The sequence below is a fragment of the Mycolicibacterium novocastrense genome (genome assembly GCF_001570485.1).
GTDB classification, from domain to species: Bacteria; Actinomycetota; Actinomycetes; order Mycobacteriales; family Mycobacteriaceae; genus Mycobacterium; species Mycobacterium novocastrense.
This window is the reverse complement of record NZ_BCTA01000028.1, coordinates 344,420-395,067: the sequence shown is the minus strand read 5'-3', so window position 1 is coordinate 395,067 and position 50,648 is coordinate 344,420. Positions and strand designations below refer to the sequence as shown.

The 50,648-nt window shown below is 66.8% G+C and carries 49 protein-coding genes; 29 read left to right on the top strand and 20 right to left on the bottom strand.

Annotation, left to right across the window (positions count from 1 at the left end; all coding sequences use genetic code 11):
• Positions 1–90: 90 nt before the first annotated feature.
• Together RMCN_RS12515 and RMCN_RS12510 are read right to left on the bottom strand one after the other, a co-directional pair.
• Positions 91–792 (bottom strand): SDR family NAD(P)-dependent oxidoreductase, encoded by a 702-nt coding sequence (locus tag RMCN_RS12515; protein ID WP_067389443.1) that lies wholly within the window; start codon positions 790–792, stop codon positions 91–93.
• Positions 793–930: 138 nt separating this feature from the next.
• Positions 931–1,545 carry a class I SAM-dependent methyltransferase gene (locus tag RMCN_RS12510; protein WP_067389554.1) on the bottom strand — a complete coding sequence of 205 codons (615 nt, stop codon included), beginning with the start codon at positions 1,543–1,545 and terminating at the stop codon, positions 931–933.
• Positions 1,546–1,591: 46 nt separating this feature from the next.
• Here RMCN_RS12510 and RMCN_RS12505 point away from each other — a divergent pair, with 46 nt between their 5' ends.
• From RMCN_RS12505 to RMCN_RS12495, 3 genes are all read left to right on the top strand, one after another.
• On the top strand, positions 1,592–2,020 hold the full coding sequence (locus tag RMCN_RS12505) for a MerR family transcriptional regulator (protein WP_067389441.1): 429 nt from the start codon (positions 1,592–1,594) through the stop codon (positions 2,018–2,020).
• Positions 2,021–2,082: 62 nt separating this feature from the next.
• Positions 2,083–2,949, top strand: coding sequence for an alpha/beta fold hydrolase (locus tag RMCN_RS12500; protein ID WP_067389439.1), 867 nt, complete (start codon positions 2,083–2,085; stop codon positions 2,947–2,949).
• Positions 2,950–3,039: 90 nt separating this feature from the next.
• The gene (locus RMCN_RS12495; protein ID WP_067389437.1) at positions 3,040–4,512 is read left to right on the top strand and encodes an MFS transporter; all 1,473 of its coding nucleotides are present in this window, start codon (positions 3,040–3,042) and stop codon (positions 4,510–4,512) included.
• A gap of 24 nt (positions 4,513–4,536) precedes the next feature.
• Here the strand turns inward: RMCN_RS12495 and RMCN_RS12490 are convergent, their stop codons facing one another.
• Positions 4,537–4,965, bottom strand: a complete 429-nt coding sequence (locus RMCN_RS12490) for a type II toxin-antitoxin system Rv0910 family toxin (RefSeq protein WP_064350137.1) — start codon at positions 4,963–4,965, stop codon at positions 4,537–4,539.
• 365 nt (positions 4,966–5,330) lie between these two features.
• On the opposite strand from RMCN_RS12490, the gene RMCN_RS12485 reads away from it, so the two are divergent.
• The 4 genes from RMCN_RS12485 (at position 5,331) to RMCN_RS12470 (ending at position 9,440) form a co-directional block, all read left to right on the top strand.
• Complete coding sequence (locus tag RMCN_RS12485; protein WP_067389551.1) at positions 5,331–6,449, top strand: ABC transporter ATP-binding protein; 1,119 nt, start codon at positions 5,331–5,333, stop codon at positions 6,447–6,449.
• 91 nt (positions 6,450–6,540) lie between these two features.
• Positions 6,541–7,719, top strand: coding sequence for a polyamine ABC transporter substrate-binding protein (locus RMCN_RS12480; protein ID WP_067389435.1), 1,179 nt, complete (start codon positions 6,541–6,543; stop codon positions 7,717–7,719).
• A gap of 3 nt (positions 7,720–7,722) precedes the next feature.
• Positions 7,723–8,598 carry an ABC transporter permease gene (locus RMCN_RS12475; protein WP_064413236.1) on the top strand — a complete coding sequence of 292 codons (876 nt, stop codon included), beginning with the start codon at positions 7,723–7,725 and terminating at the stop codon, positions 8,596–8,598.
• Positions 8,595–9,440 carry an ABC transporter permease gene (locus RMCN_RS12470; RefSeq protein WP_064413237.1) on the top strand — a complete coding sequence of 282 codons (846 nt, stop codon included), beginning with the start codon at positions 8,595–8,597 and terminating at the stop codon, positions 9,438–9,440. The genes RMCN_RS12475 and RMCN_RS12470 overlap by 4 nt, the downstream gene beginning before the upstream one ends.
• 92 nt (positions 9,441–9,532) lie before the next feature.
• Here RMCN_RS12470 and RMCN_RS12465 read toward each other — a convergent pair whose 3' ends face one another.
• Both RMCN_RS12465 and RMCN_RS12460 read right to left on the bottom strand, forming a co-directional pair.
• On the bottom strand, positions 9,533–10,396 hold the full coding sequence (locus RMCN_RS12465; protein WP_067389433.1) for an EamA family transporter: 864 nt from the start codon (positions 10,394–10,396) through the stop codon (positions 9,533–9,535).
• Between the two features lie 64 nt (positions 10,397–10,460).
• The gene (locus tag RMCN_RS12460; protein ID WP_067389431.1) at positions 10,461–10,895 is read right to left on the bottom strand and encodes a hypothetical protein; all 435 of its coding nucleotides are present in this window, start codon (positions 10,893–10,895) and stop codon (positions 10,461–10,463) included.
• 176 nt (positions 10,896–11,071) lie between these two features.
• On the opposite strand from RMCN_RS12460, the gene RMCN_RS12455 reads away from it, so the two are divergent.
• Entirely contained in the window at positions 11,072–11,584 is a 513-nt protein-coding gene (locus RMCN_RS12455) for an Rv2253/PknI dimerization domain-containing protein (protein WP_110765819.1), read from the top strand.
• 5 nt (positions 11,585–11,589) lie between these two features.
• Here RMCN_RS12455 and RMCN_RS12450 read toward each other — a convergent pair whose 3' ends face one another.
• Genes RMCN_RS12450 through RMCN_RS12415 form a run of 8 tightly spaced genes read right to left on the bottom strand, consistent with a single transcriptional unit; the run spans position 11,590 to position 20,868 of the window.
• On the bottom strand, positions 11,590–13,131 hold the full coding sequence (locus RMCN_RS12450; protein WP_067389428.1) for an MCE family protein: 1,542 nt from the start codon (positions 13,129–13,131) through the stop codon (positions 11,590–11,592).
• Positions 13,131–14,408, bottom strand: coding sequence for an MCE family protein (locus RMCN_RS12445; RefSeq protein ID WP_067389425.1), 1,278 nt, complete (start codon positions 14,406–14,408; stop codon positions 13,131–13,133). Before RMCN_RS12445 ends, RMCN_RS12450 begins: the two co-directional genes overlap by 1 nt.
• A complete protein-coding gene (locus RMCN_RS12440) occupies positions 14,405–15,871 on the bottom strand; it encodes an MCE family protein (protein ID WP_067389423.1) in 1,467 nt (488 codons plus the stop codon). Before RMCN_RS12440 ends, RMCN_RS12445 begins: the two co-directional genes overlap by 4 nt.
• Entirely contained in the window at positions 15,868–16,950 is a 1,083-nt protein-coding gene (locus tag RMCN_RS12435) for an MCE family protein (protein ID WP_064413270.1), read from the bottom strand. Before RMCN_RS12435 ends, RMCN_RS12440 begins: the two co-directional genes overlap by 4 nt.
• Positions 16,950–17,972, bottom strand: coding sequence for an MCE family protein (locus RMCN_RS12430; RefSeq protein ID WP_064413244.1), 1,023 nt, complete (start codon positions 17,970–17,972; stop codon positions 16,950–16,952). The genes RMCN_RS12435 and RMCN_RS12430 overlap by 1 nt, the downstream gene beginning before the upstream one ends.
• Positions 17,969–19,183 carry an MCE family protein gene (locus RMCN_RS12425; RefSeq protein ID WP_067389420.1) on the bottom strand — a complete coding sequence of 405 codons (1,215 nt, stop codon included), beginning with the start codon at positions 19,181–19,183 and terminating at the stop codon, positions 17,969–17,971. Before RMCN_RS12425 ends, RMCN_RS12430 begins: the two co-directional genes overlap by 4 nt.
• Positions 19,184–19,191: 8 nt before the next feature.
• Entirely contained in the window at positions 19,192–20,049 is an 858-nt protein-coding gene (locus RMCN_RS12420; protein WP_067389418.1) for an MlaE family ABC transporter permease, read from the bottom strand.
• A gap of 9 nt (positions 20,050–20,058) precedes the next feature.
• The gene (locus RMCN_RS12415; RefSeq protein ID WP_064350125.1) at positions 20,059–20,868 is read right to left on the bottom strand and encodes an MlaE family ABC transporter permease; all 810 of its coding nucleotides are present in this window, start codon (positions 20,866–20,868) and stop codon (positions 20,059–20,061) included.
• Positions 20,869–21,088: 220 nt separating this feature from the next.
• Between RMCN_RS12415 and RMCN_RS12410 the strand changes: the two genes are divergently transcribed.
• The gene (locus tag RMCN_RS12410; RefSeq protein ID WP_234787638.1) at positions 21,089–21,964 is read left to right on the top strand and encodes an alpha/beta fold hydrolase; all 876 of its coding nucleotides are present in this window, start codon (positions 21,089–21,091) and stop codon (positions 21,962–21,964) included.
• Here the strand turns inward: RMCN_RS12410 and RMCN_RS12405 are convergent.
• On the bottom strand, positions 21,961–23,577 hold the full coding sequence (locus RMCN_RS12405) for a flavin-containing monooxygenase (protein WP_067389415.1): 1,617 nt from the start codon (positions 23,575–23,577) through the stop codon (positions 21,961–21,963). The two genes, RMCN_RS12410 and RMCN_RS12405, sit on opposite strands and share 4 nt — an antisense overlap.
• Before the next feature lie 130 nt (positions 23,578–23,707).
• On the opposite strand from RMCN_RS12405, the gene RMCN_RS12400 reads away from it, so the two are divergent.
• From RMCN_RS12400 to RMCN_RS12370, 7 genes are all read left to right on the top strand, one after another.
• A complete protein-coding gene (locus tag RMCN_RS12400; protein WP_067389544.1) occupies positions 23,708–24,010 on the top strand; it encodes a 2Fe-2S iron-sulfur cluster-binding protein in 303 nt (100 codons plus the stop codon).
• A 91-nt stretch (positions 24,011–24,101) separates the two neighbouring features.
• A complete protein-coding gene (locus tag RMCN_RS12395; RefSeq protein ID WP_067389411.1) occupies positions 24,102–25,283 on the top strand; it encodes an acyl-CoA dehydrogenase family protein in 1,182 nt (393 codons plus the stop codon).
• Positions 25,283–26,191, top strand: coding sequence for a biphenyl-2,3-diol 1,2-dioxygenase (gene bphC, locus RMCN_RS12390; RefSeq protein WP_067389408.1), 909 nt, complete (start codon positions 25,283–25,285; stop codon positions 26,189–26,191). The genes RMCN_RS12395 and bphC overlap by 1 nt, the downstream gene beginning before the upstream one ends.
• Positions 26,188–27,648 carry an FAD-dependent oxidoreductase gene (locus RMCN_RS12385; RefSeq protein ID WP_067389539.1) on the top strand — a complete coding sequence of 487 codons (1,461 nt, stop codon included), beginning with the start codon at positions 26,188–26,190 and terminating at the stop codon, positions 27,646–27,648. The genes bphC and RMCN_RS12385 overlap by 4 nt, the downstream gene beginning before the upstream one ends.
• 30 nt (positions 27,649–27,678) lie before the next feature.
• Complete coding sequence (locus tag RMCN_RS12380; RefSeq protein ID WP_064414180.1) at positions 27,679–28,836, top strand: zinc-binding dehydrogenase; 1,158 nt, start codon at positions 27,679–27,681, stop codon at positions 28,834–28,836.
• A 200-nt stretch (positions 28,837–29,036) separates the two neighbouring features.
• The gene (locus RMCN_RS12375) at positions 29,037–29,879 is read left to right on the top strand and encodes an IclR family transcriptional regulator (protein ID WP_067389405.1); all 843 of its coding nucleotides are present in this window, start codon (positions 29,037–29,039) and stop codon (positions 29,877–29,879) included.
• A complete protein-coding gene (locus RMCN_RS12370; protein WP_067389403.1) occupies positions 29,876–30,784 on the top strand; it encodes a LipP1 family hormone-sensitive lipase in 909 nt (302 codons plus the stop codon). Before RMCN_RS12375 ends, RMCN_RS12370 begins: the two co-directional genes overlap by 4 nt.
• Positions 30,785–30,793: 9 nt before the next feature.
• Here the strand turns inward: RMCN_RS12370 and RMCN_RS12365 are convergent, their stop codons facing one another.
• On the bottom strand, positions 30,794–31,999 hold the full coding sequence (locus tag RMCN_RS12365; protein WP_067389400.1) for an NADH:flavin oxidoreductase: 1,206 nt from the start codon (positions 31,997–31,999) through the stop codon (positions 30,794–30,796).
• Positions 32,000–32,100: 101 nt separating this feature from the next.
• Here RMCN_RS12365 and RMCN_RS12360 point away from each other — a divergent pair, with 101 nt between their 5' ends.
• Both RMCN_RS12360 and RMCN_RS12355 read left to right on the top strand, forming a co-directional pair.
• Entirely contained in the window at positions 32,101–32,448 is a 348-nt protein-coding gene (locus RMCN_RS12360; protein WP_064350117.1) for a hypothetical protein, read from the top strand.
• Positions 32,441–33,058: a Dabb family protein gene (locus tag RMCN_RS12355; RefSeq protein ID WP_067389397.1), complete on the top strand. Its 618-nt coding sequence runs from the start codon at positions 32,441–32,443 to the stop codon at positions 33,056–33,058. Before RMCN_RS12360 ends, RMCN_RS12355 begins: the two co-directional genes overlap by 8 nt.
• A gap of 48 nt (positions 33,059–33,106) precedes the next feature.
• Here RMCN_RS12355 and RMCN_RS12350 read toward each other — a convergent pair whose 3' ends face one another.
• Together RMCN_RS12350 and RMCN_RS12345 are read right to left on the bottom strand one after the other, a co-directional pair.
• The gene (locus RMCN_RS12350; protein ID WP_067389394.1) at positions 33,107–33,994 is read right to left on the bottom strand and encodes an SDR family NAD(P)-dependent oxidoreductase; all 888 of its coding nucleotides are present in this window, start codon (positions 33,992–33,994) and stop codon (positions 33,107–33,109) included.
• The gene (locus tag RMCN_RS12345; protein ID WP_067389391.1) at positions 33,991–35,919 is read right to left on the bottom strand and encodes a flavin-containing monooxygenase; all 1,929 of its coding nucleotides are present in this window, start codon (positions 35,917–35,919) and stop codon (positions 33,991–33,993) included. The genes RMCN_RS12350 and RMCN_RS12345 overlap by 4 nt, the downstream gene beginning before the upstream one ends.
• A 101-nt stretch (positions 35,920–36,020) precedes the next feature.
• On the opposite strand from RMCN_RS12345, the gene RMCN_RS12340 reads away from it, so the two are divergent.
• The 10 genes from RMCN_RS12340 to RMCN_RS12295 all read left to right on the top strand — a co-directional run bounded on the left by RMCN_RS12340 (position 36,021) and on the right by RMCN_RS12295 (position 46,656).
• Complete coding sequence (locus RMCN_RS12340) at positions 36,021–37,598, top strand: acyl-CoA synthetase (RefSeq protein ID WP_067389388.1); 1,578 nt, start codon at positions 36,021–36,023, stop codon at positions 37,596–37,598.
• Between the two features lie 19 nt (positions 37,599–37,617).
• Positions 37,618–38,724 carry a zinc-binding dehydrogenase gene (locus RMCN_RS12335; RefSeq protein WP_067389384.1) on the top strand — a complete coding sequence of 369 codons (1,107 nt, stop codon included), beginning with the start codon at positions 37,618–37,620 and terminating at the stop codon, positions 38,722–38,724.
• A gap of 16 nt (positions 38,725–38,740) precedes the next feature.
• The gene (locus tag RMCN_RS12330) at positions 38,741–40,159 is read left to right on the top strand and encodes an aldehyde dehydrogenase family protein (RefSeq protein ID WP_067389381.1); all 1,419 of its coding nucleotides are present in this window, start codon (positions 38,741–38,743) and stop codon (positions 40,157–40,159) included.
• A complete protein-coding gene (locus tag RMCN_RS12325; protein ID WP_067389378.1) occupies positions 40,156–40,935 on the top strand; it encodes a crotonase/enoyl-CoA hydratase family protein in 780 nt (259 codons plus the stop codon). Before RMCN_RS12330 ends, RMCN_RS12325 begins: the two co-directional genes overlap by 4 nt.
• On the top strand, positions 40,932–42,077 hold the full coding sequence (locus RMCN_RS12320) for an acyl-CoA dehydrogenase family protein (RefSeq protein ID WP_201028830.1): 1,146 nt from the start codon (positions 40,932–40,934) through the stop codon (positions 42,075–42,077). Before RMCN_RS12325 ends, RMCN_RS12320 begins: the two co-directional genes overlap by 4 nt.
• Positions 42,074–43,084 carry an acyl-CoA dehydrogenase family protein gene (locus tag RMCN_RS12315; protein ID WP_067389373.1) on the top strand — a complete coding sequence of 337 codons (1,011 nt, stop codon included), beginning with the start codon at positions 42,074–42,076 and terminating at the stop codon, positions 43,082–43,084. The genes RMCN_RS12320 and RMCN_RS12315 overlap by 4 nt, the downstream gene beginning before the upstream one ends.
• Before the next feature lie 81 nt (positions 43,085–43,165).
• Complete coding sequence (locus tag RMCN_RS12310; RefSeq protein ID WP_067389372.1) at positions 43,166–43,654, top strand: nuclear transport factor 2 family protein; 489 nt, start codon at positions 43,166–43,168, stop codon at positions 43,652–43,654.
• Positions 43,655–43,657: 3 nt separating this feature from the next.
• Complete coding sequence (locus RMCN_RS12305; protein ID WP_067389371.1) at positions 43,658–44,509, top strand: SDR family oxidoreductase; 852 nt, start codon at positions 43,658–43,660, stop codon at positions 44,507–44,509.
• Positions 44,510–44,520: 11 nt separating this feature from the next.
• Positions 44,521–45,513 carry an alpha/beta hydrolase gene (locus RMCN_RS12300; RefSeq protein WP_067389369.1) on the top strand — a complete coding sequence of 331 codons (993 nt, stop codon included), beginning with the start codon at positions 44,521–44,523 and terminating at the stop codon, positions 45,511–45,513.
• A gap of 66 nt (positions 45,514–45,579) precedes the next feature.
• Positions 45,580–46,656, top strand: coding sequence for a hypothetical protein (locus tag RMCN_RS12295; RefSeq protein ID WP_067389537.1), 1,077 nt, complete (start codon positions 45,580–45,582; stop codon positions 46,654–46,656).
• Between the two features lie 51 nt (positions 46,657–46,707).
• Here the strand turns inward: RMCN_RS12295 and RMCN_RS12290 are convergent, their stop codons facing one another.
• Both RMCN_RS12290 and RMCN_RS12285 read right to left on the bottom strand, forming a co-directional pair.
• The gene (locus RMCN_RS12290; protein WP_064414164.1) at positions 46,708–46,983 is read right to left on the bottom strand and encodes a hypothetical protein; all 276 of its coding nucleotides are present in this window, start codon (positions 46,981–46,983) and stop codon (positions 46,708–46,710) included.
• Complete coding sequence (locus RMCN_RS12285; protein WP_067389367.1) at positions 46,980–48,119, bottom strand: 3-ketosteroid-9-alpha-monooxygenase, oxygenase component; 1,140 nt, start codon at positions 48,117–48,119, stop codon at positions 46,980–46,982. The genes RMCN_RS12290 and RMCN_RS12285 overlap by 4 nt, the downstream gene beginning before the upstream one ends.
• A gap of 101 nt (positions 48,120–48,220) precedes the next feature.
• Between RMCN_RS12285 and RMCN_RS12280 the strand changes: the two genes are divergently transcribed.
• Complete coding sequence (locus RMCN_RS12280; protein ID WP_067389366.1) at positions 48,221–49,924, top strand: 3-ketosteroid-delta-1-dehydrogenase; 1,704 nt, start codon at positions 48,221–48,223, stop codon at positions 49,922–49,924.
• Positions 49,925–49,928: 4 nt separating this feature from the next.
• On the opposite strand, the gene RMCN_RS12275 is transcribed toward RMCN_RS12280, so the two are convergent.
• Entirely contained in the window at positions 49,929–50,597 is a 669-nt protein-coding gene (locus RMCN_RS12275; RefSeq protein WP_064414161.1) for a PadR family transcriptional regulator, read from the bottom strand.
• Between the last annotated feature and the right edge of the window lie 51 nt (positions 50,598–50,648).

The following is a 50,648-nucleotide window of genomic DNA, read 5'->3' as shown; positions in this document are numbered from 1 at the left end:
TGGACCTAGACAAGCCGATTTTCTCAAGCAGGACAGGCACTTCCGTGCATTACACGCCCGTCATCAACCGATCATCACGAAAGATCGAGGCTAGGTGTTGCGGCCACCGTTGACGCCGATGATCTGACCGGTGATGTACCCGGCTTCTTCTGAGACGAGAAACGCGCATGTGGCCGCGATGTCCTCGGGCTTACCCATGCGGCGCACCGGGGTCGCGTCGATCGTCGCCTGGATGTCACCGAGGTGACCCCGCACCTCCGCCGCCCGCAGCATCGGCGTGTCGATGAAACCCGGCGGCACCGCGTTGACCGTGATGCCCACCGGCCCGTATTCGAGCGCCAGCGTCTTCGTCAACCCGTTCACCGCGGATTTTGCCGCCACGTAGTGCGCCATGTACGGCGCGCCGGAATGCGTGCTCGACGACGAGATGTTGACGATCCGGCCCCAACCCGCGTCCACCATGTCCGGCAATACCGCCTGCACGCAGTGAAAGACGCCGTTGAGATTGACGTCGACCACGCGCTGCCATTGCTCGAACGTGATGTCGGCGAACCGCGAGAACCCGTCCAGGCCCGCCGCATTGACCAGAATCGCCACCGGCGCCAGCTGGCTACGGACCGCCGACAGCGCGGCGTCGACCTGACCGCGATCGGTGACATCCGCGGTGAAGGCGAGCTCCTCGTCGCTCGGCGCCAGGTCGAGCGTGGCGACGCGGTGACCGTCGGCGCGCAACCTTTCCACGATCGCGCGTCCGATCCCCGAGCCGCCGCCGGTGACGACCGCTGTCTTCATTCGCTAGTCCTTCCGTAATGTCCTGTCAGAGAACGTGTTAGGTCGATTGGCGAGGTGTCCGCAGGCCCATCGTGCGCTGGCGTGCAGTCTTCAGGTCTAGCAGACGCACACTCGGCGCCGGAGGTCGGCCGCGGCCGCTCAGGGACGAACGGCCCGGACGGCCCACACGTCGCGCCGCCCCGCTTTGTGCCCGCCGACCGTCACGTCCACGAAACCCGCCGAACGGCACAGCTCCGCGAACGCGTCGGCCTGCCGGCGCGTCCACCCGTGGCTGGCCAGGCCCGTCGCGCCCGGTTTCGTCTGTCGTTCAACGGCGAGCAGGCGCCCACCGGGAACCAGCAGCCGAGCCGCCTCGCTGAGCCCGTCGCCAACGTCCTGCCAGTGGTGCACGGTCGCCAGCGACCACACCACCGTCGCCGACTGGTCGGACAAGGGCACGCGCTCGGCGGTCCCCGTCGTCCACGCGACAGAACCGTCGGGTGTGAACATGCGGGCGAGCCGGAGCATCACCGGCGCCGGATCGACCCCCGTCGCGACCGCACCGCGGCGGACGGCCTCGCGGACCGCAGAACCGGGACCGCACCCGATGTCGACCACGGTGTCCGCGGCCGACACCTCAGCGAGGTCCGCTGCAAGACGCGCGCTCGGCCGCCCCATGAGCATCAACACCAGCCCGACCAGCGCACCCATCGGGCCGGAGAAACCGGGATGGTCGGCGTGATGGTTGACGGGCAGGTTCTCGGCTGCAGTCATGATCACAAGCTTGCCGCTTCGAGTCGGCTTGAAGTCAAATGGCGGCATGGACGCGATCCCCATCGGCGAGGCCGCCGCCCGGTTGCAGATGGCGCCGTCGACGCTGCGCTACTACGACGAACGCGGCCTGGTTCGTCCCCCGAATCGGCAGGCTGGGCGGCGCATGTACGGAGCCGACGAACTGCGCCGCCTGGCACTGTTGAAAATCTTCAACAAGCTGGGATTGCCGCTCGACACCGCTGCGGCAGTCCTGGATGCGCCCAGTCCGCAGTGGCGCGAACTCGTGCGCCGGCAGATCAGCCAGCTCGACGACGTGATCGCGCAGGCGCGCGGAGCCCAGCAGTTCCTCACGCACGCCCTGCACTGCCCCTCCGAGCACCCCGCCCGCGAATGCCCGACGATGACCGGTGCGTTGGACCGGCTGGTGGACGGCGTATCGGTCGAGCAACTCGCCGCCGAACACGCCGATCCCTGACCGTCCGAGCGATATGTGCGTCCCGATCCGGGTATAGATGCCTACCGGAAGGGACCACGCTCATGACCGAGATGGACTATCTGGAGTTGCACGGCGATCGCGTCGCCTACCGAGACGTCGGCAGCGGTGCGGAAGTACTGCTGCTGATCCACGGGATGGCCGGAAGTTCGGAGACGTGGCGGGCGGTGATCCCGCAGCTGTCACGGCGGTACCGCGTGATCGCGCCCGACCTGTTGGGGCACGGCCAATCGGACAAACCCCGCGGCGACTACTCGCTGGGCGCGTTCGCGGTGTGGCTGCGCGACCTGCTCGACGAACTCGGCGTCTCCAAGGCCACCATCGTCGGCCAATCGCTCGGCGGCGGAGTGGCCATGCAGTTCGTCTATCAGCATCCCGACTACTGCCAGCGCCTCGTCCTGATCAGCAGCGGCGGCCTGGGCCCCGACGTCGGCTGGACGCTTCGCCTGCTGTCGGCGCCGGGAGCCGAGTTCATCCTGCCCGCCATCGCACCCCCACCGGTTCTCACGGTCGGCAACAAGCTGCGCGGTTGGTTCGGCACGGCCGGCATTCAGTCGCCACGCGGGGCGGAGATGTGGAGTGCCTATTCCTCGCTGGCGGACGCCCAGACGCGCCATGCCTTCCTTCGCACCCTGCGCTCGGTCGTCGACTATCGCGGCCAAGCGGTGAGCGCGTTGAACCGTCTGCACGTGGCCAACGAGCTGCCGATCATGGCCATCTGGGGCGACGAGGACCGGATCATCCCCGTCGCCCATGCCTACGCGGCGCATGAAGCGCGGCCCGAATGCCGGGTGGAAGTGCTCGAGGGTGTCGGGCATTTCGCCCACGTCGAGCGGCCGAACGCCGTGGTGGATCTGCTCGACGATTTCATCAGCACCACGGCCCAACCCGTCGTCAACAGCGAACCGTAGCCGCGACGTCTGCACCGCCCGGTACGGGTGCCCGAGGAACGCGCGGACATAATCGACGAAACGGAAGGTCATCTAAGGATCGGAGCGGTTGTGGTCGGCACCGGCGCGGCGCAGTCGCCCACGATCGGTCGAGAGCGCTCCCCTCGCCTACTGGTCGCCGGGCTGTCGATCGTCGTGCTCACCGTCGCGGTGCTGCAGACCGCCGTCGTCCCGGTGCTCGGCATCATCGCCGACCAACTCGACGCGTCCATCGTCGGCGTGAGCTGGGCGGTCACCGCCAACCTGCTGGCCGCCGTCGCGGCCACGCCGCTACTGGGCCGGCTCGCCGACCTCCACAGCAAGCACCGCGTCCTGCTGGGCGTGCTCGTCGTCGTGCTGGCCGGATCACTGCTGGCGGCCATGACGTCGTCTCTGCAACTGCTCATCGTCGCCCGCGTGCTTCAGGCCGCCTCGTTCGCGCTCTACCCGATCAGCATTGCGATCCTGCGCGAGGACCTGCCCCCCGATCGTCTGATGTCGGCGATGGCGGTGCTGTCCGGCACGCTGGGATTCGGCGGCGGAACCGGACTGGTCGTGGTCGGACTGTTGATGACCGGCGACGCCGGCTATCACCGGGTGTTCTGGTTGACGACCGCGTTCACCGTGGCCGTGATCGCGATCGTGCTTCTGGTGGTGCCACGACGGCCGCGCCACGTTGCCGGATCGATCGACTGGCTGGGAGCGGTGGGCTTGGCGGTGGGACTGTCGGCGCTGCTGTTGGCGATCAGCCAGGGGCAGACGTGGGGCTGGGCATCGCCTGCCACCCTGAGCTGCGTTCTGGGTGCATTGGCAGTGCTCGCCGGCTGGTGGTGGTGGGAGCGTCACATCAGCCGACCGCTGGTATCGACGTCGATGCTCACCCGGCGACCGATCCTGCTCACCAACGTCGCGACGATCTTCGTCGGCATGGGGCTGTACTTCGCGTTCCTCGGGTTGACGCTCTTCGTTCAAATCCCGCGCGAGGCAGCGGGTTACGGCTTCGGCGCGACCGTGCTGGAAGCCAGCGTGGTCTATCTGCTTCCCGGCGCGTTCACCGGCTTCGTCGTCGCGTTGGTCAGCGGCAGGTTCATCGACCGCTTCGGCGCTCGACCGGTGCTCCTCGTGGCGGCGATCGCCGGCATCGCCGGATTCCTGTTCGTCGCGTTGGTGCACTCGCACACCTGGCAGATCATCGTCGCGAGCATTCTCGCCAACGCCTACATCAGCCTGGGCTACGGCGCGCTGCCCGCGCTGGTCGTCAGCGAGGTGGACGCCGGCGAAACGGGCGTGGCAACGGGCATGAACGCGATAGCACGCACAATCGGCAGTTCGATCGCGGCAGCGGTGGTCGCCATGCTGCTCAGCCGCTCGGTGCCCGGAACGGGCGTGCCGATGGAGAACAGCTTCGTCGCGATATTTCTGGGCGGGGCGATCACGTCGACGCTCGCACTGGTCCTGATCGCCGCGTCGCGTCCGTCGTCACGGCCGATGGATTCCGTGGAGGCGCGCTACGAAACGCGTGCCATGAACCACGAGTGGGGCTGACGCGCCAGCCGGCGATGCCGTTGGTCAGTGCAGCGCGGCCAGATTGCTGACCGACTTGCGCACGTCGGATTCGATCACCTTGGCCACCAGATTGCCGATGCGCGTGTTCAACAGCCCGCCGGAGAGGTCGGCGACCACCTGGAACGTCGAGCCGGGGTTGTCCGCGCGGACGCACAGCGTCAACCCGATTCGGATGCCCGGGCGGCCGCGGCCGACCATCTCGACGACCTTGGGCTCGTCGTAGCGCGTGACCTGCCAGTGGATGGTGTTGCGGAATCCCTTGACCTTGATCAGCGACGACACGCATGTCCCGACCTCGATCTCGGAGGGCACCTCACTGCGCCACCCACCGAAGATCGTCAGCCACTCGTCGAACCGGCTCAGGTCCGAGGCCAGCTCCCACGCCTTGTGCGGGCTCAGGTCCGACGACACCGAAACGTCCACTGCTGCCATGACTAGTGCCGTACCCCACGAAGCGGGGCAGGTAAACGGCGTTTCGCCCGATCATGGCGGGGCGGGCTGCGAAACTGATCCAGACACCGGTTCAGCGTCGGCGCCGGCTGCGGTCCAGGGGCCAGGTCGACGACTGTCCGGCGGCAGCGAATTTGGTGTCCGTGGTCACGCCAGACGAAGGATTCCATTGTGAATATGTAAATTCCCTGCGGAATCGCTTGCGAACGACCGCTCGATCCGCGATTGTTTACCCACAGCTCGGGGGGCTGTCCGGAGGAGGACCCGCACTGACCGGCACACACACCACCGCCGTCGACCAATCATCGGGACACAACGAGGCGCCCCGCCGGACAGGCGCCCCGGTCATCGAGATCGACCACGTCACCAAGCGCTTCGGCGACTACGTCGCCGTGGCCGAAGCGGACTTCTCCATCGCCTCGGGCGAATTCTTCTCGTTGCTCGGTCCATCCGGCTGCGGCAAGACGACCACCCTGCGCATGATCGCCGGGTTCGAGAGCCCCACCGCCGGCGCGATCCGCCTCGAAGGCGTCGACGTATCGAAGGTCCCGCCCCACAAACGCAACGTCAACACGGTGTTTCAGCACTATGCGCTGTTCCCGCACATGTCTGTCTGGGACAACGTCGCCTACGGTCCCCGAAGCAAGAAGCTGGCCAAAAATGAGATCCGCAAGCGGGTCGACGAACTCCTCGAGATCGTCCGGTTGACGGATTTCGCCGATCGCCGCCCCGGCCAGCTCTCGGGCGGGCAGCAACAGCGCGTCGCGCTGGCGCGCGCATTGGTGAACTACCCGAGCGCACTGCTGCTCGACGAACCGCTCGGCGCCCTGGACCTCAAGCTGCGTCAGGTGATGCAGTTCGAACTCAAGCGCATCCAGCGCGAAGTGGGGATCACATTCATCTACGTGACCCACGACCAGGAGGAAGCGCTGACAATGAGCGACCGAATCGCGGTCATGAACGCCGGCAACGTCGACCAGATCGGTACGCCGACCGAGATATACGACCGGCCCGCCACGGTGTTCGTCGCCAGCTTCATCGGACAGGCCAACCTGTGGGCCGGCCGCCAGACCGGCAGGGCCAACCGGGATTACGTCGAGATCGAGGTGCTGGGCTCGACGCTGAAAGCGCGGCCGGGCGAGACCACGATCGAACCCGGAGGGCACGCGACGTTGATGGTGCGGCCCGAGCGGATTCGCGTGTGCATGGACGCGCCGACCGGTGAGCTCGTCGGTGTGCACGCGACGGTCACCGACCTGACCTTCCAGGGCCCGGTGGTGCGGCTGTCGCTGGCCGCGCCGGACGACTCGGCGATGATCGCCCACATCGGTCCCGAGGAGGATCTGCCGATGCTGCGCCCCGGCGACCAAGTGCATGTCTGCTGGAGCCCGGACGCGTCACTGGTGTTGCCCGCGGCCGACATTCCGACCGCCGAGGATCTCGAGGAGATGCTCGACGATTCCTGAATCGTCACCCCCGGCGATCCGACACCGCCCTGAGCTACGACTCGGAAGTTGTCGGCCCCTCCCCTCCCTCCAACGAAAGGCACTGCCCGCCATGCCCCATGAGATGGATCCCCGCCTCGCCCGCTTCGCCGCCAACCGCACGTCGCGTCGCCGCTTCATCGGCGGAGGCGCGGCTGCGGCCGCCGCCGTGGTCCTCGGCCCGTCATTCCTGGCGGCGTGCGGATCAGACAGCGGCACCTCGGGCACCACGACTCAGGAAGGCGGGCCGGCGAGCGGCACACTGCGGATCTCGAACTGGCCGCTGTACATGGCCGAGGGATTCATCGCCGCCTTCCAGCAGGCGTCGGGTATCACCGTCGACTACAAGGAGGACTTCAACGACAACGAGGAGTGGTTCGCCAAGGTCAAGGAGCCGTTGTCGCGCAAGCAGGACATCGGCACCGACCTCGTGGTGCCGACCGCGTTCATGGCGTCGCAGATCCGGAAGCTGAACTGGGTCAACGACTTCAGCGAGAACGGCATTCCGAACAAGAAGAACCTGCGGCCCGATCTGCTCGACGCGCAGATGGACCCGGGCCGCAAGTGGAGCGCGCCATACATGACCGGCATGGTCGGCCTGGCCTACAACCGCGCCGCCACCGGCCGCGACGTCACCAAGATCGACGACCTGTGGGACCCGGCGTTCAAGGGCCGCGTCAGTATGCTCTCGGACTTCCAGGACGGCTTGGGCATGGTCATGCAGTCCCAGGGCGGGGACCCTGCCTCGCCGAGCACCGAATCGGTGCGCAAGGCGGTGGACCTCGTCCGCGAACAGAACGACCGCGGCCAGATCCGCCGGTTCACCGGCAACGACTACGCCGACGATCTGGCGGCGGGCAATGTCGTGATCGCGCAAGCCTATTCGGGTGACGTCGTGCAGTTGCAGGCTGACAACCCCGACTTGCAGTTCGTGGTTCCCGAATCCGGCGGCACCGACTTCCTGGACGTCATGGTGATCCCCTACACCACGCAGAACCAGAAGGCCGCCGAGGCGTGGATCGACTTTGTCTACGACCGGGCCAACTACGCCAAGCTCATCGCCTTCACACAGTTCGTTCCGGTCCTCTCGGACATGACCGCAGAACTCGACCAGATCGACCCGAATCTGGGCAAGAACGAGCTGATCAATCCTCCGCAATCGACGCTCGACCGGATCACGGCCTGGGCTCCGCTCGAGGACGAGCAGAAGCAGCAGTACGCCTCGATGTACGCCGAAGTCACCGGCGGTTGATGCATGGCAGGAGTCGCCAGTAGCGGCCGACAGCGCAGCAGGATCGCCCCGTATCTGATGATCCTGCCCGCGATGGTGTACCTCGCGGTGTTCTTCGTCGTCCCGTTCATCTCCCTGGCGCGGATGTCGCTGTCGACGACCAGCGGCTCCATTTTCCTTCCGACACTGACGTTCTCCTGGGACTTCGGAAACTACGCCGAGGCGTTCAGCAAGTATCAGGAGCAGATACTGCGGTCGTTCGGTTACGCCGCCACCGCGACGGTGCTGTGCGTGCTGCTGTCGTTTCCCCTGGCGTATGTGATCGCGTTCAAGGCCGGGCGTTTCAAGAACCTCATCCTCGGTCTGGTGATCCTGCCGTTCTTCGTGACGTTCCTGATCCGCACGATCGCGTGGAAAACCATTCTGGCCGACAACGGTTGGGTGGTCGAGGCGTTGGGCGCGATCGGGCTGTTGCCGGCCGACGGGCGGCTGTTGTCCACCAGCTGGGCGGTCATCGGTGGCCTCACCTACAACTGGATCATCTTCATGATCCTGCCGCTGTACGTCAGCCTGGAGAAGATCGATCCGCGGCTGATCGAAGCCTCCAAGGACCTGTACTCGTCGAATACCCGCAGCTTCACCAAGGTCATCCTGCCGCTGTCGCTTCCCGGCCTGCTGGCCGGCAGCCTGCTGGTCTTCATCCCGGCCGCGGGTGACTTCATCAATGCCGAGTATCTGGGCAGCACCCAAACGACGATGATCGGCAACGTGATTCAGCAGCAGTTCCTGGTCGTCAAGGACTATCCGGCCGCGGCGGCGCTGAGCATGGTGCTGATGGGCATCATCCTGGTGGGTGTCCTGCTCTACACCCGGGCATTGGGCACGGAGGAACTCGTATGACCGTCCAGGCCCTGGAAGCGGCGACCAGCCTCACGCCGGCCAAAAGAGTCAAGGGATCGCCGCGGTGGGGCGACTGGCTGCTGCGGATCGTCGCGGGGCTCGTGCTGCTGTATTTGTTCCTGCCCATTTTCGTGATCGTGCTGTTCTCGTTCAACGATCCGAAGGGCAAGTTCAACTACAGCTGGCAGGGTTTCACCCTGGACAACTGGGCCGATCCGTTCAAGTATCCCGCGCTGACCGAGGCGCTGAAGCTGAGCATCAACGTCGCCGCAGTCTCCACCGCGGTGGCGTTGGTACTGGGTACATTGGTGGCCATAGCCCTTGTGCGCCAACGGTGGCGGGGACAGCGCGCGGTCGACACGTTTCTCGTCCTGCCGCTGACGGCGCCCGAGGTGGTCATGGGTGCCGCGCTGCTGGTGCTGTTTCTCGACCTCGGCTGGGCGACCGGCTATGTGACGATCGTGTTGGCCCACATCGCATTCGAGGTCAGCTTCATCGCGATGACGGTGCGTGCGCGGGTGCGCGGCTTCGACTGGACTCTGGAGGACGCGTCGATGGACCTCGGCGCCAGCCCCACCCGCACGTTCTTCCGGGTGACGCTTCCATTGATCGTTCCCGGCATCGTCGCGGCCGCCATGCTGTCGTTCGCGTTGTCGCTCGACGACTTCATCATCACCTACTTCGTCAGCGGTTCGACCGTGACCTATCCGCTGTACGTCAATGCCGCAGTGAAGGCCGCGGTGCCCCCGCAGATCAACGTCCTCGCCACGGCGATCCTGGTGATCAGCCTCGTCCTGCTGGCGGCGGGAACCCTGTACCGACGCAAGCGGATCGACGTCTAGCGACGCTACCTCGCCTCCCCTCACCGCGAGCGTGCGAGTCTGCCCACGACACGCCGCGATTCCTCGGCAGTTTACGCACGCTCGTCGGTGCTTCACGCCACTTCGACGGGGACCGGCGGTGTGCGGGCTCCGGTGCGCGCGGCGCCCATACCGGCGGCCACCACGAAGCACATGCCGAGCACGCCGAGCGGTTCGGGCACCTGGTGCAGGATCAGCAGGCCGATGACCATCGCGAAGCCCGGTTCGAGCGCCATCAGCGTTCCGAACGCGGCGGTGGTCAGTCGGCGCAATGCCAGCAGTTCCAGCGCGAACGGCACGACGGGCAGCAGGATCGCCAAGCCGATCCCGATCAACAGGATGTCCTCCGAAAGCCGCGGTAGCACCAGGTGGCCGACGGCCAGGGTGGCCACGATGCCTGCGACGGGCATCGACACCGCCAGTCCCGACATCCCCACCACTTCATCACCGACCCGCTGGGTCAACAGGATGTAGGCCGCCCAGCAGGCAGCTGAAGCCAGCGCGTACAAAACGCCGACCGGGTCGACATGGCCCGCCCACGGTTGGGTGAGCAGAAGGACTCCGACCGCGGCCAAACCCGGCCACACCAGGCGATTGCGCCCGGTGCCGTGCGCAACGGCGACGCCCAGCGGGCCGAGGAATTCAATCGCGCTGGCGGTGCCCAACGGAATGCGGGCCAACGCGGCCATGAACAGCAGGGTGATGCCCGCGGTGACCACGCCGAGCACCACGCACATGCGAAAGCTCGCCCAGGTGAAGGCCCGTGGCCGCGGCCGGACGATCAGGAGCATCAGGACGCCCGCCCACGCCAGGCGCAGCCACGCCGCGCCTTCGGCACCGATGCGGTCGATCAACATCACCGCGACCGCGGCGCCGGTCTGCACGGACAGCATCGCCGCGACCGCCATCAGCACCCCGCTGCGGGCCTGGCTCACCATGCTGGCATTCAACGGGACGTCGGGCGTTCACGTCCACGCCATTTCCCCCGAGACGCGGCGACGTCTACAGGCGTGCGAGGCTGAACGGGTAGGTGAAGGTTCCTCCCGGCGCGCCGTCACACCCGGTCGCGAACGACGACTCGAGCGTGCCCGATCGCGTCGCTGCATCCCACGAGTAGACGTCGCGGGTCGGGACCACCGGCCCGTAGTAGACGTTGCCGCACCGCAGACCGTCGGGAACGTCGACCGTCAACGTGTAGCGTCCGTCGACCAACCGCGCGTCGCCGCTGTAGGGGAACGCCTTCGCATTGGGCTGCGGGATGGCTTGTACGTGCACGCATTCGCCGGGGCAGCGCGACACCGCCCACAGCCAGGTGTGGAAGTCGTATCGCCCGTCGATCACCAGATGGAAGTTGCCATACGGAGTGTCGGCGTAAGCGATGGCAGGGACAAACGCGGATACCAAAGCGAGTGCCAAGCCCACGAGCGCGGCTTTCATGTTGACCTCCGGACGGCGGGCGCGGCAAAGGTCCTTGATACCGCAGGTGCTCGCCTGCCCACGGCGATGATGCCGCTCAGCGGGATTCGGCCGTTCCGCTGAGCGGACGACGGTCACACTCGACCCGAGACCAGCGCCTAGGTTGATGCTTCACCACGATCGCTAAGGAGGCGACGATGCGGATGCCCGGACTTGCAGGGTGCGGCGTCGCTGCCGTCGCGGCGGGCATCGGGTTGGCCGCCGTCACCCACGCCACCGAGCACGACTGGGGCCTCAACGGCCGCTATCTCGCCACCTCCAACGGCGAATACGCCAAGACCAACGAGATGTTTCGCGATGAGGCCAGCCTGCGCAGCACCTGGACCATCGAGACGACATGCAGCTATCCGACCGAGTGCACGGGCACGGTGGTCAGCGACTTCGGTTGGACCGCAACGATTTACAAGACGGGTGGCGTCTGGTACGTCAAGCACACGGTCGAGAACTGGATCCCGTGTCCGGACGGCACGGCAGCCCCGGGTCTCCAGGTGTTCCGGTTCGTCCCCGTCAACGAGGACGGCAGCATGACCGACCCCGCGTCGACGACCTTGGCGGGTGAAGACCAGACCACCGGCCCGAGTGGCGCATGCGGGGTCAGCAAGCCGGTCTTCATCAACATGCCGTTCAAGCTCGTCAAGGTGACGGGCTGATCGATTCATCCGTTCGGGACGAGTAGGTCCTGCCACGACTGTGTGCCAGCGGGCGCGGTCAGGTCGGCCTGTCGGAAGACCTTGCCGTCGGGCGTGGCGTATTGGCCGGTCTGGGGATCGTAGGGCGCGAACGCAATGGACGGTCCGCCACCGGACCGCGACGAGCTCGGTGCCACGACCGGAGCGCCGCCGGCAGGCACCGTCGCGGGCGGTGTTTCTCGAGGCGCTTCCGATGGTGGCATCGGCGTGCCCTCCAGCGGAGCGTGGATCCGCTCGCTGAAGTCGACGCGGTCGTCGGGTGCGACCCCCTGGGCGATCAGGCTGGGATCGATCGGGTACGGGCCCAGCGGGTGCTGACGCATCGCCAACGGCTCGAACGGCTTGTCGCTGCGGCACATTTCGACGGTCGGGGCGCGCTTGCCGGGCTGGCCGAGACACGGATAGTTCCGCGCACCGCGCACGCCGATGGGTGAGTCCTGCGGCAGTTTGCAGTAGAGGCCATCGGGTGTGTCGACGATCGTCTCGTCCTCGGGTGATCGCCACATGTTGGGCGGCAGGAAACCGACCGTGCACGCGGGCGGATCGCTGATCACCAACGTGAAATCGCCCAGCGCCATGCCGGTGGGATTGTTTCGCGCCACGCCGACTGTCTGCGTGGCCGCCACGTACGGCGGGAACAGCACCAGAAGTTGTTCCAGCGCGGCGTGATACGTCACCCCCACCTGGCCGACGGTGACGAGGTTGGCCAGCAACACCGGCAAGGTCGCCTTGACCTGGTTGAACAGCTGCGACGCCTCGTCGGCCGCGCGGGGACCGACATCGAGGAGCGTACGCATCTGGGCGTCGTCGGCCTCGAGTTGTCCGGTGATCCCCGCGACGCTGCGCGCCCAGGTGCGGATGGCGTCGGCCGACTGCGCTTGGCCGTCCAGCAGCGGACCGCTGTCGTCGATCAGCGCGCGGGTGCGGTCGACGACCGCATTGCCGTCGCCCAGAATCGTCGCCGAGGAGTCGAGCAGCGAACCGAAGTCGTAACCGGTTCCGTCAAGGCCCCTGAACGATTCGTCGAGCAGCCCGCTGATCTTGTCCTTCGGGATGCTGTCGACCAGTGCGCTCACCTGATCGAGCATCGGGCCGACGGCTTGCGGCACCGATGTGTTCTGCCGCGGGATCACCGAACCGTTCTGCAGGAAAGGGCCGTTCGCGTTCTCGGGGATCAGATCCACGTACTGTTCCCCGACCGCCGACACGCTGCGCACGTTCGCCTTCGCATCGGCCGGGATTTTCGGCGACGTGTTCAGCGACAGCGTCGCGACGGCACCGTCCCGAGTGGGCCGCACGTCGAGGACCTTGCCCACCTGCACCCCGCGGTACGTCACGTTGGAGAACCGATAAAGGCCTCCGGTGCCCGGCAACTCCAATTGCACCGATATGCGACCAATGCCCAGCAGTGTCGGTACTTGCATATAGGTGAAGAACATCAACGTGATGCCGACCACCGAAGCGATGGTGAAGACGATCAGCTGATTGCGGATGAATCGAGTCAGCATCAGTTGCCCTCCGCTCCCCCGGCGCCCACCGCGCCGGTGGTCGCGGCTGGAGCTTCAGGCACCGGTCCGGGTGCCGGCCCTGACGCGTGGTCCACCGCAAGCTGTGAATCCGCCTGTTGCTGACCAGCTTCCACCAGCGGCGGCAAGCCTGCCACCTCGGTGGGCGTCGCGGTGATCGGCGCCTTCAACGGATCCAGGGTGTAGGTGAGGTACCAGGGGTCGCCAGGAGCGGGCACCATCGGCGCTCCTTCCTGCCCCCAGCGGGTGCCCAGGAAGAGCCCTCTCTTGAGCCGCGGGATGGTGAAGTCGAAGATGATGAACTGGTTCATGTAGTCCCCGCGTATGGCACGGTCGATGAAGCTCTGCGTGTAGGGGAATGTCGGCGCGTAGGCCAGGACGGTACCCAGGTCCGGTCCGACGTCGGCGAGCGCGCGAAGCGTCGGTTCGAGGTTGGCGAGGTTGCGGACGAGGTCATCCTGCGTGTCGTCGATCAGTCCGGTGGCGGTGTCGCTGAACCGACCGAGCCGGTCCAACGCTTCGGTGATCCGAGGCCGTTCCTTGACCAGGACGTCGAGCGCTGGCGGAATGCGTTGCAGTGCACCGCTGATCACGTCGCGCTCCGATGCGAAAGTTCCGGACATCCGGTTCATGGCCGCGATCGATGCGGTGATGTCGTCGCGTTGGGTGTCGAGCATTCCGACGAAATCGTTGAGCCGCACCAGCAGGTCCCTGATCTGGCCTTCCCGTCCGTTCAGCGCGGCGTTGAACTCGCGGACGATGTCCCCCATCTGGCCGAGGCCACCGCCGTTGAGCACGACCGACAGCGACGACAGCGTCTGTTCGGTGGACGGGTACGTCGACGACCTGTCCACTCCGATGGTCGAACCGGGTTCGAGTTCTCCACTGGGCGCTTGGCCAAGCGGCGGGTCGAGTGCGAGATGCATGGATCCGAGAAGGCTGGTCTGTCCCACCGTAGCCACCGCGTTCGCCGGGACGACGACGTCGGGTCGCACCGAGACCTCGATGTCGGCGGTCCAGTTCGTCACCTTCATCTTGCCGATGCTGCCCACCACGACATCACCGATGAGCACGGGTGAATTCGGTTCCAGCGAACCGACGTTGCGGATCTGGACGCGGTATACGTCGGCGTGTTCCCCACGGCCGACCGTGCCGGGCAGCGGCAACGAGTTGACTCCGTCGAACTCACACCCGGTTACCACGAAGGCCGCGCAGCACACCGTGATGATGAGGCGTCGGATCGATCTGGCGAGGGTCATGGCGTTGGACCACCTCCCGTGGGAGGGGCCGCCGTCGGCGGTGCGGCCGCGGCCTCCGCCGGCAACAGCATGTCCTCGAGTGAGGACGGTTGGGGCACGGCCGCCGGTGGGCCCGGCGGAACCGGTGCGCCCGGGAACAGCGCTGGTTGCGGAGCGGCGGGCAGACCCGTGGGCGCGTAGGCGCCGGGCGGACCGGCCGGGGTGCTCCAACCCGGTGGCGGCGGCGTGTCACCCGCGCCGGTGTACGCCGATACAGCCGGCGCGATTTCGGGCGGCAGCGGGCTTTCGCCCGCTCCGCCCGGAGCGAGCGCCGGATCCGAGTAGATCAGGTTGCCGGGGCTGGGCGACTTCTGCAGATAGGCGTTGAACGGCATCGGCAGGTAGTTGAAGTTGAGCAGGCGCAGTGCGGGGCCGAGGTATTCGGCACAGGCTTTGGACGCTTCCGGCGCCGTCGCGTTCTTCACCGCTCCGATCGCTGAGCACACCAGTTGCACTGGGTTGGCGAAGTTGGCCAGTGCGAAGCCGCCGATCATGGTCCCGGTGTCGGGGTTGTAGATGTTGTAGCCGTTGCCGATGGCGTTGGGCGCGACGTGCAGCACGTTCTCCAACGCAAGCCGGTTGTCGGAGAGGTTCTGTGTGACGTCGGCGAGTCGCTGAATCTGCTCGGCAGTCTGATCCCTGCTGCCGGCGATGAACCGCTGCACCTCGCCGACGGCTTCGGACAGGTGGGTGAGTGCTGCGTCGAGATCCGACCTACTCGCGTCGACCACACTGCTGACGGTGGCCAGGCGGTCCTGGAATTGCACGATCTGGGCGTTGCTGTCGCGCAGTGCGGTGACGAAGGTCTGGAGGTTTTTGATGACGTCGGCGATGTTGCCGCTGCCGTCGGCGAGGATCCGGCCGACCTGAGAGAGCTGGGTGATGGTTTCGCGCAGCTTGTCACCGTTGCCGTCCATGGCGTTCGCCGCGCTGTCGATGAAGCGGCTCACAGATGTCGTCGAAATATCGCCTTGCGGGCCGAGATCGGTCGCCAGCCGGGTCAATTGGGTCTTCACCTCATCCCATTCGACGGGCACCGCCGTTCGGTCGACGCCGATGACAGCGTCGTCCGGCAGGGTGGGTCCGCTCGTCTCGTAGGCAGGGGCGAGCTGGACGTAGCGCGCTGAGACCAGGTTCTGCGCGACGATCACGGCTTTGGCGTCGGCGGGGATCGGCACGTCGCGGTCGACGGACAGCCGCATGCGTGCGTGCGCCCCGTCGGGCTCGATCGATTCGATGGTGCCGACCCGCACCCCCGCGACGCGGACCTCGTCGCCGGGGTAAATCGCGGTTGCCGAGCTGAAGTATGCCGTGATGGTTCTGGGGCCGAAGAATCCTTGTCGCACGACGACGGCGACCCCGGCGACGAGCAGGCCCGTCAGTGCGATCAGTAGTGCGGCCGTCAGAGGTTTGCGCTGCCTCATCGCGACCCTCCCGGAATACCGTTGTACGGGAACGGGAATTCGGCCCGTGGCCCCGCGTTGTCGGGCGGCTGACCGGCGTTCACGCCGCGGCGGTAGCCGAGCGCGTAGTCGAGGAACGGTTGCAGCGACTGGGCGGGCAGGAGGTTGCCGACGAAGGCGTTGTAGTAGAAGCCGTTGTTGACCGCCTCACCCTGTGTCACTTGGTACTTCGACAAACCGGTGAGCGCCTTGGCGATGTTGTCGCGATTGCGCTGGAGCATGTCGTAGACCGAGTTCAGCTTCTGCAGCGTTGGGGCCATCTCCTGTTCGTTGTCGTGCACGAGACCCTTCAGTTGCTGAGCCACGGCCGAGGTGTTGGCCAGCAGGTTGACGATCGCGTGTCGACGCTGTTCGAGAACACCCATCAGGTCATTGGCGTTGAGGAGCAGGGTGTTGAGCTGCTGGCTGCGCTCCGACAGCACGCCGGTCACGTCGGCGGCGCTGGCGAGCAGCTCACCAAGTGACTCATCGCGGCCGTTCAGTGACGAAGACAGCCGGCTCAGGCCGTCGAAGGTCGGACCGAGCTGAGGCGCGATCCGGTCGATCGTCTCGGAGAGCGTGTCCAGGGCCCGGTTCACGGATGCGGTGTCGGTCGCCGCCGTGTTCGCGGTGAACTCACTGACCGCCTCGGTCAACGAGTATGGCGAGGAGGTCCGCGACAGCGGAATCACATCCAACGGTTTCATGCGCTCGTCGCCCGCAGGGTCGAGCGTCATCATCCGCTCCCCCAGCAGTGTGCCGGTGCGGATGTGCGCCGTGGTCTGCGATCCGAGGCCGACCTTTCCGTCGACGGTGAACGTCACCAACGCCTTGCCCTTGCTCAGCGTGACATCGGATACCGATCCGATCGTCATACCCGAGACCTTGACGTCGTTTCCCGGAGCCAGGCCTGCAGCCTCGGTGAACAAGGCCTGATACCTGATGGCGGTGGCCCACGACCACAACCGTTCCGGCTGTAGCCCGATGGCGATGACGAGGATGACGAGCGTCACGCCGATGAATCCGGCCCGGATCAACGAGGCACCACGGTATTTCAGCATCAGGGTTCCCCGCACCTTCCGTTCTGCTGGAGGATCCAGGGGAAGTGGGCGGTGCGGCCCTGCAGGTCGGTGACCCGCACCGAGATGCCGCAAAGGTACTGGTTCAAGAAGCTTCCGTACGCGCCGAGACGAACCAGTTTCTTGTAGTTCTGCGGCAGCTTCTGCAGTGAGATGTCCAGCAGCGGTTTGTCCTTCTCGAGCAACGGAGCCACCCGGTTGAGTTGGTCGATACTGCCGGCGAGCGGCGGACGTGCCTGAGTCATCAGCTCGGCCAGCGAGGCGGTCCCGCTGTCGAGCGCGGTGATGGCCTCCCCGATCGGGTCGCGGTCGGTGGCCAGACCGGTGATGAGCTTCTCGAGGCGGTCGACGGCGCCGGAGAACTTGTCCCCGTCCTTGGCCACGGTCGCCATCACCGCGTTCAGGTTGTCGATCAGCTCCCGGACGATCTGGCCGTTGTCGGCGATCGCGGTCGTGAATGAGGCGGTTTTGGCGAACAACGACTCCACGTTGCCGCTCTGGCCCTGCAAGATCTGGATCAGCGAGTTGGTCAGGGCATTCACATCGTCCGGATTCAGGCCGCGGATAACCGGTTTCAATCCGCCGAGGAGAAGGTCGAGGTCCAATGCCGGCTCGGTGCGCTCGGCGGGGATCTCAGACCCCGGTCCGGCGACCCTGGTGGAGCCGGGGCCGTCGAGGAGTTCGAGGTAGCGATCCCCCACGAGGTTGAGGTACCGCACCGCGGCCTTGGTGCCGGTGGTGAGCACGATGTCGGTACTGGCGTCGAAGCTGACCACGACGGTGTTGTCCGGTCGCAGTGAGACATCGTGGACTGTGCCGACTCGGATTCCCGAAACCCGCACCGAATCACCGGTTTTCAGACTCGAGACATCGGTGAACACCGCCGAGTAGTCGTTCGACGACCCCGTGCGGTACTGGCCGAAGATCGCGAACAGCGCGCCGGTCAACAGCAGCATCACCGCGCAGAAGACGCCGAGCTTGATCGCTGTGCCGACCCCGCTCATCCCGGCATCCCGATCTGTGAGGTGTTTCGCGGCGGACCGTCGATCGGGCCGAACAGCGCCTGCTTGAGCGCATCGGAGTTCAACAGGATGCCCTGATTGCCGTACTGCGCACGGCTGGCGTCGATATCGCTGACGACGTAGGGCGCCCGCGTTTCGTATCCGACGTCAGGCAGGCCCGCGCACTGGGGGCCACCCCTTGCTGCCACCTTCGGCAGGTTCCCGGGGTAACGGTACCGTTCGGAGCCCAGCACGAAGGAATCCAGCAGTAGAACCCCGGGAACTGGTGAGGGCGCCGCCGTGGCCAACGGAACCATGCCTGCCAGCACACAATTCAGGGCTGGGTGGTACTGGCTGGTCAGGTCGGTCGTGGGTACGAGCAGGTCGAGGACTTCAGTGATCGCCTGCCGGTTGTCGGACAGTACTTCGTTGCCGATCTCGGCGAACCCGATCGCGCTGAGCAGCAGGGCGTCGAGATCGTGCTGCTTCTCGACGATCGTGTCGCTTACGGCCGACGCACTGTCCACGATCGCCAGGAGATCCGGGCTCGCGTCGGCGTACGCGTCGAGAACTTCTGGTAGGACCGCGATGTCGTGGCTGAGGTTGTCCAGACTGGGGTTGAGCTTTGCGAGCATCGTGTCCAGGTCGGACAGCGCCTGCCCGAACTTCTCGCCACGGCCGCTGAGCCCGGAGGCCAACGCACCCAGTGTCTCGTTGAGTTTCGCCGGCTCGATCTTGTTCAGCACGGAGACGAGTTGTTCGAATATGGTGTTGATCTCGACCGACACGTGATCGGCGTCGAGAACCTGGCCGGCCCGCAGCGACTGCGCAGACGGATCCGACGGCGGCACCAGGGCAACGGATTTCGCGCCGAACACCGTCGAGGACGCGATGTCGACACGTACGTTGGCCGGAATCAACTCCATCGCGGAGGGATCCATGGCGAGGTGGATAGCGGCCTTCCCGCCAGGGAGCGGTTCGATGGCGGAGACGGTGCCGACTTGAGCGCCGTGCAGTTTGACCCTGGCATCGGGATTCATCACGAGACCGGCGCGGTCGGTGATGACGGTGACCGGCTCGGTGCTGGTGAAATCCCCCCGGAAGAGCGCGACGGCGATGGCGACGACCGCTGCGATTGCGGCGATGGCAACGAAACCCGCTATCGGCCTTGCGTATTCACGCGGCTGTGTCGGTGGCTCGTGGTTGCTGGTCAACGTTCCACCTATCCCGACAGGTTGAAGTTGCCGTTGGAACCGTAGATGGACAGTGACACCAGCAAGGTGACCGACACGACGACCACCAGCGAGGTGCGCACCGCGTTGCCGACCGCGACCCCCACACCCGAAGGACCGCCGGAGGCGAAGTAGCCGAAGTAGGTGTGAATCAACAGGATGGTGATGGCCATCAGCACCGCCTGCAGGAATGACCACAACAAATCGATCGGGTTCAAAAACGTGTCGAAGTAGTGGTCGTACAGCCCGCCGGACTGGCCGAACAACACCACCGTGGTGAACTGGCTGGCAACAAAGCTCAAAATCACCGCAATCGAGTACAGCGGGGTGATCGCCACCATGCCGGCCACGATGCGCGTGGACACCAGATACTCGATCGGCCGGATCGCCATCGACTCGAGTGCGTCGATCTCCTCGTTGATGCGCATCGCGCCCAACTGCGCGGTCACCCCGGCCCCGAACGTGGCCGCCAGCCCGATCCCGGCCACCACCGGTGCGGCGATACGTACGTTGATGAACGCCGCCAAAAACCCCGTCAGCGCCTCGATACCGATATCGCCCAACGACGAATACCCCTGCACCGCCAGCGTGCCACCGGCAGCCAACGTCAAAAAGCCCACGATCGCGACCGTGCCACCGATCATCGCCAACGTGCCCGCGCCCATGGAGATCTCAGCGATCAACCGCACGATCTCCTTGCGGAAATGCACCGCCGCATGCGGAACCCCCGCCAGCGCCCGCAGATAAAACAACATGTGATCGCCGATGCGGCCGAGGAAGTCGACCGGCCGCTGGGCCTCACGGCTCAAGCGCGGATACGTCGTGCGCAAAATCGTTGCGGTGCCCATGATATGCCGTTAGCCCGTGGTCATTCGGATGCCGATGGCGGTGACGACCACGTTGATCACGAACAACGCCATAAACGCATAAACCACCGTCTCGTTGACCGCGTTACCGACCGCCTTGGCTCCACCACCGGTGATCGTCAACCCGCGAAAACACGCCACCAACCCGGCGATCAACCCGAACAACGCCGCCTTCACACACGAGATGATCACCTCGGGCACCCCGGTCAACAACGTGATCCCCGCAGCGAACGCACCCGGATTCACATCCTGGATGAACACCGAAAACGTGTAACCCCCCAAAATCCCGATGATCACCACCAAACTGTTGAGCAACAACGCCACCAGACCCGAGGCCAACATGCGCGGGGTCACCAACCGCTGCACCGGGTTGATGCCCAACACCTCCATCGCATCGATCTCCTCGCGGATCGTGCGCGACCCCAGATCGGCACACATCGCCGTCGCGCCCGCACCGGCCACGATCAACACCGTCACGATCGGACCCACCTGAGTCACCGCACCAAACGCGGCCCCCGCCCCCGACAGATCCGCAGCACCCAACTCGCGCAACAAGATGTTGAGCGTGAACGACACCAACACCGTGAACGGAATCGCCACCAACAACGTCGGCGCCAACGACACCCGAGCGATGAACCAGCACTGCTCCAAAAACTCCCGCCACTGAAACGGCCGACGAAACACAAACCGCACCGCATCAGCCGACATCGCGAACAACGCCCCGACCGCCTGCATCGGCCCGGCCAAATTCCGCAACGGCGGCAGACCCGCCGACCACCGCTCCGGTGCGTCGGTCGCCATCACCTCACGACTCCGCGTGCGGCCGTCATCGCGAAACACCCTGACGGGATCGCGGGTGACATCGGGCCTCCTGATTACGCGGGCGCATCGACGGCCCGTGTCTCGATCGGCAGCGTCGCAGTGAATCGTTCAGCGGCACAGTGAGCATCCCGCTTACCGGGACGCCCGATGAACGGAACAACCGCCGGCGGTGAAATATGCGCGTGGCAGGCTATGGGGCGTGACCGATACCGCAGCCTTCATCGCCCGAGTCGAGAACGACCGCCGCGAGGCGCCGACACCTGCCGGAGTGCTGCGCTACTACGACGTGGGCGACGGTCCCGTGCTGCTGTTTCTGCACGGCTCCGGCCCCGGCGTCACGGGGTGGCGCAACTTCCGCGGCGTGCTACCGACCTTCGCCGAGCGGTTCCGGTGCCTGATTCTGGAATTTCCCGGTTTCGGGGTCAGCGACGATTTCGGCGGACATCCGATGATCACCGCACAGGGCACTGTCGCACCGTTTCTCGACGCGCTCGGGGTTGACCACGTTGACATCGTCGGCAACTCGATGGGAGGCGGTGTCGGCATCAACTTCGCGATCAACAACCCCGACCGCATCGGCCGGTTGGTCACGATCGGCGGCATCGGCACCAACATCTTCAGTCCCGGCCCGAGCGAAGGGATCCGGCTGCTCCAGGAGTTCACCGAGGATCCGACCCGGCAGCGGTTGGTCGACTGGCTCAACTCGATGGTCTACGACCAGTCTCTGGTCACCGAACAGCTGATCGAGGAACGCTGGCAGTTGGCCACCGATCCGGACACCCTGGCCGCCGCCCGCCGCATGTACGGCAAGAAGGCCTTCGCTCAGATGATGGCGTTCATGCGCAGCAGCGACGCGCCGCTGCCCTGGGCGCAGATGCACAGGGTCGCCGCACCCACGCTGCTGACGTGGGGGCGAGACGATCGGGTGAGCCCGCTGGACATGGCGTTGATACCGATGCGCACCATCCCCAACGCCGAGCTACACGTGTTCCCGAATTGCGGGCACTGGGCGATGATCGAGGCCCAGGAGGCCTTTGAGAACGTGGTGTTGGCGTTCTTGACCCGTGAGGCCTAGGACGGCCCCAGCAGCCGGAAGCCCTTGTAACCCGCGGCGGCCACCTCGTTGCAGATGTCGAGGTAGACACCGAAACCGCCAATGAACAACATGAATCCGCGCGGTTTGCCCGGGACGTTGGCGCCCATGTACCAGGAGTTGGCCTTCGGGAACAACGTCGCATCCGCGCGCCGGTTGCACTCGGTGATCCAGTTGTCCACCGCATCGGCGGTGGGTTCGAGTGCGGTGTAACCATGTCCGTCGAGGTAGGAGATCGCCTCGGCGATCCAGTTCACGTTCGCCTCGGCGTGCAGCACCATGTTGGCGAGCACCGCGGGCGCACCGGGGCCCGAGACCAAAAACAGGTTCGGGAAGCCGTCCACCCCGAGACCGAGGTAGGTGCGCGGACCGTGCGCCCAATCGTCGCGCAGACTCTGACCGCCGCGGCCGACGATGTCGACCTTGGCCAGTGCGCCGGTCATCGCGTCAAAGCCGGTGGCCAGCACGATCGCGTCGACGTCATAGTGGGCGTCGGAGGTGTTGATACCCGTCGCGTCGATCGACACGATGGGCGTCTTCCGCACGCTGACCAGCTTTACGTGCGGTTGGTTGAATGTCTGAAAGTAGTTGGTGTCGGTGCAGATTCGCTTCGTCCCGATGGGGTGGTCGTTGGGGATGAGCAGTTCGGCGACCTCGGGTTCGTCGATCACCGCGCGGATCTTCTCCTCGTAGAACTTGCGCGCCTCCTCGTTGGCGGCCATATCGATCATCTGGTCGCTGAACGTCTTCGAGAACAGCACACCGCCGAGTTCCCAGCGTTTCTCGAACGCCGCCCGGCGCTCCTCGGGCGTGGCCTCCATCGTCAGCTTCGGATGAGCGATGTGCGGTGAGCCTCCGCCGCTGCGCCACGACAACCGGCGGCGTTCGGCGTAGGTCGCCTTGATCTGGGCGCGGTCCTCGTCGGTCAGTGGTCGATTACCGGCGGGCACACTGTAATTGGGGGTCCGCTGGAAGACGTAGAGGCGATCGGCCTGTTCGGCGATGACCGGAATGGACTGGATGCCCGATGAACCCGTACCGATCACCGCGACTCGCTTGCCGGTGAAGTCGACGGGCTCGTGCGGCCAGTGCGCGGTGTGGTACAGCTCCCCCGCGAAACCGTCGAGGCCGGGAATGTCGGGCGTCAGCGCTGCCGACAACGGACCGGTCGCCATCACACAGAAGCGCGCGGTGACGACCTCACCCGCGTCGGTCGTCACCGTCCATTTCAGATCGTTCTCGTCGAGCACCGCCGAGATGACCCGGGTGTTGAACGTGATGCCGTCGCGCAGGTCGAGCTTGTCGGCCACCCAGTTCAGGTAGCGCAGGATCTCGGCCTGGGTCGCGTACTTCTCCGACCAGTCCCACTCCTGCTCGAGCTGCGGATCGAACGAGTAGCAGTAGTCGACGCTCTCGACGTCGCAGCGCGCACCCGGATAGCGGTTGTAGTACCAGGTCCCCCCGATCTCCGGCGCCGCCTCGAACACCCGCACCGACAAGCCCTGCGATCGCAGTTTGTGCAACGCGTACAGGCCGGCGAAGCCGGCGCCGACCACCACCGCGTCCACGTTCGACCGCTCCTCGGAGATACCCACGCAGCCACGGTAGGTCGTGGCGGAGCCGATACCCCTGCAGTTTCCCGATGACCGGGCAATCGAGGCAGGAAGGTTCCGCCCATCGGAAGGACCGGTCGACCCGGTGGCCGCGGACGGTGAAGATCAGCGCATGTCACAGACCGAGGCCAGCGTTACCCGGGTCGATACCACCGCCTGCGTCGATCTGGACGGAACCCGCCACCACCTTCGCTGGCCGCGCGAGAAGACCCTCGTCGACGCGATGCTCGACGCCGGGATCGATGCCCCGCACTCGTGCCGGGAAGGCCACTGCGGGTCATGCGTCGCGACCGTGGTGTCCGGCGAGGTCGACATGGCCACCTGCGACATCCTCGAGCCCGCCGACCTGGCCGACGGCCTCATCCTGGGGTGCCAGGCCCGACCGCTCAGCGACGACATTCATGTCGCGTATTGAGCCGAAACCCCGCCCGCTGACCGGGATTGCGTCCCATTCGCCCGTCCGGTGCGGTAGACCATCAAGTGCAGCCGATAGTGAGGACATCAGCATGAGTGAGCGCGTACTCGACCGGGTGATGCACCTGGCCGAGCAGTTCAAAGACCAGGGCGCCGAGGCCGAGAAGATCGGACGCTTGACCGACACCACGGTCAAGTCGATGAAGGCCGCCGGGTCCATCCGCCTGCTGCAGCCCAAGAAGCACGGCGGCTACGAGGCCCATCCCCGCGAATTCGCCGAGACCGTGATGGCCACCGCGGCCCTGGACCCCGCGGCGGGCTGGATCAACGGCGTGGTCGGTGTGCACCCGTACCAGCTGGCATACGCCGATCCGCGGGTAGGCGAGGAAGTCTGGGGCGAGGACGTCGACACCTGGATGGCGTCTCCGTACGCGCCGCAGGGCGTCGCGAAGCCGGTCGACGGGGGCTACCTCTTCAACGGACGGTGGCAGTTCAGCTCCGGAACCGACGCGTGCGACTGGATCATCCTCGGCGCGATGATCGGTGATGCCGAGGGCAAGCCGCTGATGCCACCGCAGATGCTGCACATGGTCCTGCCGCGTTCGGACTACGAGATCGTGGAGGACTCGTGGGACGTCGTCGGGTTGCGCGGCACCGGATCCAAGGACGTCATCGTGCGCGATGCGTTCGTACCGGAGTACCGCACGATGGACGCGATGAAGGTGATGGACGGCACCGCCCAGCGTGAGGCGGGTATGACCGAGCCGTTGTACCTGATGCCGTGGTCGACGATGTTCCCGCTCGGTATCTCGGCCGCCACCATCGGCATCGCCGAGGGCGCGCTGGCCGCGCATCTGGACTATCAGCGCGAGCGCGTGAACTCCAGCGGCGTTGCGATCAAGGACGACCCGTACGTCATGTACGCCATCGGAGAGGCGGCCGCCGACATCAACGCCGCACGCCAGGAACTGCTCGCCAATGCCGACCGCATCTACGACATGGTCGCCGCGGGCAAGGAGGTCAGCTTCGAGGACCGGGCCGCCGGACGTCGCACCCAGATCCGCGCGGTGTGGCGCGCCGTGTCCGCCGTCGACGAAATCTTCGCCCGCTCGGGCGGCAACGCCGCACGCATGGACAAGCCCTTGCAGCGGTACTGGCGCGACGTTCATGTCGGGCAGCTGCACGCAATTCACGTGCCCGGCACGGTGTTTCACGCCTCGGCGCTGAGCTCGCTGGGCGTGGATCCACAGGGCCCGCTGCGGGCGATGATCTGATGAGTGATCTGAAGAGCCTCGGATATGTCAAGGTCCAGGCCACCGACATCGAGCGCTGGCGCCACTTCGCGTTCAAGGTGCTGGGTTTCGCCGAAGGCTCCGGTCCCGACGGCGATGCGCTGTATCTACGCATGGACGAGCGCGCCGCGCGCATCATCGTGGTTCCCGGCGACGTCGACAAGATCGTCACCGTCGGTTGGGAAGTCCGCGACCATGCGGCGCTGACCCGGGTGAAGGCCGCTCTGGACGGCGCCGGCATAGCGGTCAAGGAACTCTCACTCGAGGAGGCCGACGCACGCCGGGTCGAAGAGGTGATCGCATTCGACGATCCGGCAGGCACCTCCACCGAGGTCTTCCACGGTGCGGTACTCGACCACAGCCCGGTGGTGACGCCGTACGGTGCCAGGTTCGTCACCGGCGATCAGGGGTTAGGCCACGTCGTGCTGCCGGCCCTCGACGTGCCTGGCCTGTTCGGTTTCTACACCGAGGTTCTGGGATTCAAGTCGCGCGGGGCGTTTCGCGTTCCGACGCCGCCGGAGTTCGGGCCGCTGCGCGTGCGGTTCCTCGGTATCAACGCGCGCCACCACAGCCTGGCGATCTGCCCGGCGATGACGTTGCGAGACCCGGGCCTGATCCACCTGATGGTGGAGGTCGACAGCCTTGACACCGTCGGACAGGCACTCGACCGGGTGAACAGGGACGGCTTCCAGTTGTCCTCGACGCTGGGCAGGCACACCAACGACAAGATGGTGTCGTTCTACGTGCGCGCGCCCGGTGACTGGGATATCGAGTTCGGCACCGACGGTATGCGGGTCGACGAAACCTATTACACCGCAGAGGAAATCACGGCCGACAGCTACTGGGGTCACGAGTGGGTCTCCGACCTGCCGGCGGCGATGCGCCCGTGAACGGTGACGTCACTCCGCTGCCCGCGGCGGATATCGCGCAGTGGGACGAGGAGGCCGACGTCGTCATCGCCGGCTTCGGCATCGCCGGTGCTGCGGCAGCGGTGGAAGCGACGCGCGCCGGCGCCGACGTCCTGGTCCTCGAACGAACCGGCTCGTGGGGCGGCGCGGCGTCGATGGCCGGTGGCTTCATCTACCTGGGCGGTGGCACACCCATCCAAAAGGCCTGTGGCTTCGACGATTCCGTCGCGAACATGGCCGCCTACCTGAACGTCGCGATGGGGCCCGGTGCCGACGAGAAGCGCATCGCCGACTACTGCGACGCCAGCCTCGAGCACTTCGACTGGCTCGTCGGCTGCGGTGTGCGGTTCAAGCCGGAATTCTTCGGCGAGCCGGGTTGGGAACCCATGGGCGATCAGGGGTTGATGTACAGCGGCGGGGAGAACTCCTACCCGTTCAACACCATCGCCACGCCCGCACCGCGCGGACACGTCCCGCAGATGTCGGACAAGAAGCAGGGCGAGGCGAGCGCCGGCTACATGCTGATGAAGCCGCTCGTGGAGACGGCCACCGCGGCGGGAGCACGGGCCATCTACGACGTCCGCGTGCAGCGATTGATCGTCGAGTCCGACGGCCGCGTGGTCGGTGTTCGTGCGCGTCGGTACGGCGAGGAGATCGCCGTGCGGGCGCGTCGCGGAGTGGTCCTCGCGATGGGCAGCTTCGCCTACAACGAGGCCATGGTCGCCCAGTACGCCCCGCGCATCGCCGGCCGACCCGCCGCCGCCATCGAGCAGCATGACGGCCAGGCCATCCGGATGGCGCAGGCGCTGGGCGCCGACCTCGCCCACATGGACGCCACCGAGGTGGCCATCTTCATCGATCCGCAACAGCTGGTGCGGGGCATCCTCGTCAACGGCCGCGGGCAGCGCTACGTCGCCGAGGACACCTATCCCGGCAGGGTCGGACAGTTGACGCTCTACCACCAGGACAACACGGCGTACCTGATCATCGACGAGAAGGCTCAGGAGGAGGCGATGGCCTCGTTGTCGCCGCAGTTGATGCTGCGCCCGCCGACCTGGGTGTGCGAGTCGGTGGCCGAACTCGAATCCGAGATGGGGTTGCCGACGGGATCGCTTCAAGCGACCGTCTCCGCCTACAACGCCGGCGCCGCCGCGGGTGAGGATCCGCTGCTGCACAAGAAGCCGCAGTGGCTGCGACCGATCGGCACACCGGTCGGCGCGATCGATCTGCGCGAGAGCACCGGCGGATTCACCCTGGGCGGACTTTTGACGTCGCTGGACGCGGAGGTGCTGCACGTTAGCGGCGAGCCCATCCCCGGCCTGTTCGCCGCGGGGCGCTGCACCGCGGGCCTCGCGGCGTGGGGCTACGCGAGCGGTATCTCGTTGGGCGACGGAAGCTTCTACGGCCGGCGGGCGGGGCGGAGCGCGGCGGCCGTCTAGTCCCCAGTCCGCGTGGTACACGATGGACGCATGAAGGCCGTCAGCTGTGAACAAGGCAATCTGTCCGTCGTCGACCTCCCGACCCCTGCCCCAGCACGCGGGCAACTGCTGCTCGAGGTGCGGCGCTGCGGGATCTGCGGATCCGACCTACATGCGAAGGACCATGCCGACGAACTGACCGACGTGATGGACGAGGTCGGTTATCCGGACTTCATGCGTCGGGACACGCCGGTCGTGTTGGGCCACGAGTTCGTCGGTGAAGTAGCCGAGCGCGGCCCGGGCGCCGCCAAGGAGTTCAAGGCCGGGGCTCCCGTGGTGTCGTTTCCGATGGTGCGAGCGGCGGGCGGTGTGCACATGACCGGGCTGTCCCCGCTGGCACCCGGCGCCTACGCCGAGCACGTCCTCGCCGAAGCCTCGATGAGCTTTGTCGTCCCGAATGGGCTCGACCTCGATATCGCTGCGCTGACCGAGCCGATGGCGGTGGCCCTGCATGCGGTGCGCCGCAGCCAGATCGGCAAGCGTGATGTCGCGATCGTCATCGGTTGCGGGCCGGTCGGTCTCGCGGTGATCTGCCATCTGAAGTCGCTCGGCGTGGCCACGATCGTCGCGAGTGACTTCTCCGCCACGCGCCGCGAGATGGCGTCGCGCTGTGGCGCCGACGTCGTCGTCGATCCCGCCGTCGACTCCCCGTACACGGCCGCCGGTCAGTCCGGGGCGATCACCGAGGCTCAACAGTTGTTTGAACTCGCCGTCGGCACGATGGAGAAGCTGCGCCGCGTGCCGGGCTGGTCGCAGCTCTACCGGGTCGCCGACAGGTTGGGCGCGGCGAGCCCGAAGCGGCCCGTGGTCTTCGAATGTGTCGGCGTGCCCGGGATCATCGACGGCATCATCCGCGCGGCTCCCGTGCAGTCACGGGTCGTCGTGGTCGGCGTGTGCATGGGCACCGACCACTTCCGCCCGGCGGTCGCGAACGGCAAAGACATCGACCTGCGGTTCGTCTTCGGTTACACGCCGCTGGAGTTCCGCGACACATTGCACCTGCTCGCCGACGGCAAGGTGGACGCCTCGGCGCTCGTCACCGGGACTGTGGGGCTGAGCGGCGTGGCACGCGCCTTCGAGGTCCTCGGCGCGGCCGAAGCGCACGCCAAGATCCTGATCGACCCGCAGAGCGACGCGATTTCGCCTTAGCGGGTTGATCGCACGCGCCCAGTGCGGGCGATCAACCCGTTAGCGACACGTCGACGCGTGGCCCGAAACCGCAGGTCATTTCCGTGACCGAAGGCCAATCGAAGTGTTCGTGTGACACCACGCACAGCGACATGCTACAAATAGGCATATTCCTATTAGAAATATTGCCTGCCTGTCGCAGGTCGTTCGCCGGAGGCCACATGACAACGACTGTCGAAACACCCAGCGCCGTCCTCGACCGCGTATCGCTGGTTCTTGACGCCTTCGACGGCCCGGGCCGGCTGACACTGGCGCAGATCGTGCGCCGCACCGGGCTTCCCCGCTCGTCCGCACACCGCATGCTCGAGCGCCTCGTCCAATTGCGGTGGCTGCGACGCAACGGGCGCGACTACGAGCTGGGCATGCGGCTGGTCGAGCTGGGGTCGCTCGCGGTGCACCAGGACCGCCTGCACCGCGCGGCGGTCCCTCTGCTGCACGACCTGCACCGCGCCACCGGTCTCGTCGTCCACCTCGCCGTCCTGGACGGCGCCGACGTCGTATACCTGGAGAAGATCGGTGACGGGCTGGGCGCAGCCATACCCAGCCGCGTCGGGGGGCGTCACCCCGCTCACTGTTCGGCCCTGGGCAAGGCGATGCTGGCGTCCGTGGGCGATCTGGACTACGACACCATCGACCTGACGAGCCGGCGTACCAAGTACTCCATCGGATCGCCCGCCCAGCTGCGCACCGAACTCGCCAAGGCACGCTCGCACGGCATCGCGTTCGACCGTGAAGAGGCCCTCACCGGATTCGGTTGTGTGGCAGCACCGATCGGCGGTCAGGGTGAGGCTGTCGCGGCGGTATCGGTGTGCGGACCGATGAACCGCATGATGTTCGATCAGCGCCTCGTCGCGCCGGTGCGGATGACGGCCATGGCGGTCTGGCGCAACGCCGAGGACGGCCCCCGGCGGGTCGCGCCGACGCTGCAGCAGGCCCGGCCGCTGCGGAACATGCCCGCACCCCGGCCCACGATGCCCCGCGAGCCGGTGCTGCAGTACGCGTGACACTCGATCCGCAGATCGCCGAACTGATCGAGGCGCTGGACTCCGGTTTTCCGCCGGTGCACACCATGACCGGCGCGCAGGCGCGAGCGACCATCCGATCGCGCTTCGTACCGCCCGCACAGCCCGAAGCCATCGGGTCGGTCGAGGACGTCACCATCCCCGGAGGCGTCCCGGTTCGGATCTACCGACCGGCCTCGGATGTCGCGCTGCCGATCGTGGTCTACGCGCACGGCGGTGGGTTCGTGTTCTGCGACCTCGACAGCCACGACGGGCTGTGCCGCAACCTGGCGAATCTCCTTACCGCGGTGGTCATCTCGGTCGACTACCGGCTTGCGCCCGAGCATGCTTGGCCCGCCGCCGCGGAGGATGTGTACGCCGCGACGTGCTGGGCGGCCGAGCACACCACGGAACTCGGTGGCGACCCAGGCCGGCTGGGGGTCGCGGGCGACAGCGCAGGCGGCAACCTCGCGGCGGTCACCACGCTGATGGCACGCGACCGCGGTGGGCCCGCACTGTCCGCTCAACTGCTGATCTACCCGATGATCGCCGCGGACTTCGAGACCGAGTCATACCGCTTGTACGGCAAGGGTTTCTACAACCCGCGCCCCGCGTTGCAGTGGTACTGGGACCAGTACGTGCCCTCCCCCGTCGACCGCACCCACCCGTATGCGTCGCCGCTGCAGGCGCGCCTCGACGGACTGCCACCGGCCGTGGTCGTGATCGCGGGTCACGATCCGCTACGTGACGAGGGCGTCGCGTACGCCGATGCACTGGAATCCGCCGGTGTCTCCGTGGCGCGGTGCACGTTCGACGGCGGGATCCACGGATTCATGACGATGCCGATGCTCGATATCGCTCATGAGGCGCGGCGTCAGGCCAGCCAGGAGCTCGCGAAGTTGTTGTGAGGCTTGCCACTAGGCCTTGGTGGCCGGCCCGTAGCGCTGGTGCGGGTCGAGCACGCAGTGTGTCCGGCCGAACACCGTGACCATGCATTTGTTGTTGTGGTTGCAGCGGCTGCGGGTGTCGTGATCGGCGGTCATCGCGTTGACCAGATCGGGTTCGCGGAGCAACGCGCGGCCCATCGCCATGAAGTCGAAACCCTCGCGCAGCCCGGTCTGGAGGTGGTCGTAGTTCGTGATGCCGCCCAGCAGAATCAGTTTGGTGTTGCCGATGACGGGAACGAACTGTCGTGCGGCGTCGAGCATGTAGAGGTCCCGGTACGGATAACTGCCCATGACCCGCTTGCCCGCCAGGCGTACGCCGGGCCGCAGCGCGGAGGGCATCACCTCGGCGAATTCCTTGACCGGAACGTCGCCCCGGAACAGGTACATCGGTTTGTAGACCGATGACCCCTGAGTGAGCTCGATGGCGTCCAGCGTGGAGTCGGCGTCGAGCAGCTGCGCGGTCCGCAGGGCCTCGTCGATCCAGATGCTGCCGGGCAGACCGTCGTCCATGTCGAGTTTGGCGATGACGGCGATCTGGTCCTTCACGACTTCCCGGACACGGGTCGCGATTTCGCGGACCAAGCGCGACCGGTTGTCGATGGAACCGCCGTATTGATCCTTGCGCCGGTTGATCCGCGCGCTGAGGAACGAACTCGGTAGGTAGAGATGGCCGAAGTGCAGTTCGACGGCGTCGAAGCCGGCGTCGATGGCCACCTGCGCCGCCGCGGCGAATTGTTCGATCACGGCGCGGATCTCGTCGCGGGTGATCTCGCGACAGTAGGCGAAGGAAGTCGGGTTGACGAAGCGGCTCGGGGCGAGCGCGGTGACCCCGGTCAGCTTCTTCGGAGCCACGACACCGGCGTGGCCGAGCTGCGCCGAGATCGCCGCGCCTGCCGCGTGCACGGCGTCGGTCAGCCTGCGCAGTCCCGGCAGCGCCGCCGGGCTCATCACGATCTGACCGGGGGCGCTGGCACCCTCCTTGGAGACGCAGCAGTAGGCGACCGTCGTCATTCCCACGCCGCCCTTGGCGAACGCGACGTGGAAGTCGATCAGGTCGTCGGTGACCAAGCCGTCCGGCGAGCGGCCCTCCGACGTCGCGGCCTTGATGACCCGGTTGCGCAGCTTCACCGGACCGAGCCGGGCCGGCGCGAACGGGTCCAGCGTCTCAACGGTCATCGGCCCACGGTGCTCCGCGGAACGGTCGCGGTCAACGGTGTCATCCCGATGGCCGGGAGCGTCATCCTCACCACGATCGCCGTCGCCCTAGTGTGCGGGTCATGGCCGACGGTGAGGTGTTCGTCATCGACCGGGTCATCACCCGGCCCGGATGCGCACGGAGATTCGTCGACACCTACCTGGCCGAATACGCGCCGGGTGCGCGGGATCGCGGGATGACGCTTCGCGACGTGCTCGTCAGCCCGCCGATATGGTTCGACGACCGATCCAACGTGATCACCGTGACGTGGTCGCTGCCGAGCCCGCAAGCCTGGTGGGAGATGACGTGGAAGGGCAGGCCCGACGCCACACTCGGGCCGTGGTGGGATGGCGTGGCCGACCTGGTCGTCGAGCGCACCCGTAGCGTTGCCGCCGCCGCGGGCGATGTCGACGGATTGTGCGATGTATAGCGTCATCCGCCTGATCGACGCCGCCGAAGCCGGACGCGAGCGTCTGCTGAAAGAGCTGCGCGGAGCCGCGGCGGCCAGCGGTGCGGCCCACGCCCTGGTGCAGCCGACGCTGCCGGGCGTGCGCAACGGCGGCGATATCCTCGTGCACCTGCGGTTCCGCGATGCCGACGAGTGGTCCTCGGCGGCAACGTCTTTCGACGCGGTGTTCGACCGTCCCGAGGTCAATCGCGTCAACGGCGCCACCTACACCGGCAGCCCGGTCGCCGCCAGAGACATCTCGACCACCGTGTACCGGACACTACTGTTGCGCGTGCAACCGGACGCCGACGACGCCACAGTGGCGCGGTTCGAAGACGATCTGCGGCTGCTCCCCCGCTACGTGGGTTCGATCGGCACATGGCAGCTCAGTCGCGTCGATTCGGCCGTCGGTAACTCACCGTGGACACACGTGTTCGAACAGGAGTTCCGCGACCTCGACGGTCTGACCGGTCCGTACCTCATGCATCCGATCCACTGGGCGTACGTGGACCGCTGGTTCGACCCCGAGTGTCCCGAGGTCATCGTCCGCGACCGGGTCTGCCACAGCTTCTGCGACCTCCCCCCACAGTGATTTGGGTGCTCAGACAGTCGCACATCGACTGTTAGAGCACCGAAACCATTACAGGCCGGCGGGCAGGATGTTCGGGTTGGCCACCGCGGGCGGCTCCAGAGGCGGCATCTCCGTGGCTCCGTCGAGGCTGCGCACGGTCAGCCCCTGCGACCACGGGTAGTGCAGGCTGAAGGCGACCAGGCCGGTGCGCTCGGCGGCAGGCCGATGGCACATCGCCAACACCGTCTCGGCCAGATACTCGACCGGTTCGGTCGGAAAGGTATCCGGAATCAGTTGGGCCGCACCGGGAGTCCGGATGGCGGTGGAGGGACCGACACAGTTGACCGCGATGTTCGCGTCGAGCAGCTCGGCGGCCACACCCTGCGTGAACCTGTGCAGCGCGGCCTTGCAGGAGGCGTAGACGACGTCGCCCGAGGTCTTGTTGTACTCGCGATACGGCCGCACCGGGGCGACGCCCGTCACCGAACCGATGTTGACGATCCAGCCGGCGCCCCGTTCCCGCATGTGTGGCACGGCGGCCTTGGTGAGCACGAAGGGGGTGCGCAGATAGTGTTCGACGGTGCGATCGAAGGTGTCCAGGCTCATCTCCTCGACGCGGGCGTAGTCGGCGAAACCGGCGTTGTTGACGAGGATGTCGAGGCCGCCGGTGCGGTCGACGACCTCGTCGATCAGGCGGCCCCGCTGATCGGGATCTTCGAGGTCGGCCGCGATGCCGATCGCCGTTCCGCCCGCGCCCTCGATCAGCTCGATGGTTTCGGCAATGGTCCCCGGCAGGGCCGTGGCTGCTCCGCCGCGTACCGATGCCGAGGGCTCGAATGACCGGGCGGTCACGGCCACGGTGGCGCCTTCTGCGGAAAGGCGTTGCGCCACAGCGCGTCCGATACCTCGGCTGCTGCCGGTGACCAGAGCCGTCTTGCCGGCGAGAAGTCCCGTCATCGGAGGACGAAGTGTTCTTCGACGGGCGCGCGATGCTGATGCCACAGGTCGACCAGGCGGTACGGTGTGGCCACCACTACGCGACCGGAACCGGAACGGTAGTAGGTGTGCGCGTTCGGGGTGTGACACCACACCGTCTGCGACATCGCGTCGTCGATCTGGGCGACGTAGTCGTCGTAGGCCTCGCGCGTCACCTCGATGGTGGTGGCGCCGCGCAGCGCCAGCAGCTGCAGGCACTCCACGATGTAGTGGGCGAGCACCTCCATCGAAAAGTTCGCGCCCGCACCGTGGCCCGGGCTGTAGTTCGGGGCCGAGGTGATGAACAGGTTCGGGAAGCCCGGCACCGTGCCGCCGCGGTACGCGCGGGGGCTGTCGCCCCATTCCTCGCGCAGTGTCCTGCCGTCGCGTCCCCGAATGTCGATCGTGGACAGGAAGTCGAGGTGATACCCGGTGGCATAGACGATGACATCGAGGTCGATCTGCCGCCCGTCGGCCGTGACGATGCCCGCGGCGTTGACGGCGGCGGGCTCGCTGGCTTCGACGTCGACGTGGTCGCGGGTCAGCGCCGCGTAGTAGCCGCCCGGGTCGCGGATGATCCGCTTGCCGTACGGCGCGAAATCCGGCGTGACCTTCTTCGCCAGCTCCGAACCCTCGCCGAACGTCGTGTTGATGTACTCCAAACACATCTGCAGGAGCACGTCGTTGGCAGCCGAGATCGACAGATGGTCCTTGGCCCACTCGGGGTCGCGCAGGATGACCGGGTAGTTGTTGTCAGCCGTCGCCCAGTAGGACTTCAGCCGGTGCCAGTTCGCGTAGTACGGCAGGCGCCGTCCGAGATAGCGCCGGTATTCGGGGACGTCGTCGGAGAGCCGCTTGCGCGGAGCCACCCAGTGCGGTTGGCGTTGGAACACTGTCAGGTGTTCGACCTCGTCCACGCACGCGTCGACGATCTGTACGGCGGTGCACCCCGCGCCGATGACGGCGACCCGCTTGCCGGTGAGGTCCAGCGACGGATCCCACTGCGCCGAGTGGATACTGGTGCCCTCGAACGATTCTCGTCCGGGGACCTCGGGCCAGCGTGGCCGGTTGAGGTAACCGGCGGCGGTGACGACCACCCGGGCGTAGCTGACGTCGCGGTTGCCGTCGCGGTCGACCGCGTGGATCTGCCACTGATTTCGCGCCTCGTCCCACCACAGCGCCTCGACCTCGGTGCCGAACCGGGTGTGTTCACGCAGGCCGTTCTTGTCGGCCAGGGACACCAGATAGTCCTGGTACTCCGCGCCCTGCGGGTAGTAGCTCGACCAGTCCGGGTTGACCTCCCGCGACAACGAGTAGTACGCCGACGGGGTGTCGACGCCGATCCCGGGGTACTTCGTCGTCAGCCAGGTGCCGCCGACCTCGTCGTTGCGGTCGAAGATCTGATACCGCACCCCGGCGTCGGCGGCGGCCAGCGCGGTGATGATGCCGGCGATGCCCGCGCCGATGATCGCGACCGTCGTCGTCGGCGGGATCGGCACCGTGCGCGGCAGCGTGGGCTGGGAAAGATGGAAACCGCCCTGCTCGAGCAGGAGCGGGACGAATTCGTCGTCGACGTCGGAGCCCAGCGCAACCGGCAGTACGCGGGTGAACAGATCGATGTCGTCGGCGGCCATCGCACCCTCGGCCCGCGGCGCGGACAGCGCCGAGATGACCGCGTCGACAAGCGTCGTCATGGTGTCGGCGTCGGTGACACCGACCCGTTCGGGCGGATCGGGGATGTGGGAGATCTTCGGCGCGAACCGGTCGATCACCGACGGATCACCCGTCAGCTGGGCCAGCACCGCGACCAGGACGCCTGGGTCCGCTTGAACGAGGTTCGCCCTGAGTTCATCGCGGTCGGCGTCCGCGGCACGCGGCGTCGGTATGGCTCGAGCGTCAGCAGTCACGGCACGAGTATCGGCCCGCCACGCCGCCCCGGGCACCGCCCTGCCTACTGAGCGGGACATCCGTCGCCCGCACCACGCTGAACGCGCTTACGCTGCCCGCCATGGATCTGGATGCGGTGGTCGAGCAGGCACGCAGCCACACTCTGGGCGACATCCCGCGCCGGTCGGCCCGCAGGCGACCCGACAAGACCGCGATCATCGACGGCGATGTGGTGCTGACGTTCGCCGAATTCGACCACCTGGTGGACCGAGCCGCCGCAGCGTTGCGGGACAACGGCTTTCGACCCGGCGACCGGGTCGCGCTGTTGGCCCGCAACTGTTGGCAGTATGCGGCGCTGGCCTTCGCCACCGCCCGCGCCGCGGTGGTGTTGGTGCCGGTCAACTTCATGCTGACGGCCGAGGAGGTCGCCTACATCCTTGGCCACAGCAAGGCCGACGGCTTGATCATCGAAGCCGAGTTGGCGACCGTCGCCGAGGACGCGATGCGCCTCGATGGTGCGGTGCGCACGACGGCCGCGATCGTCCGGCCCGGACAGAGCGTTCCGCCCGGCTGGGACGACTTCGCGCAGTGGCTTTCCACCACCACCCCCGCGCCGGATCCGCGCATCGGCGACGACCAGCTGCTGCGGTTGATGTACACCAGCGGCACGGAGTCGCGGCCCAAGGGCGCGATGCACACGAGCCGCAGCCTGATGTGGCAGTACGTCAGCACCATCGTCGCCGGCTCGATGGCGGGCGACGACGTCGAGATCCACTCACTGCCGCTGTATCACTGCGCGCAGCTGGACAACTTCCTGGCCACCGACATCTATCTCGGTGCGACCAGCATCATCCTGCCCGGGCCAGATCCGGAGACGGTGCTGCGCACCATCGCCCGCCACGGGGTGACCAACTACTTCGCACCTCCGACGGTGTGGATCAGCCTGCTGCGTTCTCCGGTGTTCGACGAGGTCGATCTGTCGAGCTTGAGCAAGGGCTACTACGGCGCTTCGGCGATGCCGCTCGAGATCCTCGCCGAGATCCGCGACCGGCTGCCGAACCTGAGGTTGTGGAACTTTTACGGGCAGACCGAGCTGGCGCCGCTGGCGTCCGCGCTCGGGCCCGACGAGCAGGATGCGCACGCCGGGTCGGCGGGGCGGCCGGTGGTCAATGTCGAGACGACGATCCTCGACGATGACGACGTTCCGGTCGCGCCCGGCGTGGTGGGTGAGATCGCCCACCGCAGCCCGCATCTGATGCTCGGCTATCTCGACGACCCGGCCAAGACTTCCGAGGCGTTCCGCGGCGGGTGGTTCCACTCCGGCGACCTCGGCTACTACGACGAACACGGGTTGCTGCACGTGGTCGACCGCAAGAAGGACATGATCAAGACCGGTGGCGAGAACGTTGCCAGCCGCGAGGTCGAGGAAGTCCTCTACCGGCACAACGGGGTCCAGGAGGTCGCGGTCTTCGGCCTTCCGCATCCGACGTGGGTCGAGACCGTGGTCGCCGCGGTCGTTGCCCGCGACGGTGCCAACCTCACCGAGGACGGCCTGGTCGCGCACTGCCGGCAGCATCTGGCCGGGTTCAAGACCCCCAAGCACGTCTTCTTCGTCGATGCGCTGCCGAAGAATCCGAGCGGCAAGCTGCTCAAACGTCAATTGCGCGAACGCTTCGCGGCCGAACCGCTGAGCCGCTGAGCCCGAAGGGAACTGAGGATTGTTCACAGGACGTATCGCGCGCTTCGACGCGCCCGGAAAGCCGTTCGAGATCGAAACCGTGAACTTGGCCGAGGTCGGCCCCGGCGAGATCCTGATCAAGGTCACCAGGACCAACATCTGCGGATCGGACCTGCACGCATGGCACGGCACCTTCGCCACCCGCGGCCTGGGAGGACAACTTCCGACGGTGCTCGGTCACGAAATGGTGGGCGCGGTTTCCGAACTCGGTGACGGCGTCACCGCGGACTCCAACGGTGCGCCACTGGCGAAGGGCAGCCGGGTGGTGTTCCCCTACTTCTTCTCCTGCCACCGATGCCGAAACTGCCTGGCGGGCAGGCGCAACGCGTGCCTGAACCTGACGATGGCCATGCTCGGACGCGCCGACGCGCCACCCTATTTCGTCGGCGGATACGCCGACTACTTCCTGCTGCCCGCCGGGGCGGTCGTGTACACCGTCCCCGACCGGGTCAGCGACGACATCGCCTCGGGCGCCAACTGCGCACTGTCACAGGTGATGTACGGCCTCGAGCGCGTCGACCAACAACTCGGCGAGACCGTCGTCGTGCAGGGCGCCGGTGCGCTGGGACTGTACGCGGTCGCGGTGGCCAAGGCCCGGGGCGCGGGCCGGGTCATCGCCATCGACGGGGTTCCCGAACGGCTCGAGCTGGCAACCGCGTTCGGCGCCGACGCGGTGATCGACATCAACACGGCCGCCACCGTGAAGGACCGCACGAAGATCGTCCGCGACCTGACCGACGGCCACGGCGCCGACGTGGTGGTCGAGGTCGTCGGGCACCCGTCCGCCATCGACGAGGGCCTCAAGATGCTGGGCCAGTTCGGCCGCTACGTCGAGATCGGCAACATCAACATCGGCAAGACCTTCGAATTCGACCCGTCACGCTTCGTCTTCGCCAACAAGACGATGGTCGGGGTCTCGTTGTACGAACCGCCGGTGCTGTCGCGGGCGCTGACCTTCCTCGAACAGCACCAGGACACCCTCCCCCTGCACCGGCTCGCGTCGGCGCAGTATCCGCTCGACGACATCAACGCGGCCTTCGCCGCCGCCGAGCACAAGCGCGACGTGCGCGCCAGCATCGTTCCCTGATCCCTCAAGGAGATCCATGCACGACTACACCCGCAAAACGCTGTTCATCGACGGCCAGTGGGTCACGCCGTCGACGGGCGACGTGATCGACGTCGTCAACCCCGCCACCGAGAAGGTGATCGGCGCTGTGCCCAGCGGAACCGTCGCCGACGTGGACGCGGCGGTGGCCGCCGCCCGCCGCGCCTTCGATCCGCTGATCACCCTCGCCGAGCGACGTGACCGGCTGACCCGGGTGATCGCCGCGATGGAGAAGCGGCTGCCCGACATCGCCGAGACCATCAGCCGGGAGATGGGCGCCCCGCTGCGCGTGGCGCAGGGCGTTCAAACCAAGGTCCCGCTGGCGGTGGCCCGCGGTTTCGCCGATGTGCTCGAGTCGTTCGAATTCGAAGAGCGCGTGGGTAACTCGTTGGTGCTGCGAGAGCCCTACGGCGTCGTCGGCGCCATCACCCCGTGGAACTACCCGCTGTATCAGGTGGTGGCCAAGGTGCTGCCCGCGATCGCCGCGGGATGCACCGTCGTCCTCAAACCGAGCAACGAGGCACCGCTGTCGGTGTTCGAGTTCATCGAAGCGGTCGAGGAGGCCGGACTTCCCGACGGTGTGGTGAACCTGGTGTCGGGACGCGGCTCCGTGGTGGGCGAGCGCATCGCGTCGCATCCCGACGTCGACGTGGTGTCGTTCACCGGGTCGACCGCCGTGGGCCGCCGGGTCGCCGAGCTCGCCGCCGGATCGGTGAAGAAGGTCGCCCTCGAACTCGGCGGCAAGTCCGCCAACGTCATCCTCGAGGGCGGCGACCTGACCACCGCGGTGAAGGTCGGCGTGGGCAACGCGTTCCTCAACGGCGGGCAGACCTGCATGGCGTGGACCCGGATGCTGGTGCCACGCCAGCGCTACGACGAGGCCCTCGAACTCATCGAGGCCGCCGCAGCCAAGTACACCGTCGGTGACCCGTCCGACCCCGGCACCCGGATCGGCCCCCTGGCCTCGGCCGCGCAGTTCGAGTCCGTGCGCGGGTTCATCGACCGCGCACGCCGCGACGGCGCCCGCCTTCTCACCGGCGGCTCCGAATCGGTCCGCGACACCGGGTACTACGTCGCCCCGACCGTGTTCGCCGACGTCGACCCCGACTCCGAGCTGGGCCAGGAGGAGGTGTTCGGACCCGTGCTCGCGGTGATTCCGTTCCGGGACACCGACGACGCCCTACGCATCGCCAACGGCACGCCATACGGGCTCGCGGGCGCGGTGTGGGGTCCCGACCTCGACACGGCCATCGCCTTCGCGCGGCGCGTGCAGACCGGACAACTCGACATCAACGGCGGCGTGTACAACCCGGTCGCGCCGTTCGGCGGATACAAGAAATCCGGTGTCGGCCGGGAGTTGGGCCGCGCGGGGTTCGAGGAATTCCTGCAGACCAAGTCCCTACAGTTGCCGTCATGAGCACACCGCTGAACATCGCCGCTCACGGTGCGACACAGACGTGGACCATCGACCTGCCCGAGGTCGGCAACGCGATCACCGACAAGGGCTTCATCTCGGCGTTCGAGGCCGCGGTCGAGGCCGCCAACGCCGACCTCGACGTGCGCGCGGTGATCCTGACCGGCGCGGGCAAGATCTTCTCCGCGGGGGGCAACGTCAAGGAGATGGCCGACCGCACCGGGATGTTCGGCCTCGACGCCCTCGACCAGCGGCGTGCCTACGTCGACGGGATCCAGCGCATCCCGCGCGCACTCGGCCGCCTGGAGGTCCCGCTGATCGCCGCGGTCAACGGACCCGCCGTGGGAGCCGGCTGCGACCTAGCCATGATGTGCGACATCCGGGTGGCCTCCGAGCGGGCGTCGTTCGCCGAGAGCTTCGTGCAGATCGGCATCATCCCGGGCGACGGCGGTACGTGGTTCCTGCCGAGGGCGATCGGCTACGAGCGCGCCGCCGAGATGACGTTCACCGGCGACCGCATCGATGCGGCCACCGCCTTGGAGTGGGGCATGGTCAGCCGCGTCGTGCCGCACGACGACCTGCTCACGGAGGCGCTCGCGTTGGCCGACCGGATCACCAAGAATCCCGCCCACGCCCTGCGGATGGCCAAACGTCTGCTGCAGGAGTCGCGGGCCGGCTCGCTGGACTCCACGCTGGCCATGGCCGCGGCCATGCAGCCGCTGGCCCACCGCGACCCCGAGCACGAACAGCGCATCAGCCGATGGCGGACCGCCCCGTGACGCTCCCCCGCCTGGTTCCCCCCGCGGCCGTCGACGCCACCGCGACGGCGGCCCTGCGGGCCGAGGTCCGCGGATTCCTCGCCGAGCAGCGTGCCGCGGGCGCCTTCACCCCGTCGGTCGACGCGTGGCTGACGGGATGGGATGAAGACTTCACCAAAGCCCTTGCCGCACAGGGCTATCTCGGGATGACGGTGCCCCTCGAGTACGGCGGACACGGACGCTCGTTCGTCGAACGGTTCGCAGTGACCGAGGAGTTGCTCGCCGCCGGCGCGCCGGTCGCGGCCCACTGGATCGCCGACCGGCAGATCGTACCGTCATTGCTCAAGTACGGCACGGAACTACAGAAGAGGGAGTTTCTTCCGCGGATCGTGCGCGGCGAGTGCTTCTTCGGCATCGGCATGAGCGAACCCGATTCCGGCTCCGATCTCGCCAGTGTGCGCACCAGGGCGGTACGAGTCGACGGCGGTTGGTCACTGTCGGGCACCAAGGTGTGGACCTCGGGGGCGCACAACGCGCATGCGTTCATCGCGTTGGCCCGCACCGCGCCCGTCGACCCGGACAACCGACACGCGGGGCTGAGCCAGTTCATCGTCGACCTGCGCGGGCCCGGTGTCGACATCCGACCGGTTGTCTCGATGAACGGCGCACACCATTTCAACGAGGTGATCCTCGACGGCGCCTTTGTGCCTGACGACATGGTGTTCGGTGAGATCGGTGCGGGCTGGCGCCAGGTCACCTCGGAGCTGGCCTTCGAGCGCAGTGGACCTGAACGGTTCCTGTCGACGTTCGTCTTGTTGAGAGCATGCGGTGAAAAGACGGCGGCACAACAGATCCCGCGGGATGCCGGACTGGGCCGGCTGGTGGCGCGCGTCGCCGGGCTGCACCAGATGTCGACCGCCGTCGCGGGCGCCCTGGAGCGACGTGAGCCCGCCGACGTGCCCGCGGCGGTGGTCAAGGTGCTCGGCACCACCACCGAGGGCGACATCGCCGACTTCGCCGACGTGCTGACCGACGCAACCACGGATCCCAGTCTCGCCGAACTGGTTTCGAAAGCGGTGGATCAACGCCCCGGCTTCACGCTGCGCGGCGGCACCAACGAGGTGTTGCGCGGCGTGATCGCGCGAGGACTGGGGCTGCGATGACCGTCGATCCGGCGCTCGTCGAGATGATGGACGCGGTCTTCGCCGAATACCGCGACGCCCACCCGCCCGCGAAGGCCGTCGCGCGGGATGCCGAACTGTGGCGGCGCCTCCACGATTTGGGCCTGGTCCGGCTGACCGGCGCCGAGGAGTCGGGCGGCAGCGGGGCGGGCTGGTTCGAGGCCGCCGAACTGCTGGCGGCCGCCGCCCGCAACGCGGTGCGAACACCGTTGGCCGAACACGACCTACTGGCCTGCTGGCTGCTCGAGGCGAACGGGATGAGCGGCGACGACGCGGTGCGCACGGTGTGCCTGCTCGGCGAGGACGGCACCGCCGACGGCGTCCCCTGGGCCGCGGGCAGCGACCGGGTGGTCGTCGTCTGGCGCGACGGCGACGACCATCGCGTCGCCGACGTAGACGTCGCCGCACTCTCGATCACGCCCGGCAGCAACCTGATCGGTGAACCCCGCGACTCCATCGAGGCCGACGTCACCGCGCTCGACGGCGTCCCGGTGGACTCCGGGGTGGTCGCCGAGTTGTGGCTGAGGGCGGCGCTGGTGCGGGCGGTCCAGGTGTGCGCCGCGCTCGACACGATCGTGGCGTCGTCGGTCGAACATGCCGCGTCGCGCGTCCAGTTCGGTCGGCCCCTGTCCCGTTTCCAGGCCGTCCAGCACCTGATCGCGGATTTGGCCGCGGAAGCGGCGCTCGCGCGGGCGGCGACCGAGGCCGCGCTGACGACGGCCGTCACAACCGGCTGGTCGACGGGCAACCTGCACTTCCGCGTCGCGGTGGCGCGCTCCTGCGTCGGCCATGCCGCCTCGGTCGTCGTGCGCAACGCCCATCAGGTCCACGGTTCGATCGGTACCACCTATGAACACCGGTTGCACGAGTTCACCCGCGCCGCGCTCGCGTGGCGATCCGAGTTCGGCACGGTGCGCTACTGGGACGAGCAGGTCACCGACGCAACCCTGGCCGCCGGAGCCGACGTGTGGAGCCTGATCGCCGATTGATCCGGCTGCCGGGCCGCGCGGTGTTCCACTGACCGGGCATCGTCGCGCCACGCCCCGGGCGGCGACGGTTGACTCGCACCCATGAGCAACGAGATAACGCTGTCCGAGGTCCAGGAGTTCATCGCCGCCTTCTGGTACCACTACGACCAGGGTCACTTCGCCGAACTCGGGGCCCGGTTGGGCGACGAGATGGAATACCTGAGCCGATCCGATTCCGGCAACTGCCCCTTCGAGCATCTCCTGGCCGCCGAGTTGCACGGCAAAGACGAGACCTTGGCCTGGCTGACCCAGCACCGCAACGAGAATCCCTACCCGTTGCGTCACCATGCGACCAACATCTTCCGCACCGGCGTCGACGGAGACGTCACCACCGCCCGCTTCTACCTGTACGTGAACCAGGTGACGAACAACGTCCCGTTCGACGTCTCCAGCGGAGTGGTCGACGTCGGCATCCGCCGCGCCCGCGATGGCCTGGTGTTCACGTCGATGACCGTGATCCTCGACGCCGAGGACTCCGTCACGTTCTCCGAGCACGCCGCCAAGACCGCCACCGCCTCGACCGCTTCGTAACGCGTGGACGCACGTGCGACGTTCGGCGGTGGTGTCGCGGTCATCACCGGCGCCGGAAACGGGATAGGCGCGGGGCTGGCACGCCATGCCGCCGCGCTGGGCATGACCGTCGTACTGGTCGACATCGACGCCCCGGCGATCGCGGCGCTCCGCCGAGAACTCGCCGGGTCGGTGGACCTGGTGTGCGATGTGCGTGATCCCGAAGCACTCGAACGAGTGGCCGCACAGGTGTACTCGGAGATCGGCCCGGTACGGCTGCTGGTCAACAACGCCGGTGTCGAGCAGTTCGGATATCTTTGGGACACCCCGGTCGAGAACTGGGACCGGCTGGTGGACATCAACATCAACGGCGTGTTCCACGGAATCCGCGCATTTCTCCCGCGCATGATCGCCGCGGACACTCCGTCGTGGGTGTGGAACCTGTCGTCGATCGGCGGGGTCGCCGCCGTGCCGCTGCAGGCGCCCTACATCATGAGCAAGCACGCGGTGCTGGCGCTGACCGAATGTCTGCGCTTGGAGGTCGAATTGGCCGGCCACGCCGACCGGATCCACGTGCAGGCGGTGCTTCCCGGCGCGGTCAAGTCGAACATCTTCGAGTCCGCCGGCGGCGTGGACGACGGCGACGTCGGGGCCGCCGAGGCGCAGCGGACCGCGATGCTCGACATCAAGGCCGAGGCGATGGATCCGGTCGAAGCGGCACGGGTGGTGTTCGATCAGTCAGCCGCCGGTGAGTTCTATCTGCTCACCCAACCCGAGTACGTCGGCAACGCGATGTCCGAGCGGGCCGCGGTCCTGGCCGAACGCCGCGCCCCGGCGCTGCGGACCACACAACGGTTCGACCCCACACAGGATTGAGCAGACGACCTGTGACGCAATACCGTCTGGATCCCGACGCCGCCGAGCGCGTCGCGGCCTTCGGATCGATTCCCCCGATGCGTCAGCGGGGCCTGAGCGCGGTCCGGCGGGTCATCGAATCGGCGCCACATCCCGATGACATGCCGGTGATGGCCGACATCGAGGACCAGTTGGTGCCGGGTCCGGCAGGATCCGTTCCGATCCGGATCTACCGGCCGACCCCCGCGGAAGTGTGTCCCGTCCTGGTTTATTTCCACGGCGGCGGAATGGTGATGGGCTCGAACCACTCGTTCGAACCGCTCGCCCGCACATTGGCCGCACAGACCGGGGCCACAGTGGTGTCGGTCGACTATCGACTCGCGCCGGAAGCGCCGGCACCTGCGCAGTTCGAGGACGCCTACGCGGCAACCTGCTACGTCGGGTCGAACGCGGACGAACTCGGCGTCGACTCCCACCGCTTGGCGGTCATCGGTGACAGTGCGGGCGGTTCGTTGGCGGCGGCGGTCGCCCTCGCCGCACGAAACCGGGGCGGCCTGTCGCTCAGTTGCCAAGTGCTGCTTTATCCCGGTCTGGACCGCGATATGGCCTGCCGGTCGATCCGCAGCATGCCCGACGCGCCGATGCTGCACCGCGACGACATCGATTACATGCACGAGCTGGCCGACCAGGGGGTGACCACACCGCCGGACGAATACCGGTTCCCCGCAACGGCAACCGATCTGACCGGTCTCCCACCGGCCATCGTGGTCACCGCCGAATACGATCCGATCCGCGACTGGGGCGAGCGCTATGCGCTTCGGCTGCGCGACGCCGGAGTCCAGACGACGTTGACCCGCTATCCCGGCATCTACCACGGGTTCCTGATGCGCTCGGATGCGACGGCGCGGGGTCGGCTGGCAGTGGCCGAGATCGGTGCGCTGCTACGCGCCAAGTTCGCCAACCCACTCCCCTCCGACCGCGGGAAAACCGACGTCCCGATGACCGGACATGTGCCGAGTCACTGATACGGCCCCACACCAGAATTGGCTTCGCGACGGTGTGATACGCCGACCCCGAGAGTAGGAGTGAACATGCTCACCCAAGAGCAGCGGATGGAGTTGTCCGACATTCTGCGGCCCGCATCACCGCCCCGCGAGATCGACAACCTCTATACCGACGACCAGCGGGAGCGCCTTCTCGACGTGGTGCGCACCCAGGGTCCGTGGAAGCTGATCATCGCCCAGCACTTCGCGTCGGCCGAAGAATTGATGGCCACGATGAGCGGGCTGTTCCCTGAGGGCTTCACCCCCTCGCTGGACCTGTTCCTCACCGCGACGTTCCGCGGTTATCTGGCCAACTACGGCACGGTGCTCTATCCCGAGTTGCACGACTGCTTCTACAATCAGCGCTTCGTCGAGTACGCCAAGAGCTACTGGAACGCCGAGTATGCCAAGCCCGAGATGATGCTGTTCAACATCAACGGGCCCTGCGCGAACCGCGATCCCGGCCACCTGGACTCCCCCAGCTTCCGCGGCGTGCGCCACGAGAACGCTCCCACCTGGCTGACCAGCGTGATGGGCAAGTCGGGGCTGTTCCGCGACTACCTCATCAAGATGGCTCAGGTCATCACGTGGTTCTCGCTCGACGAGGGCAGCGGCTTCACCTACTGGCCCGACGGACCACTCAAGCCGCCGAAACGCCTGCTGCCGCCGGTGTACAACCGCGGTGTGCTGGTGCAGAACGAGATGATGGTGCACCGCGGCGAGGCCAACGGGCCGCTCGATCAACAGACCCCGGCCGGGCTGGCGTTCGACACCGTGTTCACCGGAGATCCGTCGGACAACGATTTCTGGCTGCTCAAGAACGGCGACGACGTGATCGCCCGCCACCACACCGACGAACTGCGGTTCCTTGTGCACTGGTCGGCGGAGGTGTTCACCGACTTCGACGAGCTCAAGAAGAACATGGACGGCAGCGACGACCTGACCGTCGACAAGGCGATCGACATGCTCGTCGACGACGTTCACTCCAAGGGCATCAAGCTCGACGTGCCGAGTGAACCGCTGCACGACCCCGAGTTCATCGCGGCCCTGAACGCCGTCTACGACCTCGGCGGCCCGGCCGAATATCCGAAAGAGGCTCCCCTGTCGGCATTCCAGCTGACCTGAGCGGGATTTGGGTGCTCTAACAGTCGCTGAGCGACTGTTAGAGCACCGAGATCACTCGGTTTCGTCGACGATCGGCAGCGCACCGCGGCGCGCTGCCTCCTCGATCGAATCCCTGAGTTCGAAACACACGAGAAACGGCCTGCCGTCGTGCGCGTGGATGGCGTCGGCGTCTCTGCGCTGATGACATCTGGTGGTGGACTCGCTGTCCCACTGCACGCTGGTCTGTTGCCAGGTGCTCTTGCGCACCAGAACGCTTGCCGCGCAGAGCCGGCACGTCACCGACGTCATCGGTGCGTCGGCGAGGCGGTTGTCCTGGCGGACGGTCATCCCGCGCTCGTGACGGCGTCCCGCGCGGCGATGTTGGCTTCCACGATCTTCATCCACTCTTCACGCGGCCGGGTGGTGTCGATCTCGTACTCGAAGCGATCCACCATGTCGGGGGTCACGTCGGCGACGTCGACATAGAACTGCTCATACCAGCGACGCAGTTGGTAGACCGGCCCGTCCTCCTCGCACAACAGCGGGTTGTCGATGCGGGCCTTGTTCTTCCAGATCGCGACGTCCTGCTCGAAGCCCATCTTGACGAAGTCGCCGAGGCCGATCGCCGTCTGCATCGCGAGGTCGTCGGGCAGGGTCTCGGACTTCTTGACGATGATCCCGTACTGCAGCACGAAGGAGTCCTGGTCGATCGGATAGTGGCAGTTGATCAGCACCGTCATGTGGTCGACGTCGGTGTAGTGGTACGTCAGATCGTCGATCATGAACGACGGCCCGAAATACGATGCGACCGAGGTGGTTCCGAGCATCTGCGTCGGCCCGGGCTCACCGAGATCCGGCCGTCCCGCGCTGTTCATGTACTGCGTCGCGACATGACCTTCGAAGATGTTCTTGAAATGCGTCGGCAGCGATCCGTGGATGTAGAAGAAGTGGGCCATGTCGACGACGTTGTCGATGATCTCGCGGCAGTTGGCGTTGACCACGGTCGTGTACCAGTGCCAGTCGGTCCACTCATCGCTCGTCGCACCTTCGATGCGCGGGATCGTGACCTCCGGTGGCGGCGGGTTGCCCTCCGGGTCGTTCCAGATGAACAACATGCCGTCCTGTTCGAGCGTGGTCCACGTCGCGGTGCGGGCCAGCCGCGGTACCCGCTTGCTGTAGGGCACCTTCTTGCACCGGCCGTCGCCGCCCCAGCGCCAGTCGTGGAACGGGCATGCGATCTCGTCGCCCTTGACCTCGCCCTGGCTCAGGTCGCCGCCCATGTGGCGGCAATACCCGTCCAAAACGTTGAGGTGGCCGTCGCCGCCGCGAAACACCACCAGCTTCTTGCCGAACGCGAAAACCTGATGCGGCTTACCGTCACCGAAATCTCTGACCAGCCCCAGGCAATGCCAGCCTCGGGCGAACCGCGACGGCGCGGCCTCCGCCTCGATCTGGCGGACCTCGATATCGGTGTCCATCGTCATACCGCTGTTCTAGCACTGCTCACCGGGCCCGTTCACGGTTCTGTTCCGCTCATCAGGACATCGATACCGGTCCGCTCGCATCCGCTCTACGTTGATGGCTTGTGACTAGCGCACACGGGGCAACGATCCCGGACGGGTTGCCGATAGCCGATACGACCGTCGATCTGGTGGTGGTCGGTTCGGGCACCGGTATGACTGCCGCCCTTGCCGCCCACGAGCGCGGCCTGTCCGTGCTCATCGTCGAGAAATCGACCTATGTCGGAGGTTCGACCGCCCGCTCCGGCGGGGCGCTGTGGCTGCCGGCGAGCGCGGTGATCAACGGTGCCGGCGGCGCCGACACCGCGGAGCGGGCGAAGACGTACCTCGACGCCGTGGTGGGCGGGACCGCCGACACCCAGCGGTCGGACGCGTTCGTGGCCAACATCGGCGCGACGGTCGAACTTCTGCGGCGCACAACGCCCATGCGGCTGTTCTGGGCCAAGGAGTACTCGGACTACCACCCCGAGGCACCCGGCGGCTCCGCTGTCGGGCGCACGTGCGAATGCCGGCCCCTCGATTCGGCGATTCTGGGCCGGTACCGAACACGCCTGCGGCCCGGCGTGATGGAAGCCAAGGTTCCGATCCCGACCACCGGCGCGGACTATCGATGGCTGAACCTGATGTCGCGGATGCCGCGAAAGGGTCTGCCGGTGGTCGCCAAGCGCCTCGGCCAGGGTGTGGGCGGTCTGCTTCTCAAGCGGCGATACGTCGCCGGGGGTCAGGCGCTGGCCGCCGGTCTCTTCGCCGGTGTCCTGCGCGCGGGCATCCCCGTCTGGACCGACACCGCGCTGCTTCGGCTCCTCACCGACGGCGACCGGGTGAGCGGCGTGGTGCTGAGCCACGGCGGCACCGACGTCACCGTGTCCGCGCGCCGCGGTGTGGTGCTCGCCGCGGGTGGTTTCGACCACCAGATGGACATGCGGTGGAAGTTCCAGTCGGAGCAACTCGGCGAGCACGCCAGCCTGGGAGCCGAAACCAACACCGGCGATGCCATCCGTATCGCCCAAGACATCGGGGCCGCAACCGATCTCATGGATCAGGCGTGGTGGTTCCCCGCCGTCGCCGCGCTGCCCGGTGCCGACCCGAAGGTCATGCTAGCCGAACGGTCGCTTCCCGGATCGCTCATCGTCGACCAGAGCGGAAATCGCTTCGTCAACGAGGCGACCGACTACATGTCGTTCGGGCAGCGGATCCTCGAGCGGGAACGCGCGGGAAATCCGGTCGAGACGATGTGGATCGTCTTCGATCAGGGGTATCGCAACAGCTATGTCTTTGCCGCCGAACTGTTCCCCCGGATGGCGATCCCCAAGAGGTGGTATGACGCCGGCATCGCGCATCGTGCCGAGTCGATCGCCGCACTCGCACCCAAGATGGGCCTGGACCAGTCGGCCCTGACCTCGACCGTCCAGCGCTTCAACGAAAACGCCGGTGCGGGCGTCGATCCGGACTACCTGCGAGGAGCCAGCGCCTACGACCGCTACTACGGCGACCCGACGGTCACGCCGAACCCGAACCTGCGCCCGCTGAATCGCGGCCCCTTCTACGCCGTCAAGATGGTCCTGAGCGACCTCGGCACGTGCGGCGGCCTGCGCGTCGACGACCGCGCCCGGGTACTGCGAGAGGACGGCGGCGCCATCGATGGGCTGTATGCGATCGGCAACACCGCAGCCAACGCGTTCGGCGCCACCTATCCCGGCGCGGGCGCGACGATCGCGCAGGGCCTGGTGTACGGCTACATCGCCGCCGCGGACGCCGCCGACCGCTGACCGGTCAGTCGTCGGCCTCGGCTTTCTTCTCGATCTCGTACCAGTATTCCGGTGTGGGCCAAGGAATCTGGTCACCGCTCTCGATACCGGCATCAGCGAAGGCGGCTTCCGCCTCGTCGAGCTCCTTGAGCATCTTCAATGCCAGCTCACGCTCGGACGCGTAGTACCTTTCGGCCCATTGCAGAGCGATTTTGGCATAGGCCCACGACGATTCCACGCCCGCCCACTTCGCATCCTTTGCGGCTTCACGCTGCATGGCGTCTGCGTACGCGACGTGCTCGTGGAGGATTTCCTTGAGCCGCTCAGGTTTTGTCAGGTGGCCGAATGTCACCCGGAGCAGCGGGCTGTGCTTGAGGACAGGCGGGTCCACCGGCGCTTCGTTGGCCCACCGGCGCACCGCGTCGAGACCGGCAGGCGTGATTTTGTACAGTCGGCGATTGCGCGTACCACCGGTGTTCTCGACGCGTGAGGTCAGCAATCCCAAGCGCTCCAACTTCTTCAGTTCAGAGTAGATCTGACTGTAGGCGGGGCTCCCGTAGAAGAAGCGCATGGTCCATTCAGTCCACTTGCGGATGTCGTAGCCGGAGACCTCTTGTTCATACGACATCAGACCCAGCAGCGCCCAACTGGTCGCGGCCAGATTCGGCTTCGCGTCGGACGTGCTTTTCGCCATTTGCCTAGCCTAACAACGCCAGCTCACACCGCTCGTTCGACGCACCACTGG

Bases quoted from the DNA above. Each gene is read 5' to 3' on its own strand.
- RMCN_RS12515 (WP_067389443.1), bottom strand. From the start codon at position 792: ATGAAGACAGCGGTCGTCACCGGCGGCGGCTCGGGGATCGGACGCGCG.
- RMCN_RS12510 (WP_067389554.1), bottom strand. From the start codon at position 1,545: ATGACTGCAGCCGAGAACCTGCCCGTCAACCATCACGCCGACCATCCC.
- RMCN_RS12505 (WP_067389441.1), top strand. From the start codon at position 1,592: ATGGACGCGATCCCCATCGGCGAGGCCGCCGCCCGGTTGCAGATGGCG.
- RMCN_RS12500 (WP_067389439.1), top strand. From the start codon at position 2,083: ATGACCGAGATGGACTATCTGGAGTTGCACGGCGATCGCGTCGCCTAC.
- RMCN_RS12490 (WP_064350137.1), bottom strand. From the start codon at position 4,965: ATGGCAGCAGTGGACGTTTCGGTGTCGTCGGACCTGAGCCCGCACAAG.
- RMCN_RS12480 (WP_067389435.1), top strand. From the start codon at position 6,541: ATGCCCCATGAGATGGATCCCCGCCTCGCCCGCTTCGCCGCCAACCGC.
- RMCN_RS12475 (WP_064413236.1), top strand. From the start codon at position 7,723: ATGGCAGGAGTCGCCAGTAGCGGCCGACAGCGCAGCAGGATCGCCCCG.
- RMCN_RS12470 (WP_064413237.1), top strand. From the start codon at position 8,595: ATGACCGTCCAGGCCCTGGAAGCGGCGACCAGCCTCACGCCGGCCAAA.
- RMCN_RS12465 (WP_067389433.1), bottom strand. From the start codon at position 10,396: ATGGTGAGCCAGGCCCGCAGCGGGGTGCTGATGGCGGTCGCGGCGATG.
- RMCN_RS12460 (WP_067389431.1), bottom strand. From the start codon at position 10,895: ATGAAAGCCGCGCTCGTGGGCTTGGCACTCGCTTTGGTATCCGCGTTT.
- RMCN_RS12455 (WP_110765819.1), top strand. From the start codon at position 11,072: ATGCGGATGCCCGGACTTGCAGGGTGCGGCGTCGCTGCCGTCGCGGCG.
- RMCN_RS12450 (WP_067389428.1), bottom strand. From the start codon at position 13,131: ATGCTGACTCGATTCATCCGCAATCAGCTGATCGTCTTCACCATCGCT.
- RMCN_RS12445 (WP_067389425.1), bottom strand. From the start codon at position 14,408: ATGACCCTCGCCAGATCGATCCGACGCCTCATCATCACGGTGTGCTGC.
- RMCN_RS12440 (WP_067389423.1), bottom strand. From the start codon at position 15,871: ATGAGGCAGCGCAAACCTCTGACGGCCGCACTACTGATCGCACTGACG.
- RMCN_RS12435 (WP_064413270.1), bottom strand. From the start codon at position 16,950: ATGCTGAAATACCGTGGTGCCTCGTTGATCCGGGCCGGATTCATCGGC.
- RMCN_RS12430 (WP_064413244.1), bottom strand. From the start codon at position 17,972: ATGAGCGGGGTCGGCACAGCGATCAAGCTCGGCGTCTTCTGCGCGGTG.
- RMCN_RS12420 (WP_067389418.1), bottom strand. From the start codon at position 20,049: ATGGGCACCGCAACGATTTTGCGCACGACGTATCCGCGCTTGAGCCGT.
- RMCN_RS12415 (WP_064350125.1), bottom strand. From the start codon at position 20,868: ATGGCGACCGACGCACCGGAGCGGTGGTCGGCGGGTCTGCCGCCGTTG.
- RMCN_RS12400 (WP_067389544.1), top strand. From the start codon at position 23,708: ATGTCACAGACCGAGGCCAGCGTTACCCGGGTCGATACCACCGCCTGC.
- RMCN_RS12395 (WP_067389411.1), top strand. From the start codon at position 24,102: ATGAGTGAGCGCGTACTCGACCGGGTGATGCACCTGGCCGAGCAGTTC.
- bphC (WP_067389408.1), top strand. From the start codon at position 25,283: ATGAGTGATCTGAAGAGCCTCGGATATGTCAAGGTCCAGGCCACCGAC.
- RMCN_RS12380 (WP_064414180.1), top strand. From the start codon at position 27,679: ATGAAGGCCGTCAGCTGTGAACAAGGCAATCTGTCCGTCGTCGACCTC.
- RMCN_RS12375 (WP_067389405.1), top strand. From the start codon at position 29,037: ATGACAACGACTGTCGAAACACCCAGCGCCGTCCTCGACCGCGTATCG.
- RMCN_RS12365 (WP_067389400.1), bottom strand. From the start codon at position 31,999: ATGACCGTTGAGACGCTGGACCCGTTCGCGCCGGCCCGGCTCGGTCCG.
- RMCN_RS12360 (WP_064350117.1), top strand. From the start codon at position 32,101: ATGGCCGACGGTGAGGTGTTCGTCATCGACCGGGTCATCACCCGGCCC.
- RMCN_RS12355 (WP_067389397.1), top strand. From the start codon at position 32,441: ATGTATAGCGTCATCCGCCTGATCGACGCCGCCGAAGCCGGACGCGAG.
- RMCN_RS12350 (WP_067389394.1), bottom strand. From the start codon at position 33,994: ATGACGGGACTTCTCGCCGGCAAGACGGCTCTGGTCACCGGCAGCAGC.
- RMCN_RS12340 (WP_067389388.1), top strand. From the start codon at position 36,021: ATGGATCTGGATGCGGTGGTCGAGCAGGCACGCAGCCACACTCTGGGC.
- RMCN_RS12330 (WP_067389381.1), top strand. From the start codon at position 38,741: ATGCACGACTACACCCGCAAAACGCTGTTCATCGACGGCCAGTGGGTC.
- RMCN_RS12325 (WP_067389378.1), top strand. From the start codon at position 40,156: ATGAGCACACCGCTGAACATCGCCGCTCACGGTGCGACACAGACGTGG.
- RMCN_RS12315 (WP_067389373.1), top strand. From the start codon at position 42,074: ATGACCGTCGATCCGGCGCTCGTCGAGATGATGGACGCGGTCTTCGCC.
- RMCN_RS12310 (WP_067389372.1), top strand. From the start codon at position 43,166: ATGAGCAACGAGATAACGCTGTCCGAGGTCCAGGAGTTCATCGCCGCC.
- RMCN_RS12295 (WP_067389537.1), top strand. From the start codon at position 45,580: ATGCTCACCCAAGAGCAGCGGATGGAGTTGTCCGACATTCTGCGGCCC.
- RMCN_RS12290 (WP_064414164.1), bottom strand. From the start codon at position 46,983: ATGACCGTCCGCCAGGACAACCGCCTCGCCGACGCACCGATGACGTCG.
- RMCN_RS12285 (WP_067389367.1), bottom strand. From the start codon at position 48,119: ATGACGATGGACACCGATATCGAGGTCCGCCAGATCGAGGCGGAGGCC.
- RMCN_RS12275 (WP_064414161.1), bottom strand. From the start codon at position 50,597: ATGGCGAAAAGCACGTCCGACGCGAAGCCGAATCTGGCCGCGACCAGT.